This window comes from Armatimonadota bacterium, assembly GCA_016125185.1.
Taxonomy (GTDB): domain Bacteria; phylum Armatimonadota; class Fimbriimonadia; order Fimbriimonadales; family Fimbriimonadaceae; genus Fimbriimonas.
Genome location: WGMG01000006.1, coordinates 567,702 through 625,026 on the forward strand (window position 1 = coordinate 567,702; position 57,325 = coordinate 625,026).

Consider the following 57,325-nt stretch of genomic DNA (forward strand, 5'->3'; position numbering starts at 1 on the left):
TAACGGTCCTAAGGTAGCGAAATTCCTTGTCGGCTAAATACCGACCCGCATGAAAGGTGTAACGACTATGGAACTGTCTCAACGAGAAGCTCGATGAAACTGTAGTGCCCGTGAAGATGCGGGCTATGCGCAGTAGGACGGAAAGACCCCGTGGAGCTTTACTACACCTTGACATTGTAGATTGGATGTAGATGTAGAGCGTAGGTGGGAGCTTCGGCGCCAATGGAACACCACCCTTTTGCATCTGGTTTACTAACCTGACCCGTTATCCGGGTTGGAGACATTGTCAGGCGGGTAGTTTGACTGGGGCGGTCGCCTCCGAAAAGGTAACGGAGGCGCCTAAAGATCCACTCAGGCTGGTTGGAAATCAGCCGTTGAGCGTATTGGTATAGAGTGGGTTTGACTGTGAGACAGACAAGTCGAGCAGGGACGAAAGTCGAGCAAAGTGACCCTCTGGTTGTGCGTGGGCACGCCAGGGTTCAACGGATATAAGCTACCCCGGGGATAACAGGCTGATCTTGCCCGAGCGCTCACAGCGACGGCATGGTTTGGCACCTCGATGTCGGCTCGTCGCATCCTGGGGCTGTACAAGGTCCCAAGGGTTCCGGAGTTCACGGATTAAAGCGGCACGCGAGCTGGGTTCAGAACGGCGTGAGCCAGTTCGGTCCCTATCCACTGCGCACGTAAGAAATTTGAGAGGAGTCGCCCTTAGTACGAGAGGACCGGGGTGAACCGACCTCTGGTGTACCAGTTGTTCCGCCAGGAGCATACGCTGGGTAGCCACGTCGGGAAGGGATAAGCGCTGAAAGCATCTAAGCGCCAAGCCCACCTCAAGATTAGATTTCTCATATTTAGTAAGGACACTTGAAGACTACGAGTTTGATAGGTCAGAGCTGTGAGCACAGTAATGTGTTAAGGTGACTGATACTAATTGTCCGAGGGCTTATACTTGCAGCCCTTACAAAGTCGCTTGAATGCGCTTCTCTACGATGTGCGGCTCTCAAAGGGCTTCGACCCTCTGAGATTTCCGGGTGGCCATAGAGCGGAGGACACACCTGTTCCCATTCCGAACACAGCAGTTAAGCTCCGCATCGGCTGAGGTAGTTGCACCGCAGGGTGCCGCGAGAAAGGCGCGTTGCCCGGTAAAAATTTGAAAAAGCTCCCGAAAGGGGGCTTTTTTGTTTTGAGGCCTTTGCCCTTTCGGTTGCGGCGCGGTAGTTGGGTTTTGCGCTTTGCACAGGCGGGACGCCTTTGCCCCCCAAAATTGTTGCCCCTTTACTTCGCCCTTGTACGTTTTCTACTTCTATTCGATAAACGAGAAAGTTGCTATACTGCCGCTATGCAGTCTAGCTTCAAAGATAAATTTCTTTGTTCGATCTTTGGAAGGGTTTATTTGTACGGGGTAGCAGTGGTTGGATCGCTGTCTCTGTGTCTATACCTAAGCCTCGTTATTTCCATTGTTTTGAGTCTGATTTGGGTGTTATTCGTACCCCTGAAGCGGTGGTTGGGCAACATTCCGTGGGGTAACGGAAAGTTGGGAGACCATTCTCTCTTAATGGTTCCCCTCGACGTCGTCGGAACGATCTCGATTTGGCTGTTGGCCTTTGTCATTGTCGTTGCAGTCATCGACAAGAAGAAAGAGTCGATGGCTGAGGAGGGATTGAAAGAGCGAGCCAGAGTGAAGGCGGAAAAACAGAATGGAGAATCCAAGGCAGCGGTGGCTTCGAAAGGCTCGACGGCTTTAGCGAGCACAGTCGAAGTTGGCGCGAAGAGGCGAATTATTCTCTGCATCGACGGGACGAACGACTTTGCCGCGACCCTCCCAACGCACGTCTATCGATTCTATTCGAACCTGAAATCTAACGACGACCAATTGGTGTACTACGATGGCGGTGTCGGGTCGCTGAAGGATACGACGGCGCTTTCTTCTTTCGGCCAGGAATTTGGTACGGCTTGGGACTTGGCTTTTGGCACGTCTTTGCGGCGGAACGTGTTGAGCGCCTACGAGTTCTTGATGGAGAACTATCGCGGCGACGATAAGGACGAAATTTACCTATTTGGGTTTAGTCGCGGGGCGTACGCCTGTCGAGTCTTGGCGGGAATGCTCAAGGCGTTTGGCATTTTGCCCAAAGGACACGAGAACCTTGCGCCTTTCGTTTGGCAGTCTTATTGCGAGCTGTCTCAGGGTGGTGGCTACGATGCGGTGTGGCTCATGAAGTGCAGTATGCACATCCACCAAGTGCAGATTGCCTACTTGGGCGCGTGGGATACGGTGAGCTCGGTTGGCATCATTCGACAACGGACCTTTCGGTACACGCGATCCTTACCGAATGTGGCGGAAGGGCGGCATGCGGTTTCGATCGATGAACACCGGAATATGTTCCCTGAGAATCCGATCGATCCGGATTCGAAAGTCCAGGAAGTGTGGTTTGCGGGCAACCACCGAGGAGTTGGGGGCGGCGATAAGGCTTCTGTCGAGCTATCTCTGATTGCCTACAACTGGGTGACAGAAGGCGTGAAAGGGAAGCTCGAATTCTACGAGAACCATTGTAATTTTAAGCCACCGGTCCCATCGGAAGCATCGGTGAAGGAAAAGCCCATGAACGACTATGGGGTGGTTGCCCAATACATTTTTCTGGCCGGGTTCGTTCCGCAGAGGATCTTTACCGACTTTTGCGGGTGCATGGGGAACCGGTGGCATTGGTTTCGGCTATGGCACGTGCGGAAGCCGGAGAACGCCAATATTCACGAGTCGGTGGTCGACCGGATCAAAGTGCATAAGGGGGCGTACTTCCCGAACGCGGTCTTTTCGGGGAATGCGAGCAATTTCCAACCGAAGAATGGCAACAAAGTTGTGCCTTAGCGGGCGGACTTTTCGGTAAATTCATGGGCATGGTCGCACTTGCCCTCTCGCTTTGGCTTCAACAGTCCAAGGAGCCGCCGTTCTATCAGGACATTCAGAAGTTCGTGGCGGCGGACCGAAAGAATCCTCCCGCGAAAGGGCAGATTCTGTTTGTGGGCAGTTCGTCGTTCACGAAGTGGACCGACGTGCAGACCTATTTTCCGAAGCATAAGATTCTGAATCGCGGCTTCGGAGGATCGACTTTGCTGGACGTGATTCGGTATCAAGACCAGATCATCTATCCTTACAAGCCGAGCGAGGTCGTGATCTACTGCGGCGAAAATGACGTCGCGGCGGGCGACAAGCCGGACGCTTACGTGGTGTACGATCGGTTCAAGACCTTGTACCAGGGCATTCGAAAGCATATGCCACGCACTCCGGTGGTGTTTGTTTCGCTCAAGCCGAGCCCGAGCCGGTGGGCGCTTCGGTGGAAGATGATTTCGGTGAACGGGTGGATTCGGGAGCAGGCGATGTCCGATCCGGGCTTGACGTTCGTGGACGTGTGGGAGGCGATGCTGGATGCCGACCGTCGGCCGAAAACGGACATCTTTTTGGAAGACAACTTGCACATGAACGCCAAGGGCTACAAGATTTGGCAGAAGCTGATCGAGCCGACGCTTTTGTTGGGGAAATCTTAGGTTCATTGCAACCTAGCGCGTTTCGGGTCCGAACTACTATAATGATCGAACATGAATCCTGAGCAGCCACCGTCGTCTGGATACTCGCAGTACCCCCGCGACCCAGGAATGGGTCCGTACGCACCATTTCAAGGAGACAAGATTTACGTCTTTGCCGATGTAGCGCTTTTTGTGCTTGGGCTCATCATGACGTTCGTCTTTATGCCCGCCTTGACGCAGGCAAGCCTGGAGAATGCGCGGGCGCAAGGCGGGCCGCAAGCCGACCCAGCGCAGATTCAGACCTTCATGATGATTGCGATGGGATGTGGCTTCGTGGTCTGCATTCCGATTACGATCCTCATTTGGGCTAACATTTGGAAAGGGAAGAAGTGGGCCTTTATTGTTGCTCTCATTCTTGCCGCGCTTGGGATCCTCGGAAATATTCGAAATATGGTGGGGCCAGCGATGATGCTTGGGTTGTTTGGCATGGCCACAAGTGTCGCAAGGTTGGTCTATTGCACGCTCCGTGCGGCGAATAAGCTTGGTCCGCCGACCACTTAGACTCTCATATTTCCCGAGCCAACAATTGGCAACTACGGCGGTGGGTGAAGCTCGAACGGCTTCACCCACTTTTCGTGTAATCTCCGCCTATGATCCTCAGTGTTGAGCAGATTCGTTCCTTTCATCTGAATGGCTTCCTTACCATTCCCCAGCCCCTGTCGAGCGATGAGGAGTTGGCTTGGATGCGCGATGTTTATGATCGGATGTTTCAGCAACGTGGCGGTTGGGATTCGGGTGACCAATTCGACCTTGCCGGTACCGATGAAAAGGGGAAGGCTGAGTCCTTGCCGCAGATGTTAAATCCGGCAAAATACGCCCCAGAATTGACGGAGGGAAAGTACCTGGCCGTCGTCGACGAGATTGTGAAAGAACTCTTGGGCGAGGACGCGCAAGTTGGAATTGCCCACGCGATCTTCAAGCCAAGCGGGCACGGCGCTTCGACTCCGTGGCATCAAGACGAAGCCTATTGGGATCCTGGTTTTCAGTACAAATCGATTTCGGTGTGGATGCCGCTCCAGGAAGCAACGATTGAAAATGGTTGCCTCTGGTTCGTACCTGGTAGTCACGAGTGGGAAGTCCTGCCCCATCAGAGCATCGGGGGAGATGTGCGGGTCCACGGACTGGAGATGATGGATACATCGGTGTGCAGTGGCGCGGTTGCCTGTCCTTTGCCACCCGGGGGAGTGACGATTCATCGAAACCGTACGGCCCACTATGCGGGCCCAAATACGTCGGATATCCCGCGGCGGGCGCTGATCATGATGGGCGGATTGGAGCAAAAACCATATCCGGGTGAACGGAGCTTTCCTTGGAATGACGTCAAGCAAACGGCGCGGGCGGAAAGGGCGGCCGTTGTTACGGGACCGTAGCTGGTCGAGCTTAAATTCGGAACCCGCCGCCTGACCTCATTTTGTCAATTTCTTGCTGGCTGGATTTCATTGTTTCATCCCACGTCATGAACTTCTTGGACTCAGGTTCAACACTTCCGGTAATGCCCATCTTTTTGAACTTGGGAACCCAACTGAGAACAAGCTTGTGCGAGGCAATGGCTCGGTTCAGGGTGCCTTTTTCTGATCGAACCATGTTGTGTGACGCCCAAAAGGCGAGGTCTGCAAATCCGGTCGTCGCCTTATATCCCGTGCTGAACTTTGCCACTACCGGTTCAAAAATGTAGGTGCGATTATTGAGCACCTCCATATCAGCCCCACCCGTTTCTCGAAATTTATAGGTGAGCGGGCACTTGGGATCCAGAATTCCGATCTTGTTTCCTTGTTGGTCATAGACACCCAGATTGGGCAAACTAGGCTTGGTTACAAGAAGCAGGAAATCTGAACAAGCCTTTGCTGTGACTCCCCTAATCTCATTTGGAGAGAGGACGGAGTACAGTTTCGCACCGTCTGAATTTGCAATTGCCTGACTAAACGCGGCCTTTGCCTGAGCTTGAGTCAGCTGGCCTTGGGGGCTCAATGCGATTAGTGAGGCGAAGAACAGCATAGGAACAGTGTAATGTATTTTCCTAAGGAGTCGAACCGTCTTTTGAGACCCGCCAAATCCTCCCGCCCCAATCGTCGGCGATGAGAAGACTGCCATCGTGCAAGAATGCCATTCCTGCCGGTCGGCCGTAGATGTCCTTGTTGGAGCCATCTGGGAGCCAGCCGGTGATGAAGGGTTCCCAGCGGCCGGTCGGGTGACCTTTTTCGTCGAAGATAAGGCGGATGACTTCGTAGCCGTTGAGGTGGCTTCGATTTTGGGTGCCGTGGAGGGTGACGAGGGCGTCGCCCTTCCACGCTGAGAACATGGGGGACTCGATGAATTGAATGTCGATCGGGCTGACGTGAGCGGGTAGTTCAAAATCCGGGCGGCGAACCTTCATACCTTTGGGAGGGGCGGTTTTGATCCGGTGGTCGCGATGGTAGCCGAAGTAGTAGTACGGCCAGCCGTAGTCATCGCCCATCGAGATCGAGGTGGTGAAGTCGGGCGGGAGGTCGTCGCCGAGGTAATCGCGCTCGATAACGTTGGCGTAAAGCTGATGGTTCTTGGGCTCGAACGCGAGTCCGACCGGATTGCGCATTCCCCTGGCGACGAGGGTTTTGTCACCGACGACTTTGCCGGTTGAATCGAGGTTGTAGCGTTCGATGACGGCGCGGCGCTCACCTTCGACGGCGACGTTTTCCTCGCTCCCGATGGTGAGGTAGAGCTGGTTGGCGGGCTCGTCGAGGAGGATATTGCGGGTCCAATGGTTGCGATAGCCGTCCTGGGGAATGCCGTCGAGGATGGTTTCCGCGTCGGCAGTTGGTTGACGCTGACCGGATTGGTAGGGCCAGCGCACGATGGAGCCGGTGTTGGCGACGTAGAGCGAGCCATAGGCGAACTGGATTCCGAACGGCATGAAGAGCTTATCGCTCCAAAGCTGGCGACCATCGGCTTTGCCGTCGTGATCCGAATCCCAGAGAACTTGGACTTGGTGCGGGAGGTGCGGGTCTTTGACCTCGATTCGGGTTTGGACGACGAAAACGTCGTCGTTCGGGGCGACGGCGATCTTGCGAATCGCCTTCAGGTTATCTGCGAAGAGGTTGACCTTGTAGCCTGGTGGGACCTTGAGGAATGGCTTGGAAAAGGGGACGATTTTGGGGACGAGGATGACGCTTTTGGACGGGGCCGGAAGGTCCCGGTGGTAGAGCAAGAAGAGGAGTCCTAGTATCATTGATCACCCCCATCCCAACCCTTCCCCCTTTAGCTCCTGGGAGCGAAAAGGGGAAGGGCCGGACCTGCCCTAGAAAATGTTGAGACCGGCTTTGTTCCAGTCGTCGAGGAAGCGGGTGAGGCCGGAGTCGGTCATCGGGTGCTTGAAGAGCATCTTCATGGTCGAGAATGGCATGGTGGAGACGTGGGCACCGGCGCGGATGGCTTCGAGGACGTGGAGCGGGTGTCGGACCGAGGCGACGAGGACTTCGGAGTCGAAGCCGTAGTTGTTGACCATGTCAACGGTGTCGCGAACGGCGTCCATTCCGTCGGCGCCGAGGTCGTCGATGCGGCCCACGAAGTTGGAAATGTAAGTTGCGCCGGCCTTGGCGGCCATGAGGGCCTGGCTGACGGAGAAGACGAGGGTGACGTTGGTGCGGATGCCTTTGTCGGCAAGGGTGGTGACCAATTTGACGCCCGGCTCGATGAGGGGAACCTTGACGACGATCTGCTCGTGCCAACTCGAAATTTCGAGGGCTTCTTTCAGCATGTCGTCGTAGTTGGTGGCGACGACCTCGGCTGAGATGGCACCGCCGGGGACGAGTTCGCAAATCTTGAGAACGGTTTCTTTGAAGCCTTTTCCGGTCTTGGCGATGAGGGTGGGGTTGGTAGTTACGCCATCGAGAATGCCCCATTCCGCGGCTTGGCGGACTTCTTCGATATCACCGGTGTCGACAAAGAGTTTCACGCTCTCTAGTGTATCTCAGCGGTGGCCGAGTTAGCAGAGTTGGCAGAGTTGGCAGTTTGCAGTCGGCAGTTGGCAGAGGGAGGTTGAGGTTGCAGTTTCCAGGTTAGCTTTTGTTGTGAAGAGAAAGAGGGCTGGTACGATTGAGCGCATGGGGCAGAATAGCTTTCAGGATTTGATCGTCTGGAACAAAGCTATGGATTTGGTTCCCAGGGTCTACGATTTGGTAGACCTTCTTCCGGCCAGTGAGAAGTATGGGATTGTCTCTCAGCTTTGCCGTGCAGTCGTCTCGATTCCCTGTAATATTGCTGAAGGACATGGCCGACGCACGAATGGCGACTTCGCACGGTTTCTTACGATTGCGCTCGGTTCTTGTCGGGAGGTGCAGACTCTCATTCTTATTTGCCAGAGGTTGAATTATGTTGGGACGGAGGATTCTGTTTTGAAGCAGTGCGAAGAGGTAGCCAAGATGCTGACGTCCTTAATGAAGAAAGTCAAGGAGTCCTAGTTTTGTTCTTCTGCCGACTGCCAACCGCCGACTGCTAACTCTGATGCCCTATTTCGACACGATTGTTGCCCCGATAACGGCCCCAGGTGGGGCGGTGGGGATTGTGCGTTTGTCGGGGCCGGGGGCGTGGGGGATTGCTTCGGAGGCGTTTTCGAATTTTCCCGCCGAGCCGGAAAGTCATCGGGCGTATTACGGGACGTTTGAGAACGGAGACGACGGGTTGCTTTTGCTTTTTGCCGAGGGGAAAAGCTACACCGGCGAGGAGGCGGCCGAGTTTCAGATGCACGGCTCCTCGGTCTCGATGACGACGCTGGTGGATGAGCTGATCGAGCTTGGGGCGCGGATGGCGCGGCCGGGCGAGTTTACCGAGCGGGCGTTCATGAACGGACGGTTGGACCTGAGCCAGGCGGAGGCGGTGGACGACACGGTTCGGGCCTCGACGAGGAAGCAGTTGGCGAGTGCGAACGCCTCGCGGATTGGGGCGCTTCGGGAGGAAGTTTCGGCCATCGAGACGAAGATCATCTCGCAGTTGGCAGGGGTCGAGGCGAGCGTCGATTTTAGCGAAGAGATCGGGGATATCGATCCGGCGATTGCGGTTTCGGCCCTGACCGAGTGTCGCGAGAAGTTGGAGTCGCTCGTGAGTCGAGGAATCCGGGGGCGGCTGGTTCGCGAAGGGATTCGGGTTGCGATCGTGGGTCCGCCAAATGCGGGGAAGTCGTCGATGTTGAACGCGTTGCTGGGGATGCAACGGGCGATCGTGACGCCGATCGCGGGGACGACGCGGGACTACGTCGAGGAGGCGTGCGAGGTCGGAGGGATGAAGTGCGTGCTGATCGACACGGCGGGCTTGCGGGAGTCGGATGAGGTGATCGAGTCGATGGGGATCCAGCGAAGCCGCGAGTTGGCGGCGGACGCGGACCTGGTTTGGTATGTGGTGGATACGACGGTCGGTTTGACGCCCGAGGACGAGAGCGAGATCGACGGGTTTGAGGCGCCAGTTTGGCTGATTCGAAACAAGGTTGACCTCGATAGCCAAGAATCGGAGCCGGGCGGGCAGACGTTCTATCTGTCGGCTACGGCTGGAGTGGGGCTGGACTCCTTGGCGCAGGCGGTGGGTCGTTTTGGGGTCGATGTGTCGGGTGCGATTCCGAATCGGCGTCATATGGGGCACTTGGAGAGCGCTTCGGAGTCGATTCGGTTTGCGATCGAGGGATTTCAGGCCGAGCATCCCAGCGACTTGGTGGTGACGCACCTGCGGGTGGCGTTGTTTGAACTAGGATTGGTGACGGGCTCGACGGCGTCGCAGGACTTGTTGGATCGAATCTTTAGCGAGTTCTGTATAGGGAAATAGAGGCGTAGAATGAACCAAAATGGCCCAAAATATTGAGCCTAGTGAAACGATTTGAGTTAATGAACGTATAATGACTTGATAGTATTAGACTCATATGCGATTTGATAAGTTAACCCTCAAAGCCCAAGATGCCTTCCAGTCCGCCCAAACGGTGGCGGAGAAGATGCAACACCAGACCATCGATGCCGAGCACCTGATGCTCGCTCTGCTGTGGCAGGAAGGCGGATTGACGAAGCCGATTCTTCAGAAGCTGAGCATCGATGTTCCGCAGTTTACGAAGGAAGTGGAGGAGAATGTCGGCCAGCAGGCGAAGGTTGCCGGAGCGGCGAGCTACGGCAGTTCGATTTCCAGTCGCCTTCAGACGCTTTTCCAGAATGCCTTTTCGGAAGCAGAGGCGCTGAAGGATGAGTACGTCAGCACCGAGCACTTTTTGCTGGCGCTGGCGGGTGACTCGGGCTGGCTCGGTAAGAACCTGCGAGCGGCGGGGGCGACGAAAGAGAACATTTTGGCCGCGATCACCGACCTGCGGGGCGGCAAGCGCGTGACCGATCCAGGTTCGGAAGACACCTACCAGGCGTTGGAGAAGTACGGCGTCGACCTGACGGCGAAGGCGCGAGCGGGCAAGCTCGACCCGGTGATTGGGCGCGACGAAGAGATTCGGCGCGTGATCCACGTTTTGAGCCGGCGAACCAAGAATAACCCGGTTCTCATCGGTGAGCCGGGCGTGGGTAAGACGGCAGTAGTGGAAGGTCTGGCCCAGCGAATTGTGGCGGGCGACGTGCCAGAGTCTTTGCGCGATAAGTCCGTGATCACGCTCGATTTGGGCGCGATGGTGGCGGGCTCGAAGTTTCGCGGCGAGTTTGAAGAACGCTTGAAGTCGCTTTTGGACGACGTGAAGAAGTCCGATGGCCGCATTATCCTTTTCATCGACGAAATGCACACCTTGATCGGCGCGGGACGCGCGGAAGGAAGCATGGACGCGGCTCAGCTTTTGAAGCCGATGTTGGCGCGCGGAGAACTGCGATGTGTGGGCGCGACGACGCTGAACGAATACCGGCAGTACATCGAGAAGGACAAGGCGCTGGAGCGGCGGTTCCAGATGGTGCTGGTCGACGAGCCATCGGTCGAGGAGACAATTTCGATCCTGCGCGGCCTCAAGGAGCGGTACGAGGTGCACCATGGCGTGCGCATCACGGACTCGGCTTTGGTGGCGGCGGCGACACTTTCGAATCGGTACATCACCGAGCGGTTTTTGCCGGACAAGGCGATCGACTTGATCGATGAAGCGGCGTCGAAGCTGAAGATCGAGATCGACTCGGTGCCAGCCGAAATCGACGAAGTCGAGCGGCAGATCACGCAATATCAGATCGACCGCGAGGCACTACGCAAGGAAGAAGACGAAGCATCGATGGAGCGGCTTGAATTTGCCGAAAAACGGATTGCGGAACTGACGGAGCAGGCGACGGGCCTGCGGGCGGTTTGGCAGAAGGAAAAGGATCAGATCGAGGTGGTTCGAGAGGCGAAAGCCGAGCTTGAAAAGCTGAAGCAGGAGCTTGAAACGGCCACGAAGAACGACGACTACGCCCGGGCGGGCGAAATTCAGCATGGTCTGATTCCCAAGGTCCAGACGCGCATCAGCGAGGCTTCGGAGGCTTTGCAAGCCGTGCAATCCGAGGGCAAGATGCTGAAGGAAGAGGTCGAGAGCGAGGATGTCGCAGAGATCGTGAGCAAGTGGACGGGTGTGCCGGTTAGCCGCCTGCTTCAGGGCGAGATGCAGAAGCTTTTGAGCCTGGAGGAACAGCTTGAGAAGCGAGTCGTGGGTCAGCACGAGGCGCTGATTGCGGTTTCGGACGCGGTTCGTCGCAGTCGAAGCGGGCTCTCGGACCCGAATCGGCCAATTGGTTCGTTCATGTTTCTTGGTCCGACCGGCGTGGGCAAGACGGAGACGGCGAAGGCGCTGGCCGAACTACTGTTCAACGACGAAAAGGCGCTGTTGCGGATCGACATGAGCGAGTATGGCGAGAAGCACTCGGTCTCGCGTCTGATCGGTGCGCCTCCGGGATACGTTGGGTACGACGAGGGCGGCCAGTTGACCGAAGTCGTGCGGCGACGACCTTACTCGGTGATCCTGCTGGACGAGGTCGAGAAGGCACACCCCGAGGTGTTCAATGTATTGCTCCAGGTCTTGGACGACGGGCGTCTGACAGACGGTCAGGGGCGAACGGTCGACTTCAAGAATACGGTGATCATCATGACGAGCAACCTGGGGTCGCAGTACTACGGCGACCCGGTGAACGAGACCGACTTCGACGAGACGAAGCGCAAGGTCTTGGAAGAGGTGAAGCTGTACTTCCGGCCCGAGTTTGTGAACCGGCTGGACGAACTGATCGTGTTCCGCTCGTTGGGCATCAATCAGATCAAGGGCATCGTGGCGATCCAGCTTGAGGGCTTGCGCAAGCGACTGGCCGAGCGGCGCATGGACCTGGAGATCACGGACGAGGCGATGAGCCATCTGGCGAGCCGTGGGTTTGACCCGGTGTATGGGGCGCGGCCGCTGAAGCGGGCGATCCAGAACGAGTTGATCAATCCGTTGGCGCAATTGGTGCTGAAGGGTGAGTTGCGGGACAATCAGCGGATCGAAGTGGATTTTGCCGATGGCGGGTTCACGTTCGAGACTCGGGATAAAGTGGCATAAGGCCGTGGGGCGATAGTGCGGTCAGGGCCAATCTGCATTGTGTCTCTGCGGACAACTTGGTGGGCAGGATGCCCACCGTCCTAGGATGCCGACCTCTCTTGATCTGGTTTCTTTGAGGCTTTTCCTTACAAGAGGTCGGGTTTGGCTGAATCACTGGTAACTCCCAGCGACTATGTCGTAGGCGTCGTTACCAGTGCCACCCCGGTTGGACCCCTTCAGGTCATTTCGCTTTGGTGCTCATTGATCTTGATTGGCCAGACGGGCTGTGCGACACTATAATTTGATAGGGACTATTTTCTGCGAGCGAGACGCTCGCAACTCTCAGTGGGCCTAACTCGTTTGTTCTGCTTTCTCTGTGGATTTTCCTCTCTCGTCGTTCCGCGCAGGATCTTGCGGAACGACACTCTCTCCTAATTTCCTTCGGAGAATTCGGAGAAAGGTTATGGGGCTTTTCCTTAAGGAAGGTTGGGTTCGAATGAATCACTGGTAACTCCCAGCGACGGCGTCGCAGGCGTCGTTACCAGTGCCACCCGGGTTTTTGTTCGGCAAAACATGATCTTGGTACCAATCCCCCGGTTCGCGCGTGCCTTGCTCACCGACCCCTTCGCCAAGGGGTACCTCCCTTTGTAGCTATCGATATAGATTTGGCGCTCTTGTAATAGCCTAGCGAACAGAGAATTATTTGAGGTGAAAGTCGTAGAATTGACCTATGACTAAGTTCCTCAGTTTTCTGAGTTTGTCGGTGTTGGTTCTCGCTGGATGCAGCGGCGATAGTTCGAGCAGCAATAGTTCGGCGGGCGGCAATTCGGCGACGAGTTCAGCGGATTCGGGAACGAAGGGAGGAACCTTCAAGGTTGCGCTTTTGACTCCGGGACCGGTGAATGATTCGGGCTGGTGCGCGCTGGCTTACGACGGTCTGCAGGGCATCAAGGAGGACATGGGGGCCGAGGTATCGAATCAGGTCGCGGTCGGCAACGACATCAAAGAAGCCATGCGGACCTACGCGCAGAAGGGCTACAACCTGGTGTTCGGGCACGGATTTGAGTACAACGAGCCGGGCGTACAGGTGGCGAAAGACTTTCCCGACACGGTTTTTGTTTCGTCCTCGGGCAGTCTGACGGCGAAGAACGCGGGCGCGATTCGATTTTATTTGGAGCAGTCCTTCTACCTGGCGGGTGTGCTGGCAGGCAAGGCGACGAAGACGAACGTGGTGGGCATGGTCGGCGGGCCGCAGGTGCCGTCGATCGAATCGACGTTCCACGCGTTTAAGGCCGGTGCGGAGTCGGTCAATCCCAACATCAAAGTTTTGGAGGCCTTCACGGGAGAAAACAACGATGTCGCGAAGGCCAAGCAAGCGGCGGAGCAGATGATCGGCCAGAAGGCGGACTTCCTTATTCATCAGGCGAACGGTGGCGCCCAGGGCGTCTTCAACGCCTGCAAAGAGGGGCACATTTGGGCTTTTGGGGCGAACATGAACCAGAACGACAACGATAGCGGCGTCGTGATCGGTTCGGCCGCCATCATCGCCCGCCCGGCTTTTCTGGAAGTTGCCAAACTCGTCAAGGAAGGGAAGTTTGACGGTTCGACCATTCAACTCGATATGCAAAAGGGTGCGATCGACTTTGTCTACAACGATAAGCTGAAGTCACAGTTGCCAGCGGACGCGATCGCCAAGGTCGACGAAGTCAAGAAGGATATTTTGTCCGGCAAGTTTGTGGTTCCCAAGGACAAGTTTTAACCTCGAATGGAGTCGGGTCGGGCCACGCTTTCGGTTAGCGGCGTCTCCAAGCGATTCGGTTCCTTGGAGGCGCTGAAGCCCCTCTCCGTCGACTTTCTGCCGGGCGAAGTTCACGCCGTCGTGGGCGAGAACGGAGCGGGCAAATCCACGCTGATGAACGTGCTTGGCGGCTTTTTGTCGCCGACGACGGGCTCCGTTTCGCTTGGGGGCGTCGAGCTTGCCAAGGGCGACCCCAAGCGGGCGCGAGCGATGGGGATCGAAATGGTCCATCAGCACTTCAAGCTGGTCCCGGCGTTTACGATTCGCGAAAACCTGCTCCTGAGCCAGTACGGCATTCGGCAACGTGACATCGTCGAGATTGAGCGGCGAGCCAAAGCGTTTGGCTGGGAGATTCCCTGGGAGTCGCGAGTGCAGGATGTGTCGGTGGGCATTCAACAGCGGGTCGAAATTCTCAAGTGCGTGGCGACCCAGCCTCGGGTGATGATCTTCGATGAGCCGACGGCGGTGCTGTCGGAGCGCGAGGTGGCAGAGCTGATTTCCTTCATGCGCGGGCTAGCGCGAGAAGGGAAGGTCGTGATCCTGATCGCGCATAAGATCGAGGAGGTTTTGTCGGCGTCGGATCGCATCACGGTTCTTCGACGAGGCGAGCACATTGGGACTCTGCCCTGTAGCGAGGCGGAACCAGCGCGACTGGTCGAGATGATGGTGGGCGAGATGATGCCGTCGTCGGGTGGCCTTGTCGGGGCATCGATTGGCGGCAAGGCTTTTGAAATTTCTGGTGTCTTGGACGGAATATCGCTTTCGATTGGAGCCGGGCAAATCGTGGGGATCGGTGGTGTGGATGGGAACGGCCAGGTCGAACTCGCGGAGACATTGGCGGGCGTTCGGCGGTTGACGCATGGTTCGCTCCGCTTCGAGGGCGAGTCGCTGAACTTCGGAAAGACTTATGTCGGTTACGTACCGCAGGACCGGCAGTCCGACGGGCTGGCGGTCGACCTGAATCTGATGGAGAACATGGCGGTCGCGGGGCTGACCAACGGGGAGAAATTTTCGGCTACGCAGCAAGCGGAACGGGCAGTGCGGTTGATCGACGAGTTCTCGATCAAGGCCAAGTCGGGGTTGGATAAAGCGAGGCAACTGTCGGGTGGGAACCAGCAGAAGGTGATTTTGGCGCGGGTGCTGGACCAACGGCCGCGGATTTTGGTGGTGGTCAACCCGACGCGGGGGTTGGACGTGAAGGCATCGGCGTTCGTGCACGCGAGACTGCGTGAGGCGGCGAGCGCGGGAGCTTGCGTGGTGGTGTTTACGACGGATAGAGATGAGCTTTTTGCGATCTCGGATGTACAGTGGTTTATGTCGCGTGGGCGACTGTTTGCTAGCGAGGGGGAGGCTTTGGCCTAGTGAAGCAGTTCGCGCTGACGGTCCTGTTTTTGGTCGGCGTGCTGGTGCTGAGTTTTTTGGTGTTCGGGGTTCCGCTGGGCGAAGGGGCGAAACTGCTGGCGGAAGGGGCGTTTGGCGACAAAGTCGCGGTGTCACAGTCGGTGGTGCGAGCGACGCCGGTGCTGTTGACGGCGATCGGGATTACCGTGGCGTGGCGGGCAGGAGCTTTTAACATTGGCGGCGAGGGACAGCTTCTGATTGGGGCTTTGTTTGCGGCGACGGTGGGGAAGGCGATTTTGAATTCGGGGCTCGGGTTTCTTGGGTGCCTATTGATGCTTTTGGCGGCGGCGATTGGAGGGGCAGTTTGGTCGGGATTGGCGGCGGTTTTGTACCTAAAGCGGGGCGTGGATTTGGTGATCAGCACGATCCTGCTGAACTTCATCGGCGACAAGCTTTTGCTGTACTTCATCGAGGGACCGATTCGGAAAGCGGGGCAGACGGCGCCGCTGACGGACCAGATTCCGGACGCGATGATGCTTCCGAAGTTTTCGCGGCAGAGCGATCTGCACTTGGGGATCTTCTTTGCGCTCATGGTGGCGCTGGCGGTGGGCTACTGGATGTTTCGAACGAAGTCGGGGTACTTCGCGAGGATTGTCGGGGCGAACCCGAGGTTTGCGCGGGTGAACCGGATCGACGCGGATCGGGTGAAGTTTCGGGCGATGATTTTGAGCGGGGCGATTTGCGGGTTGGCGGGTGGCATTCAGTTTTTGGGAATCAACGGTCAGTTGGCGAGTTCGTTTTCGCAGCAGTACGGATTTTTGGGGATTCCCGTGGCGTTGGTGGGGGCATTGAATCCGTTTGCGGTGATTCCGTCGGCGTTGTTTTTCGGGGGATTGTTTGCGGCGACGAGCAATTTGTCGCGCTTCGGGGGGATCGGGAATTATTTCGTTTATGTGATCCAGGCGGGGACGGTGATTGGGTTGCTGTTGTTTAGAGCTGTGAGCGAGCGTCGGATCGCGGCGAAGGGGGAGGCGGCGTGAGCGTCGGGAGCGGGAGAAGCGTGTTTGGCCAAGGTGTCAGCATTGACGGATTGACCACGAGTTTTTGCGGCGATAATCGCCGGGTCGCTTCCGCCTTTGCTAAAGCTCTGGCGGACGAGACGCTCCTTGGACTTTTGCGGTTGCGGGCCTATCCAGGGGGGATGAGGAATGAGTCTAGTTCAAGTACTGCGACTCCCTCGGTTCGCCCCGATTCACTTCGTTCATTTCCCTCGCAAGTTCGGCGGAGTGCAAAGCACTGGCTCACCGATCCCTCTCGCCAGAGGGATATCTTTCGCTCCCTTGGTCGCCACGATACTCTGGCTACCTTCTGTGACCCTCCGGGTCAAAAAGCGGAAAAGGTCGGGGGAGGGGCTTGAGATGATTTCGCTTTTCCAGGTTCTGAAGTATTCGGCGCCGGTGGCGTTTGGGGCCGTGGGCGAGTCGGCAGTTCAGCGGTCGGGAATCATCAATGTCGGATTGGAAGGCTTGATGTTGAGCGCGGCGTTTGCGGCGACGGTGGCCTCGGATAAGACAGGTAACCCTTGGATCGGGTTGGCGGCGGGAGTGGCGGTGGGCGTAGCGGTCGCTCTGTTCTTGGGCATCCTCACGATTCGCTATGCGTTGGACCAAATCGTGGTGGGGACAGCCATCAACCTTTTAGCCCTCGGAGTGTGTGGGACGCTATTTGAGAAGCAGGGGGCGACCGGCAAGCTGCTGAACCTGCCCGCGATTCCGCCTCTTTTCGGCAAGTTTGACGTGATCCTACTCCTCTTGATCGTGGCATCGGCGGGATTGGGGTACGTGCTGTACCGGACGCCATTCGGATTGAAGCTACGGGCGGTGGGCGAGTATCCGCCCGCGGCAGAGGCGGCAGGATTCTCGCCAGCGAAGATTCGGTATCAGGCGCTTGTTATTGGCGGGCTATTCGGCGGGCTAGGCGGGGCCTATTTGGTGTTGGGCGTGGCGCAGTCATTTGCGACGGAGATGGTGGCGGGGCGGGGATTCATCGCGATCGCCTTGGTGACGTTTGCTCGATGGCGCCCGTTCGGAATTCTGCTTTCGGCGATGCTACTGGGGTTCTTTGAGGCGTTGCAGTTCAGCCTGCAGTTGGACGGAAGCAATATTCCGCGGTCGCTTTTGTTGGCCTTGCCGTATGTTGCCACGCTTGTGATTCTGGTATTCGTAGGAAAGGGAACGCGCGCGCCGCAATCGCTTGGCACGGCGCTGGACGGAACGGACTCATGAAAGTCGCGATGACGAGAACGGTGAGCTTTAGTAGCGGGCATCGCTTTTGGTTCGCTCACCTGAGCGACGAGGAGAACCGGCGATTGTTTCCCGGCTGGGGCTCGCCCTACAACCACGGCCACAACTACCAGTTGGACGTGACGGTGGAAGGGATGGTGAACCGGGAAACGGGCATGGTTGTGAACATCAAGGACATCGACGCGATTCTGAAGAGTCGGATCGTGCCGGAGTTCGCGCAGAAGAGCATCAACGACGAGGTGCCGTATTTTGCGACGCATACGCCCTCGCTGGAGAACATGATGCCCTACCTTTGGCGAGAGATTTTGGAGGCGGGCCTGCCGCCCGAGGTGCAAATGACCTCGCTTCGGCTGGAGGAATTGCCCAATTTTTACGGAGAATACGACGGAATGAAGACGACGATCACACGGATCTATGAGTTTGCGGCAGCCCACCGGTTGCATGCGCCGGGGCTTTCGGATGAGCGCAATCGGGAGCTGTTTGGGAAGTGCAACAACGAGGCGGGGCACGGGCACAACTATGTGCTGGAAGTGACGGTGAGCGGCCAACTGGACGAGACTACGGGGATGATGTGTTCGATCATCGATGTGGACGCGGCGGTGGGCCGGGAAGTAGTGGATCGCTATGACCACAAAAACTTCAACTGCGACATTCCCGAATTTGAGGGCAAACCGACCACTTCGGAGTCGATCGCCGAGATGATTTTCTCCCGTTTGGACGGGCATATCCCGGCGACGCTGGAGCGGATTCGGCTGTGGGAAACGCCTCGGAGCGTTTTCGAAGTTTGTAAAAACTCTTAAAACGGTGAGCCGATTTCCTTGCTTCCCTCGTCAAATGAAGTAAGGCAATGGTAGCTACCGTAAGCAAGGTGGTAAGGACGGTTCCGCCCCAAATGTGGCGGGATACGATAATACGTTCGACGCAAACTCCGATTTTCGGAGAGCTCGGACGCGTGCGTGTCCGGGCTCTTCTTGCTTTAAGGGGTGCCATTTCCTTGGTTTTTAGAGAGAGGAAGGAAAATGGCGTTGCATGACGTTTTAGTACTAAACAGCAATTATGAGCCGCTGAATGTTTGCAACGTTCGGCGCGCAATCTCTTTGTTAGTTCTCGGGAAGGCCGATGTGATCGTACATCGGGACGAGCCGATTATTTCGGCGGGTGGAGAACTGGAGTCGCCAGCGGTTTTACGGATGAAATACCAAGTTAAGAGGCCTTTGCCGCAGTTGCGGCTGTCTCGTCATGCCGTACTTGCCCGCGACAACTATACATGTCAGTATTGCGGCGTGCGAGCGAAGGACATGACGATCGACCACGTGGTTCCGCGTTGGGTCGGCGGTCCGCACACGTGGGACAACTTGGTGGCTTGTTGCCGCCGATGCAACCTGAAGAAGGCGGATAAGACGCCTCAGCAGGCGAACATGACGCTGAAGCGGAAGCCTAGGCGGCCGAGCTTTGTGCCGTACCTGTCGCTACCGATCTACCTGAAGGCGCAGAGCCGGGACGAGTGGCGGGACTTTTTGCCCTACTTCCCAGAAGTTCAGGCCGTTTCGGTTGCCTAGTTGTGGGTACCCCCTAAAGGGGGTATCCTTAACCTGTTCCTGGGTTTAACTCCATGGATGGAACAGGACAATCAGGCATGAATTCTCTCGTTATTCGGGGTGGCCGAAAGCTTTCCGGCGAAATCGAAGTTTCTGGAAGCAAGAACATCGCCCTCGCAATTTTATCGTCCGTCGTGTTGGCCGAAGAGCCCGTGGTCTTGCGCAACGTTCCGCGCATCAGCGACACCGAAATTAAAGCTCAACTGCTCGAGGTTTTTGGAGCCAAGGTTCGGTGGGAGGACGACTCGCTTTACATCGACTGCTCCGAACTGAGAGCGGGAGAGGCGGACGAAGAGATGGTCCGCTCGATTCGAACTTCTTTCTACATGGTCGGTCCGCTTTTGGCGCGTATCGGCAAGCTGGATATGCCGGCTCCGGGCGGCTGTAAGATCGGGGCGCGACCGGTCGATCTGCACCTGAAGGGCCTGCACGCCTTGGGTGCGACGATCGACTTGGACGGCGGCGTCTATCGGGCGTCGGCGGAGAAGCTGAGGGGAACCGAAGTTTATTTGGACAAGCCGAGCGCAGGCGCGACTCAGCACATCATGAGCACGGCGGCGCTGGCACACGGCACAACGACGATCACCAACGCGGCGATGGAACCCGAAATCGTGGCACTGGGTCATTTTCTGAACCGCATCGGCGCGAATGTGGAAGGCGCGGGAACGTCCAGCATCACGATTCAGGGCAAAAAAAGCCTGAGCGGCGGGACGTACAAGATTCCGGCCGACCGCATCCAGGCGGGCACGTTCCTGCTGGCGGGCGCGATCACCGGTGGCGACGTGACGGTGAAGGACATTTTGCCGGAGGACCAGACGGCGGTTGTGAACAAGCTTCGCGAGGCAGGAGCGATGATCGAGACCGGGGCGGACTGGGTTCGCGTTGGGGCTCCGAGCCGACTTCAGTCGGTTAACGTGATCACGATGCCGCATCCGGGTTTTCCGACCGACATGCAACAGCCGATGGCGGCGACCCTTTGCGTGGCCGAAGGGACGTCGATTGTGGAAGAGACGATTTATGAGAGCCGAACCGGGCACATCTCGGAATTGAACCGAATGGGAGCCAAGATTCGGCAGGACGGAAGCAGTGCGGTAATCCAGGGGGTCGGCGAGCTGAGAGGCGCAACGGTGCACGCTTCGGACCTGCGCGCGGGCGCGGCTTTGTGCTTGGCCGGACTGGTGGCGCACGGCGAGACCGTGGTCAAAAATGTACACTTTATCGACCGAGGTTATGAATCCATCGAGAACTCCCTACAATCTCTCGGGGCCGATATTCTCCGGGTTGGGACGGAAGGTACTCTAGCTGAATATTGAGATTCGTTCCGCGGATAGCCGTCGACCTCGGCACAGCTAACATCCTCGTCTATCGAAGTGGCAAGGGCATCGTCTTGAGCGAGCCTACGGTTGTGGCCGTCAACACCTCGACCGGAAAGGTTTTGGCGGTTGGGAACGACGCCCGCGAGATGATCGGACGAACGCCGGCGAACATCACCGCGATTCGGCCGATGAAGGACGGCGTGATCGCCGACTACACCACGACGCTGATGATGATGAAGCACATCATCGAGAAGACGTGCGGGTCTCGACTCCCTTTTAAGTTTGCTCCCGATACGCTGATCTGCGTTCCGGCGGGCGTCACCAACGTCGAGCGACGGGCCGTCATCAAGGCGGCGAAGGAAGCCGGGGCCGGGCGAGCGATGACCATCGAAGAGCCCTATGTCGCGGCGATCGGCGCAGGTCTGCCCATCGAGTCGGCGGGCGGCAACATGGTCGTCGATATCGGCGGCGGAACGACGGATATCGCGGTGCTTTCGCTCGGTGGAATCGTGACGTCGCAGAGCATCCGGGTGGCGGGTAACAAGATGGATGAGGCGATTCAGAAGCACATCCGTAACGCGTACAACCTGATGATCGGCGAGATGACCGCGGAAGAGATCAAGATCGCGCTGGGATCGGCGTATCCGGCCACGCAAGAGGCGAAGATGGAAGTCCGCGGTCGAGACATGATCCACGGCTTGCCGAAGACGATCGAGATCAGCAGTATTGAGATCCGCGAGGCTTTGAACGAGCCGGTGCGGCAGATCGCCGAGAAGCTGTGTCACGTGTTGGAAGAGACTCCTCCGGAGTTGGCGAGCGACGTCATCGAGCGGGGAATCACGCTGACGGGTGGCGGCGCGCTTTTGAGAGGATTGGATCGATATCTGCAAGATGTGACGCAGATTAATGTCCGCGTGGCGGATAATGCACTTACCTGCGTGGCCCAGGGAACGGGCCAGGCGATCGAGCGAATCAACTCGATCAAGTCGAGCGGAGCGTTGACGGAACTATGAAGTACCTCGCCATTTTGGTCTCTCTTCTTCTTTGCGGGCTTGCCTTTGGGCAGGGCGACGACAGCGGGGTGAAAGACCCCAAGATGAAGCAACCGAAGGTTATCAAGGCTACAACTGCGCCGGTGACCCATGCGGAGGCACAGAAGACGTTTGATAAGATGTGGGCGGCGATGGCGAAGGGTCTGAAGGTTAAGGGCTCGAATCCGGTCGCTTTGGCTTCGGATGCCAAGCCGATCACCAAGAACGAGGTTTTGGCGGCGATGCAGAAGGTTGTCGATCAGGTCACGCCGATGTTCAAGCGCTCGGCGACTCCGGCGGCATTTGTTCCGGCTCGATTCCGAAAGGACTTCGACCAGACGGCTTTCACGAAGTTGGTGAAAGACGGGTTTGTGATGCCTTACGGCCCGCTGGTGACGGGTTCCAATGAGACTGTTTCCACGCACGATTTTGGCGACGCAGTCGGCACCTTGATGGTGCGGATCTCTGATCTAGTCCATCTTCCTTCACGCAAGTACAGCCCGGCGTTGATGGACGGCGGCAACTAGTTGTGCCGTAACCAGACCTGCATGTAACTGGGACCTTTCGCGTTCCAGGTTCGGTAGGGGATCAGGTTGACGGTGCCCACGCTGGCGTCGGTGTCGGCGAATTCATCGTATAGTGGCTGATCTTCGTCAAGCGAGTCCGAAAGGCTGGTGGCCTGGAGGACCGGCGAGCCATCGAGGGCTTTGTTGCCGGGCTGGCGGATTTCCTCGCCGAGATCGAACACCTTGAACTGCGGAGCGTTTTCGAGTTTGACTTCTTCGGCGCAGTAGATCGAGGGGCCGTAGGACACGGCAAGACGGCCGACGTTGTCCATGACGAGCGGGTGCGACTGGTTCACGCGCACCGTCATTTCGAAATCGAGCTCGATGGAGGTGTTGTGCCAGTCGTGGCTGAAGACCATGAAGCCGTCTTCGTACTCAGCGCCTTCGGTCGAGTCGGGGAAATCGACGTTGACCTCGTCACTCCAGTCCGGGATTCGAACGGCGAGTTTGACCGCATGTTTGGCCTTGCCGGAGAGGGTGAGCGAAACCTTGCCGTTGTGCGGATATTGGCTCTGGATTTTGAGGGTGAGACCGCAGGAGAGGGCGTATTCGCCATCGACGGGCATGCCGATATAGACGGTGTCATCGGACTCCCAGAGGGCGTATTGCACGATGCTTCCGACAAAGCGGGCGACGTTGGGCGGGCAACAGGCGCAGGTGAACCACGGTGCGCGCTCGTGGCTTTTGCGGCTTTCGAGCGGGTTGTCGTAGTAGTAGAGTGTGGTGTCGAGGCTGACGCCGCTGAGGACGCCGTTCATGGTTACGCGCTCGACGATGTCGAGGTATTCCGAGTTGCCGTTGGCTTCGAACATGCGGCGGCCCCACATGGCGAGCGCGATTCCGGCGCAGGTTTCGGCGTAGGCGTTGAGGTTTGGTAGGTCGAAGTCATCGGTAAAGCCCTCGTTGTCGCCGGTGCTGCCGATGCCGCCGGTGATGTACATCCGCTTGGTAGTCAAGTTCTCCCAGATGGTCTGGAGGGCGTCGAAGAGGCCCTGATCCTCACGTCGGGCGGCGCTCATGGCGGCGGCGGCGTACAGGTAGGTGGCGCGGACGGAGTGTCCGACGATCTTGGTCTGCTCTCGGATCGGCTTATCGTCTTGGGCGTAGGCGCCGTCGTAGTGGCCGTTCTTGAGGATGAGGGCGTTGGCGTGGCGGAAATACTCTTTTGTCTCAGGGTCCTCGACTTCGGGTTCGAAGGGGGAGGGACGCTGTCCACGGATGTCGATCATCCAGTCGGCAAGCTCGGCGTATTGGAGGTCGCCGGTCGCCTCGGTGAGGCGGTAGAGGGCGATTTCAACCTCGGGGTGGCCGCAGAAGCCCTTCTTTTTGTCGGGTCCGTAGAGCGATTTAATGTGGGCGACGGCTCGCTTGGAGACTTCGAGGAGGCGACTGTCACCGAGGTTCTGGTGGAGGGCGACGGCTGCTTCGAAAAGGTGCCCGAGGCAGTACATCTCGTGCATGTTGACGAGGTTGCGCCACTTGTAGGTCGGGAGGTTGAGCTGGACGAGGGTGAAGAGGTAGCCGTCGTCGGCCTGGGCTCCTTCGATGGCCTTGATGGCGGTGTCGATGACCTCGGCAACTTTGGGGTTGGGGCGGAGCTTTTGGATGTAGGCCGCGCCCTCGAGCCACTTGTAGACGTCGCTATCGTTAAACCGCAGTCCTTCGTGGGTGCCGGTTTCCTTTCGAGCGACCCGGTAGAAGTTTTCGAGCCGTCCGGTAGAGATGATTTGATCCCACTGGCTGAGGATGCCTTTTTCGGAGAATTCGTCCAGGTATCGACCCCAGAAGCCGGTGATCGAGTTGACTTGGGAGAGGGCGATGGGACGAATCATATGATAGGGAAGGATACCGCTTTGGGTCAGGGCGAAGGGCTCGCTTCGCTAGGGCAAGGGCAGCGAGAGCGGGGGAAGCGAGATGGCCTTTACCTAGTCAGGCTTAAGAACCTAGTCGTCCAGCGGATTTTCGCCTCTCGTCGTTCTGCGCTTGGGTTGCTGAACGACACTTTCTCCAAATTTCCTTCAGAAATTTGGAGAAAGCCTTTGCCGCTCGTTACTTCTCTCGCTGGCTTTGCCGCTTCTTCCGCTACTTGTTGTAGTTCGGTTCCCAGTCGCCTTTGCCGCCGGGGAGGAGATCGAGGAGGCCCCACAGCGCGCAGTAGTCGTCGCCAGGGCCGAAGTAGGATTGGGCGTGGCGGGTGATCGAGCCATCGGCGTTCTTCTTGAGGGCGGTAACACCGGGCCAGGTGCCCCATTCGGCATCGAAGCCAAAGTCTTTGACCAGCGAGGTGCCGTCGAGGCTGACACACGGGAATTCCCAATCTCGGCTTCCGGTGAACTGAGCCATTTTATGCGCGGGATCGGGTGAGGTGAGGACGAAGGCGCACTTGGTCTTGAGGTACGGCCAAAACGCATTGAAGCCATCGGCCCAGAGCGTGCAGTACGAGCAACCGGAGCCCATGTTGTGGATCAGAAGCATCTCGTCGTATTCGCCGAAGAGATCGGACAGCTTGACCGAAGTGCCATCGGCGCGCTTTAGTTCGTAATCCTGGACGGGGTCGGCTGGGGCAGAGCGGCGGAGTTCGGCCAATCGAACTTTTTGTTCCTCGATTTCCTTTTCGAGGGCTTTGATTTCTTCGGTGATCATCTTAGTTGGTATTGTGCGGGTTTTCGCAGAGGAGCGCAACCCGGTAGGGCTGTAGTTCCGCGGTCATGACGCCGTTGACGATGGCGGGGTCGCTATCGACGATGCTCTGGGCTTCTTCGTCGGATTCGGCGGCGATGATGCCGATGCCGATGGTCTTTTCGACAGGGCCGAAGGTGCGACCGGCGAGGAGCATTTTGCCCTCGGCCACAAGCCGTTGGCAGTAGGCGAAATGTTCGCCCACGACCCGGGTCTCCTCGTCGGTAAGCCCGTCGGAAAGCATTTCGTAGCGGGTTGGGCGCAAGACGATGAGGTGGGGCCAGCGGTTCATTTTTTGTCTAGGTCGGCGGTCCGAGCGATGGAATAGATTTTGCCGTCTTCGGTGACCTGGAAGTCTACAATCCAAGTGGTTTTGTCGTCGTAAACGCGGTAGCGGAGGACGGTATCCGGCTTCTCGGGATGGCTAGAGATGAACTCCATCTTCTTGGTGTTAACGCAGTTGGCGAAGGTCGGCAGGACCATTCGTCCGCGCCCGGTGGCGAGGCGAAGTTGCATGTCCTCGTGGAAGCGCGGACTCTTGATGTCGCCCTTACCGAGGTCGATGAGTCCGGCCATGAGCTCCTCGGTTTCCTTGGGGTTAGGATCGGTGGTCGAGATTTGCGGCTTGCGGACCAGGCTCGGATCCATGATGCGGGCGATGCCAGCAGCGAAGCCGTCGCCGCCCACCGGATAGAGGTTACACAGCATGTAGATTTCGATCCGCTGTTTGGGGAAGGTGGAAATGGTGCCCGAGAAGCCGACGGAGTTGCCGCCGTGGGTGATCTGCGGCGAGCCCTCGATCGAATTGGTCATCCACCCGGCACCATAGCCGGTCTTGCGTCCGCTGGTGACGAGTGAGGCGGTCTGCATGAACCTGACTGTGCTTTTTTTGACGACCTTTCCAGCTTCGAACTCCTCGGTCCACTTGCGAAGGTCGTCGACGGTTGAGAACTCGCCGCCATCGGAGGGAGTGGGCGAGACGCCGCCGGTGCCCGCGTCCTGAAGCTTATTTTCGATAAAGAAGTAGCCGGTGGCGCTCCGTTCGGGAAGAGGTTTTCCTGCCTCTTTGAAGCCGGTGTCGGTGAGGCCAAGCCGCTTGAAGACCCGCTCGGTGGCGATTTCACGGTAAGGCTTGCCGATGATTTTTTCGAGGATGAGGCCGAGGATGACGAAATTAGTGTTCGAGTACTGATACATGCGTCCCGAAGGGAAGTCGAGGTCGAGTTTGTACATCGTGTCCTTCCAGGTTTGCTGGTTGTAAGTGTCCATGAGGCCGACGCCGGGCACGAGCGCGTAATCCGGGAGGCCGGACTGATGGGAGATCAGTTGGTGGACTGTGATGTCCTTCCATTTTTCGGGGAAATCGGGGAGGATGTCTTTGACCTTTTGGTCGAGCTTGATCTTGGTCTGCTCGACCAACTGCATGATGAGTGCGGCGGTGTAGGTCTTGCCGATGGAGCCGATGTCGAAGCGGTCGGTGACTTGGGTTGGCGTCTTCTTTTCGTCGTTCGAGACTCCGTAGGCTTGCTCCTTGAAAGTCTTGCCGTCTTTGACGATGAGGAGGGCGAGGCCGGGGATGTGCTGGCGCGCCATCTCGGATTCGACGTATTGGTCGATGGCGTCCTTTTGAAGGACGGAGAGAGGAAGGACGAGCGAAGCGAGAGTCATCGAACTGATTACCGTGGGCTGGTGGTGGATGGTTCCCGAGCGTTATTACCAAGCGTCGAGGTCATCGCCGAGGAGTCCGCGATAGGTGACGAGTTGGGCGGTGTGATACCACTCATGGGCGGCGATGTTCCTCAGGACTTCGCTTCTTGGGCATTCGGTTAGGCGAAGGGCCTCCCACCACTTTTCGGGGCTTTCGACGTTTATTTCGAGTTCATCCTCGGTCATCGAGTCGATGTAGGCGAAGGTGGTTTCGCGGATATTAGCGAGGACGGCTCTGGATTCAGTGAGGGTGGTGGTTTCTAGGTCGAAGGAGGGCGGATCGTCGTCTGGCCAGGTTCCGGTCTTGAGCCAGATGACGGCTTCGCGGTCTTTGTCGGCGATTTCGAGGATTTGTCCGGAGACGGTTTTTAGTCCGGGATTTGGACACCAATTCATTTGGTCGTCGGTGAAGCGGTCGAGGGTTTTGTCGAGGTCTCGGCGCACGGAGTTGAAGCGTGCTTTGAGGAGTTCGTGCGTGGTCATGAGTTCATTTTGCCACGTCGATGTTTGGCGAATTGGCCCTCACCCGTCTCCTGACATGGGTCAGGAGACACCCATCCATTTTTGCTTTGCGAGGAATCAGAGCGGGACCTTGCGGACTGGCCCTCACCCGTCTCCTGACATGGGTCAGGAGACACCCTCTCCCAATTTCCTTCGGAGAATTAGGAGAGGGTTTTGGTTCTTACTCTCGTCGCAGCGCGACGATGGGGTCGAGGCGAGAGGCAGAGAGGGCAGGGTAGAAGCCGAATATGACGCCAATGAAGGCGGAGAACATCATGGCTCCAACGGCTGCCGATAGCGGGAACGGGGTGGCGAGGCCGCTTTCATTCGGCCATTTCATCTGCTGAGTGGCTAGGGTGACCACGGTCCCGAAGCCGTAGGCGATGCCCATTCCAATCAGGCCGCCGACGAGCGCAAGGGTTGCGGATTCGACGATGAATTGGAGCAAGATGAGGCTTCGCTTTGCGCCGAGCGCCTTCCGAAGGCCAATCTCACGCGTCCTCTCGGTGACCGATACCAGCATGATGTTCATGATGCCGATACCGCCGACAAGGAGGCTAAGTGCGGCGATGGCGGAGAGGAGCAGGCCCGCGGAGGCGATGAGGCTGTTGAAGACACCAAGGATGGATTCGGCGCTATCGACTCGGTAGATCTTCTTGTTTCCGCTTTTGAGCATCAAGGCTTTCCAGATGTCGTCCATCGCGACGTCGGGTTTGACGCCATCCTTTGGCGTGGCCTGAATGTAGTTGAGCTTGTTGCCGCCGACCCATTTGCTTTGGGCGGAGGTGTAGGGAATATAGATGTCCTTGCCGTTGGATTGGCCAAAGATGGTCTGCTTTTTGGCGACGCCGATGACCTCGACGGTGATGCCGGCCAGCGTGATCAGTTGGCCTTCGGCGGGATTGCTCCCAAATAGCTGGGTCTTGACGTCGATGCCGATAACGGCCACGTTGGCGCGGTCGTCGACCTCTTCCTGCGTGTAGAATCGACCGCTTTCGAGTTCGGTACCGTTGAGCTTAAAGGACTGGATGCTACCGCCGTAGACGCGCGGACTATCGAGAGTTTTGTCCTCGAAGGTCGCCTTTTGGGCGGGCACCATCACGGACGGCGAAATGATATCGAGGCTGGAACATCGGTCGCGCAGGTACTGCAGATCGTCGGTCTTGAGGCCGTCGAATTTGCCCATCGACTGACCGCGCTGGCGAAAACCGGGGTCGAACATGATGGTGATGGTCTTTGCGCCGATCTTGCTGAACTGGTTGGTCATGTACGACTGAAAACCGTTCGAGATCATGACCGTCATTGTGACGGCCATGACCCCGATGATCACGCCAAACATGGTGAGGAATGCACGAAGCTTGTGGAGCCGGAGCATGTCGAGCGCGACGAGGACGCTCTGTAACAGGCTCATTTCTTGTCTCCGCCGCCTTTGCTGGCACCACCGCCTCCACTATTTCCGCCATTAGCACCGTTTCCACTTCCGTTGCCGTTTCCGCTACTGCTGTTGTTGCTACCGGACGAGTCGTCATCCGGGCCCATCTGCATGAAGCCCTTGCGGCTTGGTCCCTTGAATTCCGGTTTGACGACCTTGTCGCCTTCCTTGACGCCATCGAGGATTTCGATACGGCTGCTGGTGACGAGTCCGACCTTCAGCTTCTGGCGCTGAGGCTTGGACTTGGGATCCTTGGGGTTGGCGGCGGGGAAGTAGGCGTAGTAATCGTCGCCGTCCTTCTCGGTGTATTCGATGGGCAGGAAGATGACATTCTTCTTGCTGGCCACGGGCATGGTGCATCGGGCGCTCATACCGGACTTGAGGGCCGGGTCGACGTGGTCGAGCATGATTTCGACCTCGTACTTGACGACGGTGTCGCTGCCGACAAGAGTTGTGGTGCCTTCGACGACCTGTCGAGCGGGAGCGATTTTGCTGATCTTGCCAGTGAGGGTCTTGCCGGGAATAGCGTCGACGTTTATATCGGCGGGCATGCCGATCGAGAGTCGGGCGACGTCGATTTCGTTAACGGCGAGCTTGACTCGCATCTGAGTTCGGTCCTCGATGCGAACGATGGTGCTACCGGAGCCGAACTGGCCAAGACCCGTGGCGTTTTCACCCTCCTGCAGGAGCCGCTTGGTGACGATGCCGGCGATTGGGGATCGGACCTCGGTCTCGCGCATCAGACGCTCGGTTTCGGCGAGCGAGGACTGCAACTGCATGACGGTGGCTTCGTTTTGAAGTTTGCCTTTTTCCAGCAGAGCAGGGTCGGCGAGGCCAGCCTGAGCCGATTCGAGTTGAGCTTTAGCGGTCGCGAGGTCCTGCTGCTTGGTTTTGAGGGTGTAAAGGTTGGCCTGGGCGCGCTTGAGGGCGGCGCGGTTGGCCTTGATGGTCTCCTCGGCGCGGGCGAGGTCGGCGGCGAAGCCGGCATCGGTGCGGTCGTAGGCAACCTTAGCCTCGAGATAGCGGGAGCGGGCGTTGTCCAGCGTGAGCTTGGCGGATTCGACGACCTTGGCGGCGACATAGCCCTGCTTTAGGAGGTCCTGCTGTCGGTTGTAGTCGATCTCGGCATTCTTGAGGTTTTGATCGGCCTGATCGAGGTTGGACTTGGCGGTCGCGAGTTGGGTTGGTTGAGAATTCTTGACGAGGCGGTCTCGATCCTGGATCGAGGCTTCGAGATTGGCCTGGGCTTGAGCGATGTCGGCCTGGAGCAGGGTAGGCGACGTTTTGAGTTCGAGTTCAAGCTGGGCGACTCTGGCCTGGGCCTCTTCGACGGATGCCTTGGCGGTCTTCTTTCTTTGCGCGATCTCGATGGAGGCGCGGTCCACCTGGCTTTGGGCGCCCATCAACTGAGCCTTGTTCGAGTCGAGCTGGAGTTGAGTCGGCTTGGGGTCGATGACGGCGAGGAGATCACCGACTTTGACGACGGACCCTTCGTCTACATAGAGCTTAGCGATTCGGCCAGTGACTTGTGGTTTCGCTTCGACGGTTTTGACGGCTTCGACGGTGCCGGTTTCGATAATCGTAATTGAGACATCACCCCGCGATACCGTCAGCGGTACCTCGGGTGCGGCTTGTTCACGCTTGCCGCAACCAACAACGGCAAGCGCCAAAATGCCGACAGCAACCATGCTTGAGTAATTCTTCATCCCTTTCCCTACCTAACCAATATGGAGGATACGCAGAATCGGTTGCAAGGGTGCCGTAAGACCTAACGAAAACTCCACACTTTATGCGGGTCGGGCGGGAGCTTTTTGTTATCGGGGACCATCAGGTACACGGTTCGGTCGGAATAACACCAGGCGCGCTCGAAATCGTCGCGCTTGTAGGTTTTTCGGACCCCGGTTTTGAAGGCAGGGTCGTTGAAAATGGGAGTGCCGTCGTCCTGAAAACCGACGACAATGACGAGGTGGCCGCCCTGGCGACCGGTGTTTTTGCCTTCGAGGATGTCGAGGCTGACGGAGCAGGCGACGGGAATTCCGGCTTTTGTGAGCATTTCCAGGTCTTCGATGGAGGTGAAGCGGGAAACGCAGGCGCGGAGGCCAGAGAAGGAACCGAAGTAGGCGGTGTTGAAAGGCCAGTTTCCCGCGCCGTCGTAGACGGGATCCCAGACATTGGCTTCAACCTCGGGCACATCGTGGTCGATTTCGGGTCGCTTCAGGACCTTAGAATAGTGCCAAAGGAGCATCGAAGTGCTGGTGGCGGAGCAGAGCACGCCGCCGTTCGGGTAGTTGTTTTGGGCTCGCTGGGGGACGTCGGTGAGGCTTCCCCAGTAGGGACTGGTGGGCCAGCTTTCGTACTCGTGGACGGTTGAGGTGTCCGAAAAGCAAAGCGTAAGGAGCTTGAGTTTGGGCTGAGGGCTTTGTCCGCGGGACTTGAGGGTGACCTTGAGGTCAACCGAATCGGTGGGCTTTGCGGCGCGGAAGGTGTCGGTGAGGACGTTGCCATCGTCGTCCTTCTGCTTTTCGGTGCTTTGTCGGGGCGACCAGTCTTTGTCGCCGGACCAATCGCCGAGCACGAACCATTTGCTCTTGCCGGTCGGCGTGTTGACGCGGAGCTCGATGCGGATGGCGCCGTTGGCGGCGTTGTCGAAATTCCAACTGGGGATGACCTCGTTGAAGGTGATTCCGGGTTTAATGTTATTGAATTCGCGGTGGACTTCGCCGGTCTCGGGGAAGTTGACGCGGAGCGGAACACGCACTAGGCGAGCAACGGAAGGGGTGTTGGCGAGGGCCGCAAGGCCAAGGGCGACTGCACCGACCATACGTTTCTTTTACCCGATCTCCTACTACCCGTAGCAAAAAGGAATTCGGTTCGTGTAATATCTATAGTTCGCGGGCTTCCGCGTGAAACTTTGTCATGGCGACTTATCGAGGAAGAAAAACTGACATTTGCCGAGCTGTCGGCTACGATATCTGGGGACGGCCGAAGAGCCCTGCCTCCAAGCGTGCCTATAAGGTTGGCCAGCACGGCCCTAACCAGCGCGACAACAACCGACGTTCGGAGTATGGCGAGCAGCTTTTGGCCAAGCAGGTCATCCGCCGCTACTACAACATGCTCGAGAAGCAGTTCTCGAACACATTCCGAAAGGCTCAGCGAATGAGCGGCAACACCAGCCTTAACTTCCTTCGCCTCCTTGAGATGCGACTTGCGACGGCGGTTTGGCGACTTGGCTATGCGAAGACGATCTTCCAGGCCCGCCAGATGGTCAGCCACTGCCACGTTCTCGTCAACGGCAAGGTTGTGAACATTGCTTCGTTCCAACTGAAGGTTGGCGACGTGATCGAGGTTCGCGATCGAAAGTCGAGCCGAGACATCGCGAAGAACAACCACTTCGAAGCCGCTGCGGTTCCGGCCTACATGGAAGCCGACGTCCAGCACTTCAAGGGCAAGGTTATCGCCTTGCCGGAGCGTGAAGACTTTCCGAAGTTCTTCCAAGAACAGCAGGTCGTCGAGTTCTACGCACGTTAAGATTTCGTCGTCAAAGTTTCGAAAAGCCTCGGCCTGTGTGGTCGGGGCTTTTTTGTTCGTCATTTAGTTTGGAATGTAAAATACAAAAAAACATTGTATAATACTTACATGGCTAAGCTTCATAGCGGAAGAACTTTGCGAATTGCCGATGAAGTGTTTTTGGTCGTCGCGACACTCCACCATGAGAACCCGGCAGTCCTAGATTTTTCCAACTCAGAAATTCTTGAGAAGGCTCAGGAGATGAAGCTCAGTGGTGCCATTCGCGCTGGTTTTATGACACATGTAAGTTCGCACTGTGTTGCGAACAAAAAGCCGAGCCCAGATAACGAGCAGATGTTGTTTGCCACGGGCCATGGCCGTCGTCGTCTCTTGCAGAAGACTGATGTGGTCCATCCAATGCGGAATGGTCGAATCTTTCCGAATTTGGCCGACATCGATCCAGAGTTCTTTGAGCTTGTCGAATGGGCAAAGCAAAGGTATGAGAGTTCCGGTAGGGCCAAAAGCAAGTTTTCTGGCTTGCTGGGGCTGGCAGGTACGGGACGAGAGCTGTGGGCCAACGAGCACGCCGACGAGTATGTTGCTCGGTTGAGGAGCGATTGGGAGTGAGCCGCGTCTTCTTTGACACCAATCTGTTTATTTATTTGATTGAGAACGTTGGTCCGCTAGGAGAGTCAACGATCGATTTGGTTCGACGCATGGAAGCGCGAGAAGACGACTTGGTTACTTCAGCTCTGACTATCGGTGAGGTGTTCGTAAAACCCATAGCTCAGAAGAGTGCTGCTCTGCTAAGCACGTATCAGTCCTTCCTTGGCTCGGGTGAAATTGAGGTCGTCAGCTTCGATCAGAAGGCGGCGCTTATCTACGCACAAATCAGGCAAGACAGAGCCATCAAGTCTCCAGACTCCATCCAGTTGGCGTGCGCGGCGGCCGCCCAGTGCGACTTGTTTGTGACCAACGATGAAAGGCTGAGCCGGAAGGTGATCCCAGGGATTCAATTCATCACTTCGCTGGAGCGGGTTCCGATCTAGATTCGCAACGACGTTTGATCTCTTCCATCACTCTGCGGTGAACCTGCTCGACAACGGTGTTGTTGATAAGTCCCCAATACCAGGCAGGGAAGAGATTGTAGCGGTACCGACTGGTCCCGATAAGTCTTGTGCGACCGTTGCCCAGGTCAATGAGCTGAAATTCGCCCCATTCGACATCGAAATAGCCGTGTTCATGTGGCGCGTGGACTTGGCCGAAAGGATTCGTTTCCTTGAGTGGCGGGGGCGTTTCGACGACGTCAAAACGAAGTCGTTTGAATGGTTCGACCTCGGTGACGATCTCGGTCATCGTGCCGGTCGAAAGGACGCACTCGCGCTTCGCACCAACTGTGTTTGCCTCCGAACACACTTCTGTTGGGTAGGCAACACCCGTCCTCAGCACGAGACTCTTGGGTGCCTCAAGGGTCTTAAGGTTAAAGAGGTATGGCCAGATTGCCTCCTTCGGCGCCTTGATGACTAACTCGGTAGATTCAGATTGATGGACGACTGGTTCGCGATGAAAGCAGGTCGAGACCGCGATAATAGGAAGCATCGGGACTATCGATACCATCATGGGCTTATTCTTGCCGAACTGGGATTGAACATAACAACCAAGACGAGCTCCGAGAGCCATACACGGGTAGGCGATTGGAAATGCCATGAGCATGCAGACAATGCCTTCGAGGACAAAAACGAGAAGTAGAAGAGTAACGCACAGGTAAATCCATAAAGCAATGTGCCAGATTCGCCATGTTTCATCGACAGACTTGCGAAACGCATACAGCCCGGCGGTAAAGCCGGCAAATACGGGCACGACTATAAAGAGGCCGTAACCATACAAGCTGGCAGACTGGCCGCTTTCCCTAATAATTGCGTAACAGAGGATCGCAAGGGCACCGCCGCAAAGGGTGCCAATCAGCCCACTAACGGCGTCGTCGTCGCTACGACGATTTGAGCGATAGGCTTTGTTATTGCGCATACCTGCATCATAACTCAAATGTGTTCAGTAATTTCAATTATAATTGAAATTACTGAATTTTGTGCTACAGTGTTACTTTGCTGAGTAAGTCGGGGCCGAAGCGGACGAAGTCGCCGCGGGCATCGGTGACGATTCCTTGTGTGCGGAGGTTGTCGCAGAGTTTGGGGGCGTCGTCCGAATGGACGAGGGCGTAGGCTCCCCAATGCTTAGGATTTTGAGGTTGGAAAACCTCTAGGTCTCGACGGCGCAGGCTTTCGCGGATTGAGTCGAGGAGTTCGAGCGTGTAGGCGCGGATTCTCTCGACGCCGACTTTGTGGGTGAATTCGAGTCCGGGAGTGGCTTGGTAGGCGGTGAGGACCGGCGGGGTGCTTTCGAGCCAGCCATCGCCACCGGGCCAGGTGTCGGCGGTCTCCGGTCGCAAGTATTGAAACGTATCCTTTTTGGCGAACCATCCAGTGTCGAGCGTACGACGGCCCTCGGCGAGGATGCGCGGGTGGATGGCCAGGTAGCAGGCTCCGGGGCCGCCGCGGAGATATTTGTAGCATCCGCCGATGCAGAAGTCCGCATCGAAGGCGTTCATCGAGAAAGGGAAGACGCCGATGGCGTGGTAGACGTCGAGAAGGACCAGCGCCCCGCAGGCATGGGCTTTGGTGACGACCTGGTCGAGGTCTTGCAGAACTTGGCCGGTGCCGAAGAAGACGGCGGAGACGACGACGAGATCGGTGGAGTCATCGATGGCTCGTAAGATGTCGCTGGCCTGGAAAGTGGGTACGGGGCCTTCGGCGTCTCTGGGCTCGATCCAGCGAACGGTAGTACGGCCCTGCTGGGAGTAAGTTTTAAGGATAAAGTCAATGCTGTCGAACTCGCCTCGGGTGGTGACGACGTTGATTTTGCGGTCGCCTGGGAAAGAGTTAAGGACGGCGCGAAGGCCCTGCCCGGCGGAGGTCTTGGGGACAACGGCACTCGGATCGTTGAGGTCGAGGAGTTTGGCGATGAGGGACCGATATTTGTGGGCTTCGCCCATCCAGTGCTCGTCGGACCAGGCTTCGTCGAGTTTGTCGGCCCAAAGCGCGGCTCCACGGGCGATATTGTCGAATGTCTGATCGAGCGGGCGTCCGAGGGAATGATTGGCGAGGTATTCGACGCCTTCATGGGCTTTGAGGACGCGTGAGAAGAGGGGCCGGATTTCGCGGTCGACGAGGTCTTTTTTCAGCGGGCAATTTGGTAAGTTCATTTCGCACTCACCCGGTTCGCCGCCAGGTTGTGTGTGGGACTACAATCTTTCATGTGGCGGCTCACCGGCCTCTCCATCCAGAGAGGCATCTTTGTGTGGCCATACTTGTACGCGCTTAGCATATCAACTTTGCTATCCAGAGAATACTCGTTTCCAGGAAGACGACTCTGTCGGTTTCGGCTGATGTCGCCCTCCCCGATGCGGTTCTAGGTTTCATGGATGCAGTCGCGAAAGTCTCCATAACTAGTGTGTCGTAAACACTCTGCCAGCCAGCAGGAGTTGTCACACTTGAGCGAACGCGGAGAGAGGTTAGGTGAGTTGAGTCGAAGACGTTCGGGGCTAAGCAATCAGGTTTTGAGAGTTAATAAAAGTTCCTTCTTGATTATTTCCTCGACACCCAGTAGTATTGAGAGAGAGGTTATGTTCCTTAGAATGAGAAATGCAAAGCTTTACTTTGGTGCGCTAGTCACATTGGCTACGACAAGCGCTTTCGCTCAAACGGTCTATTACGGTGGGGATTGGAATGGTGGAAATAATTTGGAGGCTCAGTATAACTATGTGTCCGAATCCTTCAATTCAGTTGTCTATGATGACTTTACGTTGACCTCGCCGAACTCAATTGATGGAATTTTTGGCAACTTCATTGATGACACCGGAACATTTTCGTCTCACCAGCTTTACTGGGAAATTCGATCTGATATTTCGGCTGGTAATGGCGGAACGCTCGTCCATGCCGGCACGATTAGCTCGGCAACGGTGACAGGAACCGGAATATTTAACGGCAATGTTCCGATCAATCGGTACGAAAGTGCAGTCGATCCTTTTGTCTTGTCGGCAGGCACCTACTTTCTAGGAATAGCCGTTAACCATCCGCCCGATCAAACATTTCTGTGTGCGACTTCAGGGCAGAATTCGGTAGGAATTCCATTCCAAAATGGCAACTCATTTTGGAATGCTCCAGGGCTCTTTGAGAATTTCTCACCGACATCGGACCTCTTTGGCCATCCAGTCGATTTCTCGATGGGACTCAAAGGTTCTGCTGTCGTACCAGAGCCTACGTCTCTTGTCGCTCTAGCGTTCAGCCTTTCGGTTTTCGCGAGAAGAAGAGCCAAAGTCTCCAAATAGGGCCGGTTACTCCAAATCTTTATCTTCGACCTCGGTTCGGACGGACCAGAGTTCGGGGAAGAGGTGGACGCGGGTGCGTTCGCGTAGATAGGACGCGCCTGGCGAGCCGCCGGTGCCTTGCTTGAATCCGATGATTCGTTCGACGGTCTGCATGTGGCGGAACCTCCAGAGTTGGAACATCTGGTCGATGTCGATCAGTTTTTCGCACATCTCGTAGGCCGACCAGTGTAAACGTGGGTTGTCGTAGATCTTTTTGAAGACGCCGACGAGGGCCTTGCATTCCTCACGCTGGACCGAGAAGTCGCGTTCGACGCATTCCTTGGGAATGTCGATGCCTTTTCGGTCGAGGTGGCGGAGAAATTCTTCGTAAATGCTTGGGTTTTGGAGGTCGGTTTGAAGCTGAGAATAGATCTCGGGGCGCTGTTTGAGCTGTTCGAGAACCTGCTTATCCTTGTTGCCCAGAATGTATTCGATCGTACGGTATTGGTAGGACTGGAATCCGCTGGCGCGGCCCAGGCCTTTGCGAAAGAGCGCGTAGTCGCTGGGGGTCATGGTTTCGAGCACGGCCCACTGCTCGAACATCATGCGCATGATCTGCTTAACCCGCGAGAGTACTTTGAACGAGGGTTCGAGCTCGTCGGATTGGATGCACGAGAGCGCCATCCTCAGTTCGTGGACTACCAGCTTCATCCAGAGCTCGGAGGTTTGGTGCTGGATGATGAACAGCATCTCGTCGTGCTGTTTGGATTTCGGCTTTTGGGCCGAAAGGATCGGATCGAGGCAGAGGTATCCGCCGTAATCCGATTCGCTGGTGAGTCCTAGTTGGGGTTTTTGCGACATTGCAGGTTAGTTAGAAGGGTACCGGGTTGAGATCGGGATTTGGTGTTTTCTGGGTTGGTCGAGAGTTTGGTGTCGGCGGCAATCATGCGGTTCGCTCCAAATTGGCTTTGCCTTTCCTCTCATCCGGTTCGTCGTCGCTAACTCCTCACCGACTTCTCTATCCAGAGAAGTATCTTATGAGGTCGGAAACTCACAGTCTCCATTTGAGCGAAATGTGGTCGGTTCACTTTATTTCCGTGTCTCCGTGCCGGTGTACTTTGAACCTCAGAACCTCTGCCTGAGGATTCAAAAGGTGTGCTCTGGCCTCAGCAGTAAGGTTGCGGTTCAACGATCCACGTGGCCCGCGAGATTAGGGCGAGACAAGTCTCGCCCTTGAAAGCGCCGATAAATTCGCGCACTCTAGTCTTCGGCTTCCACTTCTGCGCCAGCCGAGTCCGGGCGCATGTACGGGAACAGCAGGATTTCGCGCAACGTGTTCGAACCCGTCAGCATCATCGCCATGCGGTCGAGGCCGATGCCACAACCGCCGGTGGGCGGCATGCCGCACTCCAGCGCGTACAGGAATTCCTCATCCATCGGGTGGGCTTCCTCATCTCCAGCGGCGGCTTCTTCGACTTGAAATTCGAACCGTTCCCGCTGGTCGATCGGGTCGTTGATTTCGCTGAAGGAGTTGCACACTTCGGCGCACAGAATGTAGCCCTCGAAGCGCCGCGTGAACCGAGGATCGGAGGGATCCTTTTTGGCGAGCGGTGAAATCTCAAGCGGGTAGCCGATGACGAACGTCGGCTGGATGAGCGTCGGCTCGACGTAGACCTCCAACAGTTTTTCGAGGAGGCCACCGAGGTTTCGCTCCTCGCCGGGAACCACGCGCTTACCGGTGACCGGGTTCATGCGAGCGCCGGGGCCTAGGGCCTCGACGGCCGTCGAAAGCTCTAGCAACTGCTCGCGGTACACGCCCGCGTGCTTGGCGATCTCGTCGAGCATATCGACGCGAGCCCACGGCTTGCCGAAGTCGATGGTCACGTAGCCATCCTCGTGCGGAATGTCGATCGAAGTGTTGCCGAACACGCTGAACGCCACGTACTTGAAGCAGTTCTCGACGTGGGTCATCATGTCCTCAAGGTTTGCGTAGGCCTCGTAGAACTCCAGCAATGTGAATTCGGGGTTGTGCTTGTAGCTGACGCCCTCGTTGCGGAAGACGCGCCCAATCTCGTACACCTTCGGCACATCGCCGCAGATGATCCTCTTGAGGTAGAGTTCCAGCGAAATGCGGAGCTTAACGTCCACGTCGTACTCGTTGTAATGGGTGACGAAGGGCCGCGCCGCCGCACCGCCGGCTTCTTGCTGAAGGAGCGGCGTTTCGACTTCGAGGTACCCGCAGTCGTTGAAGTACGACCGAACGGCCGATACGATTCGGGCTCGGTTGAGGAGCTTGACGCGCCCTTCCTTGTTCGCCATCAGGTCGAGGTGACGATGGCGGTTTCGGATTTCGACATCCTGCAGGCCGGAGAAGACGTGGCCGTCCTTTTCCTTACCGAGCGGAAGCGGGTGAAGCGCCTTGCTAAGCGGGTGGAACTTGGAGACGTGGATGGACTTCTCGCCGGTCTTGGTGACGAACAGCTCGCCTTCGACGCCGATGTGGTCGCCAAGGTCGAGAAGCTTGTAGGCTTCGTAGGCGTCTTCGCCTAGTTCATCCTTACGGAAGTAGGCTTGAATTTTGCCGTCGCCGTCGCTGATGTGGGCAAAGCCAGCCTTGCCCATGTCTCGGTAAGAAGCGATGCGCCCCGCGAAGGAAACCGGAGCCCCTTCGGTAAAGTCATCGAGCAGTTTATCGGCCGATTTAGGAGTGTCCCAGCGCTCGACTTTATACGGGTCGAACCCTAGTTGACGCAGGCGCTGGAGCTTGTCCAGGCGAATATCCCAAATAGACTCTTCGTTGCTCATAGGCTTGAGCCTAAGAGTTTACTTGTTTGTCGCGTCGGGAGTATTCGTGGCTGGCGTGTTGGGAGCGTCGTTGTCGGCGGTTGTGGTCGGCTTCTTACCGGTGCCGACGATCAGGTTCTCCTTTCCGGGAATGACGTACTGGACCAAGTCCTTGTAGTTTCGGAAGAGGAAGAGGCTGATGATGAGGGCAAGGCCCGCTAGGAAGAACTTCATTTGAGCCTGCATCGAGATTCGCTTTCCTCGGCGGACGACTTCGATGAGGGCGAGGAAGATTTGGCCTCCATCGAGTGGACCGATGGGGAGCAGGTTGAAGATGCCGAGCGAGATACTGATGAGGCCGGTGATCTCGAAAACGGTGGAGAATCCACTTTGAACGGCTTCTTTGGTGATGACGGCCATGCCGACGACGCCTGTGGAGTTGTTGACCAGCACTTTGGGTTGGGTGAACTTCTTCACCATCATGCTGACCTGTTGGATCGGCAGCTCGGCGGCTTGTTTCATGGCACCGATGAGGCCGACGTTGACTCTATCCACGCCGAAGTTGACGCCCACCAGATATTGCCTTTTCGTGTCGCCGGTCAGAAGACCATCCTGGTCGAGCGATGGCGATTCTTCGTCGGAAAGCTTGGGCGTGATCGGAATGTGGAGGACCGACTTGTCGCGAGAAACCTCAAAGTCCAGCGGGCGGGTGCCGTCGAATTGGCGGATGCGATAGATCGCATCCAACTTGCTTTCGACCTTGTGTCCATTGATGGAGAGGACACGGTCGTCGACTTTCAGTCCAGCCGCTGCCGCCGGTTCGCCCTTCACGACCTCGCTGACTTTGTTGCTTGGGACTAAGTCGCCGTTGGTGGTGTAGAGGGCGACCAGCACGACCCAACCGAAAAGGAGGCTGAAGATGGGACCGGCAAGGAGGACGACGATTCTCTGCCAAGGGCCCTTGGTGTAAAAGCCGCCACTGGTCTGAACTTCATTACCGTCGTCGTCGGGTTCCATGCCGACGATCTTGACGAAGCCGCCGATGGGCCAGGCGCGAACATTGAAGAGGGTTTCTTGCTCCTCGCCGTCGTCGGTTTTGTACCGTCGTCGGCCAAAGGTTTTGAGGATGGGACGGCCCATGCCGATGGAAAACTCGGAGACGCCCATGTTGAAAAATCGAGCGGCAAGATAGTGCCCCAGTTCGTGCACCGAAACGAGGATGCAGAACATCAGAACGAGCACGATACCAGCCAGGAGGTTCATCAACATGCAGGGATTCCCAGGGTTTGCCGGACCAAAGCTCGGGCTTCGACATCGGCGTCCAATATGGATTGTAACGTCGGAAGCGCCGGGGAATGTTCCGACATAGCCTTTTCTACTACGGTCGAAATCTCTAAAAAGCCGCACTTGCCTCGTAAAAAGGCGGCGACGGCCTCTTCATTGGCGGCGTTCATGGCGGCAGGCATGGTGCCGCCGATGGTGGCTGCGCGACGCGCGAGACCGAGTGCAGGGAAGGTGTCTTCGTCCGGTCGCTCGAAGGTGAGATTTGGGGTGTCGGCGGGATCCCAGTTCTTGAGATCGTTCGGGTTTCGCTCGGGATAGGTGAGGGCGTAGAGGATGGGAAGGCGCATGTTGGGCCACCCCAGTTGGCCCAGAACCGAGCCGTCGGAGAATTTCACCATTGAGTGGACAATACTTTGGGGGTGGACGACGACCTTGACCTGGTCGATCTCCACGCCGAAGAGCCATTTGGCCTCGATCATCTCCAGGCCCTTGTTCATGAGGGTAGCGGAGTCGATGGTGATTTTGCCGCCCATGTTCCAGGTCGGGTGGTTCAGGGCCTGCTCGACGGTAATGTCCTTGAGATCGTCGCGAGTCTTGCCTCGGAACGGACCGCCGCTAGCGGTGAGAATGACCTCGCGAACCTGATCGGGTCGGTAGCCTTGCAGGCACTGGAAGACGGCGCTGTGTTCGCTGTCGATGGGGGTCATGGCCACGCCATGCTGCTTCAACAAGGGCATGACGATCTCGCCGGCGGCGACCAAAACCTCTTTGCTGGCGAGGGCGATATTCTTGCCCGCTTTAATGGCTTCGAAGGTGGGAAGCAGGCCGATGACGCCCGCCACCGAAACCACCACAATATCGGCGCTTTCGAGGGTGGCGAGATCGACCAAAGCGTCCATTCCATCTCGCTCGAAGAGGACGGTACTCTTTACTTCGAAGCGTCGGGCCTGCTCGTCCAGCAACCCTTCATTCCGCGCTGCCGCCAAGCCGACGACTTCAAATTCTTTCGGAAACTGCTGGATGATATCCAGAGTCTGTGTGCCGATACTTCCCGTCGAACCAAGGATAACGACACGTTTCATTCAGGAATATTGTGGCACTTATCTGAGGTTGGGGGAATTCCAGCCGAACTAACCAGAAGGAGGAGAATCTCATGTCGAATTCAGTTGAAATCTGCAATCTCTTGAATGAAGCCGCGAAGTCCGGCGTCGTCGTGCGAATTCGATATCCGGGCCACGATAAGGTGTCTGCGAAAGTGGGCGAAATCGGGTCCGATTGGGTGGAATTGGCCACCCTCTCCGATGCGAGACACAAGGGTGGCGAGCGATGGTTCAAGATTGCCTTGATCCAGGAAGTCTCGACGCCCGAATCTGCGCCGACTCCCTAGTTCTGCCCGTTATCAAACGGGCTTGGAATCTTCCGCCTGGGCGATCTTGGGCTTAGGCGGAAGTCATATCCCGAATTGAGGATGAAGATCGTCGCGATCGCCGACACGAACGGGTTGTAGCCCATCCCCGGAAACATTTGGAACATCCACGACCAGAAAAGAAACGTGAAGATGATCAGCCCTAACCTGAATCCGGTGCGCTTGATCATTTCGACGAGCGGCGTCATGCGATCGCCGTAGACGCGGCGGACGAATGAGGAAAGGAAGATGACGAAGAACACAATCGCCAGAACCCATTCGCCGGTGCTGAGCGGTTCGCTCTTGGAGTGGCTGGATAGGTTGGTGAAGTTCGTGTTGAAGAGAAACGCGAGGTAGATCGCGTAGGCGAGGCATCCGATTCGGATGAGGGTCGAGGACAGGACGCTGAGGACCTGCTTGCCCCGCGACGGCAACGGGTTGACTTTGCCGAGGATATCGGCGATTTCCGCGATCAGTTGTTCTCTTGTAGGTTCGGTCGGCATCTTGTCGATCCCCTTTATTCTATGCCAAAAGGTAATCTCTCATTGCATTGAACCAGGCTGATCCCCGCTTTCGACTCACCGACTCATTGGCCCGGGAATTGGCGGATCGGTTCGGCACTCCTCTGTATGTCGTCGATGAAGCGTCGGTGCGCGATCGAGTTCGGCAGTATCGAACGGCGCTTTCCGCGCTCTATCCCAAAACCGAGTTGAGCTTTGCGAGCAAGGCGAACTCGACGCTGGCGGTGCTGAAAATCGTTCGACAAGAAGGCGCGACCATCGATGTCGCGAGCGAGGGCGAACTCCGGGCGGCGATGCTGGCCGGAATTCCGGCTTCGGATTGCCACCTGCATGGCAATAACAAGAAGCGCGAAGAGATTCGATTTGCACTAGAGCAGGGCGTTAGCCACGTCGTGATCGACCATTTTGGCGAGATCGAAATGGTGGCCGAGCTGCTTGGCGAGTTTCCCACCCGGTTCTTGCTACGGCTTGCGCCGGGGGTTGATCCCAAGACGCATTCGCGCATCTCGACGGGGCAATCGGACACGAAGTTTGGATTCAACATCGCGGACGGATCCGCCGAAAAGGCGTTGGCTCGATGTCTGGAGCTAGGTATTCCGGTCGATGGCATCCACTGCCATGTGGGTTCGCAATTGCTAGACGATGAGGCGCAGAGCGCGGCGGGCGAGTTTCTAGCGGAATTTGCGGTCGCAATGAAGCAGCGGCACGGGGCCGATTTTCAGCACATCATTATCGGTGGCGGGTTGGGAGTGAAGTACACGGCGAAGGACGATCCGCTCTCCATCGAGGAGTATTGCCGCCGAGTGGTCGGCGCGATGAAGCCGATTTTGGAAAAGCACGGTCTGCATCCCGCGCTGGGCATGGAACCGGGGCGGAGCATTGTGGCCGAGGCGGGCGTGACGCTGTACACGGTTGGCGTGGTGAAATCGGTGCCGACGGCACCGGGCAAAACACGCACATATGTGGCGGTCGACGGCGGCTTGAGCGACAACCCACGTCCGGCGATGTACGAAGCGAAATACGACGTGGAGGCCATCGGGCATGTGCCAGGCGAGACCATGACGGCCACGGTTTGCGGCAAGCACTGTGAAACGGACAACTTGTTCGTGGACGTAGAAGTTCCGAAGGACATCGTCGCTGGGGACCTGCTTCAGGTTCTCACGACGGGCGCCTATAACTCCACGATGGCGAACAATTACAACCGATACCTGCGACCCGCGACGGTCCTAATTCGTCAGAATGGAAAGGCCGAACTGGTCGTTCGGCGGGACTCATGGGAAGAAATGTTTGATAAGGAAGCGGTGCCGGGAGATTTGTAATGTTCAGTCGATTTGATCCTTATCAGATAGTCTTTAGCCTGCTTGTTTTCATCCCGGCGATTGCGATTCACGAATTTTGCCATGCGAAGTTCGCCGATATGGCGGGCGACATGACCCCACGCGCGCAAGGACGCGTCACGCTGAATCCGTTGGCTCACCTGGACCCGATCGGCACGATCATGATCGTGATTTCGTCGATGGCTGGTTTCGGCATTGGGTGGGGAAGGCCAGTTATGGTCAACCCTTCGAAGATGAAGAATCCGCGATGGGATCACTTCATTTCGGTCATCATGGGGCCGGTTTCGAACCTGGGCCTGGCGCTGGTCTGCGCAATCCTCATCAAGTCGGGATTGGCGGATCGGGAAGCCTTGTCGGGGCTTGGCGAAACGGGGATGAGCTTTGGCCGCGCCGCGTTTGCGAGCGGCAGTGCATTTTTCTCGCTCTATGTGCTGATGTCGTTCATCATGAACCTCAGCCTTTTCTTCTTTAACCTGATTCCGCTGGGGCCGCTCGACGGGCACTGGTTGGTTGGCGCGTTTCTGCCGCCGCAGGCAAGAAATAGCTGGTACCGGTTCTGCCACGGGCCGGGAATGATCATCTTCCTGATTCTCGTTCTGATTCCGGCCGGAAACTTCAACGTCATTGACTGGTATTTAGGCACAACCGTTGGTACCACGATGCGCCTGATGCTGGGTATATAGTTACGGTGAGCGACAATAAGCGAATCTTAAGCGGCATGAGGCCCACCAATCAGCGTGGCCTCCACATCGGGAATTATGAGGGCGCCTTGCGAAACTGGGTGGACCTTCAGAACCAGGGCTATACGATGTTCAGCATGGTCGCCGATTGGCATGCGCTCACAACCATGGACGAAACATCGCAGATCGGCAAGATCACGATCGAGGTAGCCAAGGATTACATTGCGGCAGGGCTGGACCCGGCCAAATCTCCGATTTTCGTACAGAGCCATGTGCCGGAGCACGCCGAGCTTCACCTGCTTTTCAGCATGATCACGCCGCTGGGCTGGTTGGAGCGGACGCCGACGTACAAGGAAAAGAAGGACGAGATGGAGGGTGCGGAGCGAGAGCCTTATGGGCTTCTGGGCTATCCGGTTCTGCAGACGGCCGACATTCTGCTGTATCGTCCCTACGGCGTTCCGGTGGGGCGCGATCAGGCTCCTCACTTGGAGATCGGCAACGACATTGGTCAGCGGTTCAACCGGTTGTTCGGCAAGGACGTTTTTCCGGTCTACAAGTACCTAATTCCAGAAGATGAGAATCGGGCGAAGCTGCCGGGCCTGGATATGCGCAAGATGTCGAAGTCGTACGACAACTGCATCTACATGAGCGATACTGCCGACGAGACGGCGGCGCGGATCAAGAGCGCATTTACGACGCCGACGAAGATCAAAAAGACCGATCCGGGCATCCCCGAGGGGTGTGCGGTGTGTCAGTACCTGAAGTTGTATTCGCCGAACTGGGAGACCTGTTGGGAAGAGGATCGGCAGGGCTTGCGCGGGTGCATGCAGAACAAGACGGAGTGCATCGAGGCGGTCAACGAGTATTTTCGCCCGATGCGGGAGCGACGGGCCTCGTACAGCGAGGACGACATTCGCGACGTTCTGCGCGATGGTGCCGAGCGGGCTCGGGCGGTGGCGGCGGAGACGTTGGACGAAGTGCGAAGCGTGATGGGCCTGTTGGTTTAGCAGCAGGCCGGTCGGCTATCCCCCGGTTCACTTCGTTCACCCTCCACTTGGCGGAAGGGTATCTCCGTTTGGTTGGATACAGTGAATGGCTTGAACGCAAACCTCCGGCTCGCAACGAGATGTCGCTTTGGGTGTTTGAAGCGAAACCTCGCTTGAGTTTGGGGTCGCTTCGCTCCGTGGACTCTGACTGTTCCCATTTCTATCCCAGCCCTTGGAACGCAATGCATTCCAAGGGCTGGGATAAGCTGAAACGGGCTTTCAGCCCTTTTGGGCCGCCAAATTCCGGAGGGTGTCCAGCAATCGCCAGCGGCATCGTCTGACTAGACGACCTTCAATACTCTATGGCCCTAGGTGGAGGAGGTAGTAGTCGCCTTTGACGTGCTCGGGGTCGATGACGTCTTCGACCAGTAAGTCGCCATTACGAGCGGCCCGGATCATAACGGCAATCCCGGTGGCGCGGGGCCATCCGTCAAGGTCGTTGAGAATAGCGACCTTGTCGCCTCGCCAAGCGACCTGCTTTTGCTTCAGCGGATCGCCGTCGGTGACGAAGCCAATGACCGTACCATCATTGAGCATGGCGGTGACGTAGGAGTCGCTGAATCCGTCGGGAATGGGCAACTCCTTCCAATCTTTGCCGTCGAGGCGAAACGCTCGCGTTGGTCCGCCGTCGGGGCCGAAGGTTCCGATGACTGCGCCTTTGGTTTGGGCGATCCAGCGGACCAGTGAATAGCCTTTGGGCGTGTCGACGGTTTCCACCTTGCCGTTTTCGCAAAGCATGAGCACATCGCGATTTTCAGACGAGGACTGATGGTGTTCGCGGAACCAGATATCGGCATTATCGGTGGTGCCGCAGACGGCGAGAAAGTAGCCGGATTCATACAGAACCCTGCTGGAGACGATAACATCTTTCGCCGATTTTGAACTCGGAATGGGTTCTCGGGTGTGCTTCTCGAGAACGATGCGAAACTTGGTCTTAGAACCTGGTGAGGGGACGAGTCGAGACATGAGGAGCGAGCCGTCATTCTCGAATAGATTGCGGGTGGGTGCACTTATTCGAAAGGCCGCATGGAAGGAATTGGAGGCGATGTCGGTGCCCAGATTCGCCGTGTTGACCATGTCCACCAGCCTGCCATCGGGGGTGAGCTGCGGGTAGACGTTCTCCGGGACGGTATCCAGCATCTTCTCGGTTTCGTCCTTCAGTAGCGAGTAGTGGTGGCCCTTTATGGAGTTCTCGGTCGTGCAGATGACGCTGCCATCGTCGGACATGGCGATCGGCTCTCTGACCATGCCGCTCTTGCGAGTGAGTTTTGGTGCGAAAGTGCCGGAAGGAATGACGACCGAGGCCTTCGTCGATGGAGCGGAAATCGCCGTCTTTGGTCCTGGACTGCTGGCCGAGGGTGAGCATCCAGCAACGGAGAGGGTGCAAAACAGCAGTCCGGCGAAGGGCAAGTTTCGGGCAAACATGGCGATGACAGGTTTTGCGCAGTTTAGTGAACCGCGATCACATAATAATCGCTTCCGCCGCTTATGAGGTCAGTGATATTTCGGATCGCTAGGTCACCGCGCCGGGAAGCGCGATCGACGAGGGCAAGTTGGCCGTGCTTGGGCCAACCCGGCTGATCGTCCAAGACGGCGAGTTTGTCGCCTCGCCAAAGGACATGCTCGACCTTTTGACCATCCCACGTCGAAAGGTAGCCGAGGATAGTTCCGTCGCTGAAAATCGTTTGGACGAACGAGCAGTCAAAGCCATCCGGCATGGGTAATTCCTGCCAGGACGAACCCGTCCAGGAGAACGAGCGGAAGGGAAGTCTTCCGTGAAGGATGCCAAATGTTGCGGCGATCTGATCTCCGGTTGCGGCGACTCGATTGATGGCCTCGTATTGGTCAGGGAAGGGGAATTCCTCCTTTTCGCCTTTTTCGAGGCGGTAAAAGCGGTCTTTACCCAGGGCAATCGATCCTTGATGGTCCACCAGCCAGATGCGATCGCGATCATCGACGCAGAGAATTCCGATCAGGTCTTCGGACGCGAACTGCTCTTCGCTTGAGAGGATCTTGTTGTAATAATTGCCGACATTAACTGCCACTCCAGTCCCAGCTTGGGGAGCAGGAGCGGGTCGAACACCGTTGGCGGGCATGGGGACGGCGAGCATCGCACCCCCTGCCCGAGGAGGCGGGTCGATGTTGGTCACCTTTCGCGTTTGCACCAGCAGCGTGTAATAGTCCTTGGTGAAAGCCTGGTGCTTTGGATCGACTTCCTTCCCCTCGACGGGACTTGCAATTGAGTTGGGAGCAATGTTCTTTTGGACGATTACCCCCTGACCGGTGGAGAGAAATTTTGAGCGTCCGTCGGATTCGTTAAAGGGGAAAATGTTGGGTGAGATGCCAGAATTGGTGGCGACTCGCACCGACTGGGTAAGACTGCCGTTCGGAAGCAAGTGCTCGACGACAGTGGGGTCGGGTGCCTTGACCGTTTTGTGATCGCCCTCGCGGTAGAGTTCGTACTCTCCTTTCTTTTCGTTAGCGAGGAAGAGGAAATCGCCATGATCGCTCATCGAGGCAAGAGGTAATTGGGGCAGATCTGAACGGGCGAGCGTCACTTCGAATGACCCGCTGGGTTTGATGCGGGGCCGGTCTTCTGGCGGCGTAGCCGCATGGAAGTTGGGCCGTCGATCATTGCCGCGATCCACTAATTGGGCTTTTACGGCCAAGAACGACGCACCGAGAACGGCGGCACCGACGAGCGGCCAGACAATGGTTCGAATCGAAGCGCTCATGGTTGAATCTTTAGCAGATAGTTGTCGCCGGTCCCGGAGGCGGTATCTGTGATGTTACGTACGTAAAGATCGCCTCGGCGAGTTGCCTGAACCACATATGCGACCTGACCGTTTTTGGGCCATGCCTTCAGATCGTTCAGTACGGCGACAGAATCGTCCTTCCAAATAACCTGTTTGGCGTGCATGCGGTTTGAGTCCGTGATGATGCCGAGGATCATGCCGTTATCGAGTACCTTTTGAACGAACGAGAAGACGTACTCGGATGGCATTGGGAGTTCCTTCCATCCTCCGTCCGCAGTCTGAATAAACGAGCGAATTGGCTCGATGTTAGCGTGGTCTCGGAAAGTTGCAGTCACGATCTTGTCGTTCGAGGCGACACGCTCGACGATTTGGTACTTCGGCGGCATTTGAACCGGAACAAGCTTTTTGTGCTCCAGTCGGAAGAGGTTGTCGCGCAATTCTTCCTTGTCGCCAATGGCTTCTTTGATCCAAACCAGGTTGTCATTAGGTCGGTCGAGGATGACCAGCGAGTTGTGGGAGCTAAAGTAGGTCTCGCCGTCGCCTTTGAGGCGGTCGAGCTTTAGGACGAAATTGGGAACGCGCTTCTTCGGTTCGTAATGGACGTTGAGGATGGAGCCGTCGTCGTTAACGCGTCGGAAAAACCGGATTTCGTTGTAACCGGAGATCATCGGGCCCGAAATGAACCGCGATTGCGAGGTTGGCCCCGCTTGGGAGGGGATTCGACGTTTGATGACCTCGCCGTCTGTGGAAAGAAAAAGTCGATAGTCGGACGGGAAGACGCCGAGGTCCTCCTGTTTTCCTTTGTACATGTGGAAGTACTGGCGAATCTTTGAGTGTTCGGTGGAAGAGAAAAACAGGAAGTCGCCGCGATCGTTCATGTCGGCGATGGTGTATTGGCTCATCGTCGAGCGCTTGAGGTCGGGAGTAAAGCTGGATTTCGGCGCGATCGGCGGCCGGTAGCTACGAGGTGGCGGCGGTGGGTAGCTGCCGATCATGTCCAGTGTCGGCGGCGGATCGAAGGAAACTCGGCCACGGTCAGGGAGAAAATAGCGCACAGCCCCAAGGGCGGCGGCCACGCCAACCGTCGCAAACAAAAGAACCTTTAGGCGGTCATATTCAACGCCGCGTTCCATGTCTCACCCCCATAGAATCAGACGAAACGTCCACTAGAAAGGATACTCGGTTGGCCGCACTGGTTAAAATGCTAGGTACCGATGCGATTCCTCGGATGCCTCGTCCTGTTTGTAGCCGCAAGCTCCATGGCCCAGTTTTCTCCGAAGGAAACACAAATGATCGCCGATACGTTGAGCGTTGGCGGGTACACGGTGGACGATCTGCAGTTTGCCAGGCAGAGCTTTGTGCCCCAGTTTGGGCTGGACCTCTGCAATAAGGCGCTCGCTTCGCCGATTTCTGGGGCGGAGTCGATCATGGCCCTGCACGCGAAAGCCGACACCAGTACCCAGTCAATGCTGACGACGATCATCAGCGATTGCTTCAAGGACACGAATCAGTCGTTCAACCACGTCGCCATAACCGGCCCTCTGAAGAATGCGGCTCTCCTCCCCGAAGAGCTTCGACAGCCGGTGGCTGACCTGGTCAGCGCAATCTCGACGGCCAACGCGCAAATCAAGGATGCGACCTCCAAGTTGACGCCGGAAGAGAAGCGGGCGATCATCGAATCGCTGCCGCAATGGGCGGCGTTGGGGACGGACATTCCGTTCGAATTTGTTTCTAAGCCGAAGATTTCACAGGAGTCGCTGTATGCGCTTTTGGCCAAGGTCAACCTGCCGATGATCCGGAATGCGGCGCTGGAGCTCGATCACGAGGTTCAGGACGCCTTGCCGAAGATTCGCCTTGCGGCGGCGGCGGGATGGAAAAGTCGAGCGATCTTTTCCGAGAACGGCGTGAATGTCGAGGTCGCGGGCGTTAACGACGATCTGCACGATACGCGGAACTCGCACCTCTGCATCGACCTGGGTGGGCGAAACCGGTACACGGGCCGCTATGGTGCCGGGATTGGCTACGCCAGTGTCGTGATCGACTTGGGGAGCGACATTAAGTCCGACTTTCCCGACGCGTCGGCGGGAGTGGGAATTCTGGGCATCGGGGAGGCGATCTTCGAGGGCGCACGGCCCGATTTGATTGCGAAGAACATCGCTTTTGGCTCTGGGTTGGCGGGAGTTGGCGTCATTAAGGTCGATCAAGCGTTTCGCATGGAATCTCGGTCGTTGGGGCAGGGATTCGGCATGTGCGGGATCGGCCTGATGATCGGAAGCAAGGGGTCGGATACTCAGAAGATTGGGTACCTGGGGCAAGGCGCGGGAATGATGGGCGGCGTTGGATGGCTCTTTAATCCGGCTGGTAATGATCGCTACCGTGCGGGTGGGCTGGTGCCGGACGGCATTTCCCGACAAGGTTTTCTCTGCCGCGCGCAAGGCTACTGCGGCATTTTGCCGGGCGGAATGGGACTGCTGACGGATAACGACGGCGACGACCTCTACGAAGCAGGCGCAGAGTCGCAGGCGAGCGCGAGCGGTTGCGGCATCGCAAGCCTATACGACCTGGAGGGTGAAGACGCCTACTTTGTGCATCGCAAGGGACAGGCGTTCGCGGAAGACGAGGGCGTGGCGATGCTTTTCGATATGGCGGGGGACGACGTGTATATGGTTCGAGAGAATCAGTGTCATGCCTACGCGGTGGATCGGAGCGTGGCGCTGGTGCTCGATCGGGCGGGGAACGACGTGGTGGCGGCGCACGACAGCGAGCCAGCGACGGCGCAGGAAGGCTCGGTGGCGATCTATTTGGATGCCGAGGGCTCGGATACGTTCGCGGGCCCGGTCGGGGTAGGTGTAACGGTGGATGGCCGATTTGGTGTCGGCCTTTTTGCGGACTTCGGTGGCGATAACAAGATTGCATCTGGCCCTGGCCCGGGGGCGGCGGTTTACCGCGATCATGCGATTGCCTACAACGGCGAAGGTGGGGTGAGCGATGAACTTCCATCCTTGCCGCGGGCGGGCTCGATCCATGCCAGCGACGATGAAATCGACGACCTTTGGGAGAAGGTGCAAGCGAGCGGGAAGGACGCCTTTGAGGCGGGCAGGAAGCTGAATGGGATTGGTCAGCCCGCGTTTGAGCGTTTTTGCACCAAGTTTGCTGAGCATTCGACGCCTCGGTCTCGCCGAGTGGCGGCGAGCATCGTGAGTCAGGTCCCAGGAGCCCGAAAGGTGCTGGCGGATAAGGCTTCGATTGCGAAGGACTTTGCCGAGCGGGCGCTTTTCGAAGTTGCGACGTTGGCGAACTGTCCGGACCTGCGGACATACATTGGTCCAGCCCTGCAGAACGAGGCGACGCGGCGCATGGCGACGCGATACGCGGCGGCAATCGGGGCAACCGAGTTCATCGATCCCATTTCCGGCCTGGTGCTGGCGGGCGATGCCCTGACGGCGCAAGACGCGGTGATCGCGATCGCGAAACTGGGCGACGCGAAGCTGGTTTCGACGATGGAGTCTCTGATGCAGACTAAGGATTTAGTCATCCGAGAGCAGGCCATCCAGTTCATTGCTAAGTATCCGCGCGGTTTGGAACTCGGCAAGCAGATGATGGGACGGAGTGACGAGCATTCGCTGATGACCGGAATCGAACTGCTGGGGGCGGTGGGCACCGATGAGGCGCTCCGATTGGCGGGATCGGGACTCAATTCGACTTACAAAAACGTGAAGGTCAAGGCATTGACGACCCTGAGCGGGCGAGTGCCGGAGTCTTATCGGGCGCGGGTCATTGAGTTGACGAAGGATCCGAACCCAATGGTGGCGGCAGTGGCGCGCGGCGTCGATATTGGGCGATGAGAGCGGTTCATAGTTTGGTTCTTGCGGTTGTACTGATCGGTTGTGCGGGGCCATCGAAGCTGCCACCTTCTCCTTTGCGGGCACTGGTGTCGAAGGGACCAAGCGACGAAAAGATTACATCGATCCAGTTTGAGCCTCCAGCCACGTCGACTGTCGATCGAGCAGGCAAGAAGACGATTTGGGTCCCGTCCGGGTACAAATCGGAAGGAGAGGAAAAGCTTGGCTTTGCCAAGGCTGAGAAGCTTCCTGAAGCTACGGAACGGGCAAAAGCCATGTTGCCATCGATCCACCTTGGTGGTCCGAGCGAAATGAGCGTGCAGTTCGACGAGATGGTGGCCATCGTTCAAAGGGCTCCAGCTACGGCCGATTTTCCGATCGAGAAGTACGGGTTAGGGCCGTTTGGTCTGACGAACGACTTGTACTTCGGACATACGTTTTGGGACCTCGACGTTTGGATGGTGCCAGCGTTTTTGTTCATCAATCCAAGTGCGGCCAAGTCCGCCGCCGATTATCGCCTGGACCGCGCGGCCCAGGCACGACGGAACTTCAACGAGTGGGCGAAAGGGAAGAGCGAGGCTTTTGAACTGGGTGGGATGATGTTCCCATGGGAGTCGTCGGTCTCGGGCCGGGAGGTGTGCATCCAGAAGACCCGAAATCAACAGCATATTTCGGGCGACGTCGTCTGGGGTTTGACGCAATGCGAGGCGTTTGGGTTGGCCAACCCGACGGCAGTAGCGGACGTCACGCGGGGCGTGGCGCAGTTCTACGGCATGCGATCAAAACAGACGGCAAGGGGACGAGAGATTCTCGATGTGACTTCGCCCAACGAGAAGTTCGAGGGCGACAACGACCTCTACACGAACTTGCTGGCCGAATGGTGTTCGAATGGACGGCGATGGAGCCCCAGGCCAACCTACTATTTGCCGAAGGACCAGCAATCGCTCCTGAACTACGACAACGACCCGATGCGGGACTACCAGCAGGCGGCGGGGCTGTTGGCGATCTATCCACTTCAATATCCGGAGGCCGAGCGCGAGGCGAGGACGATGCTAGAGCGGTTTGGCGACAAAATCAGCCCGAACGGGCCAGCGATGGGGCACAGCGTGGTTGCGACGATTTGGGCGAGACTTGGTGAGCCCGAGAAGGCGTACGCGGCGTGGCTGGATAGTTGGAAACCGTACACGGACAATCCGAACCACTACTTTTCGGAACGGCGGAAGGTGCTTCGCGCCTACTTTTATACGGGCGCGGCAGGGGCGATCAATACGGTCATCTACGGCTTCGCCGGATTTCGAATCGACCGGATTCCGTTGCCGGGCGCGAAGTGGACGAAGCAGTTGAAGTCTGGCTGGTGGCTGAGCGTCAAGCCGTGCGTTCCGAAGGAGATCGGGCAGATTTCGATGCGAGGAATCGTGCTGGACGGCAAGCTTTACGATTTTTCCATGTCGAGTAACGGTGATTTTTCGGTCAAGCCGAGGGTCTGAGCGGGTATTCTATCCTTTTAGTTTGAAACGCTATCTCCTCCTCAGCGACGGCTCTATTTACGAGGGAACCGCCCTAGGAGCATCGGCCGATTCTGTAGGTGAGGTGGTCTTCAATACGGGGATGACCGGATACCAGGAAATCCTCACCGATCCCAGCTACGCCGGCCAAATGGTCATGCTGACCTACCCGCTCGTCGGCAACTACGGCATCAACGACGACGATTTCGAATCCGACCGCATCCAGGTTTCGGGATTTATCGTGAAAGAAGCCTGCGACGACCCGAGTAACTGGCGATCCGAGAAGACCCTCCATCAACTCCTTTGCGAGCGCGGCGTGACAGGAATTCAGGGATTGGATACCCGAATGATCACCAAGCACATTCGGAGCGCGGGCGTGACGATGGGCGTGATCTGCGACGACCCTGTGGCGGGCAAGCAATCGCTGGAGAGCGCGGATCGGTACGACGATAGCGACTTTGTGTACCAAGTGACAACCAAGGATTCGTACAAGTACGGTCCTTCGGGGCGAGAGTCGCTTGAGGAACCGGACGCCGAGGGTAGACCTCGACTGGTGGTGCTGGACTGTGGTCTAAAGTTCAACATTCTCCGACGGTTCTGGAGTGCAGGCTGTCAGCCGATTGTGGTTCCTTGCCACGCAAGCGTCGAAGAAATTTTGAACCATCGACCGGACGGAATCTTGCTGAGCCCTGGCCCGGGTGACCCGAAGCGGCTTCAGCCGGTCATCGAGACGGTGAAGAAGTTGATCGGGGTTCGACCGATCTTTGGCATCTGCCTTGGAAACCAGTTGCTGTGCCATGCCGTCGGCGGCGAGACGTACAAACTGAAGTTTGGCCACCGGGGAAGTAACCACGCAGTTCGCGACCTGGAGACGGGCAAGGTGACGATAACGAGCCAAAACCACGGCTATGCGGTCGACCCAGATTCGTTGAACGGCACTCGGGCGATGGTGACGCAGGTCAATGTGAACGACGACACCGTCGAGGGGATTCGCATCAAGGATGCCGACGCGTGGAGCATCCAATATCACCCCGAGGCGGCACCCGGCCCTTGGGATTCGCGTCCCTACTTCAACCAGTTTGTGGAGAAGATGAAGAGTGGCAATTGAACTTCTCGATAACCCACTGATCACGTCGCTCGAAGAAGACCTAATGGGGTCGTTCGGCTCCTTTCCCGAGGAAATCTATCTGATTTCGGTGGGTGACGGAAAGTTTGCGTGCAACAACGCGACAACTCCCGATGGCATGCAGGTGAACGGCTTGGCGTGTTTCCCGTCGCCAGACGACGTGACGACCTATATGGCTTCGGAAGGCGGCCTATCGGGCGACATCAAGAAGAGCTCATTTAATGACGCAAGAGAGATCGCCAAGAGCAAACCGGTGCTGGACTGCCTGTTCCTTTTCGCCGGAATTCGGATCGTCGAGATTCATTTCGTGCGGTAACGGAATTCCACAACTTGGCGAAAGTTGTTACGAATTTCTTTGAAATTTGATAGAATGTTAACGTCCTGGTTCATTCTAGGCTCCTGCCCTAATTTACCCATAGCTTCAATTCGGAGTTCTCATATCATGAAAATGAATCGAAATCGGGCATTTACACTCATTGAACTGCTCGTAGTTATTGCCATCATTGCCATTCTTGCGGCAATCCTTTTCCCTGTTTTCGCGCAAGCCAAAGAAGCGGCCAAGAAGACCGCCGACATCTCCAACAACAAACAGCTCCTTACGGGAACGATGATGTACATGGGAGACAACGACGACGTCTACCCGCTTCTGCGCGTTGGTCCGTCCAACTGGCAGTCGAACGTTACCGGCCCCCAGATCAATTCTGGTCACATCCTGCTTATCCCCTACGTGAAGAATAAGGACATCTGGAAGTCACCGAACGACTCGCTCGCTCGATGCGACGCGAACTCGACGGGCTACGGCTCCCCGGTTACGGGCGGCCCGGTTAGCTACGTCTTCTCGTACAACGGAAGCCAGAACATCAAGAACACCAGCGCGGCTCTGCCGTATGCGTGGGGTATCGCGGGTTGGCTCGCCACGAACGCCGATGGATCCATTCCTTCGGGCGGTACGGTTCGAACGACTTCGTTGACGGCCAGTCAGATCGGCGCTCCGTCATCGACCATTTGGCTGATGCCGAGCTACATCTCGTGGTCCTACTGGAACGGTCTGATGCAGCATCGCGCCGACCAGCGACAGTACGCATTCCCGCCGTCTGACCTTGCCGGTTCGCTTGCGACCTGGCCGGGCACGACCGCAGTTGGTGCCGCATGGTGCTCGAACGACTTTATGTCGCTCGGCGCTTACACGAAGAAGACCAACTGGGGCTTTGCCGACGGACACACGAAGACGATTGATCGATCGGCCATCATGGATCGCACCTGGCTGACCGACCCGACCACTGCAAATGCGAATAACCTGAAGAATCTCATCCACTGGGATGAAAGGTTCAAGTAGTAATGAACGAAAACCTTAAGAAAGGTCTTCTCATTGCAGCGGTAATTCTGCTGGTCGGCTTTGCCGGCTGGCAGATCGCAAAATCGGTTGGATCGGATACTCCGCACGTCGAGGCGGAAGCGAAGGTAGAACCGGGACACAAGTCGGAAAAGGAATTGGCGCTCGAAGCCCAGCAACAGGGCAAGACCACCACGCCTCAGCCGGCTGATTCGAAGTCTGAGGCCGATAAGGAAGCCGCTCTCGCAGGCGGCTAGGTCGAAACCTCTCTCGCAAAGGGTCTTCTCACAACGTGGGAAGGCCCTTTTTCACGGGTAAACTTTTGTTTTAATGAAAGTTCTTGTGATCGGCTCCGGGCCCATCGTCATCGGCCAAGCAGCGGAGTTTGATTATGCGGGAACCCAGGCGTGCAAGAGCCTGAAGGAGGAGGGCCACGAGGTTGTCCTCATCAATAGCAATCCCGCCACGATCATGACGGATCCGGGTGTAGCCGATGCACTTTACATCGAGCCTATGACGCTCGAATTCTGTACCCGCGTCATTGATCGCGAGAGACCGGACGCATTGTTGCCAACGCTAGGCGGTCAGACCGGCTTGAACCTTGCTACCCAGCTTCAGGACGCGGGCGTCCTCGACAAGTACAACATTCGCGTGCTCGGGACGCCGCTGAGCGCTATCAAGCAAGCTGAGGACCGCGAGAGCTTCCGCTCTCTCATGCGCGAGATTCAGGAACCGGTTCCTGAGAGCTGGATTGTGACGACGGATGCCGAACTCGAGGCGATCCTTGACGAAGTTCCTTATCCTTGTATCATTCGCCCGGCGTATACGCTTGGCGGCACAGGCGGAGGCATCGCCAACACTCGCGAAGAGCTTTGGGAAACTGGCCGGAAGGGGCTCAAGCTCTCCATGCGAAGCCAGATCATGGTCGAGCGCAGCCTGCTGGGCTGGAAAGAGGTCGAGTACGAAGTCATGCGTGACTCGAACGGGACGGTCATCACCGTCTGCAACATGGAGAACTTCGATCCGATGGGCGTTCATACCGGCGACTCCATTGTCATCGCCCCCTCGCAGACCTTAAGCGACATCGAGTACCACATGCTCCGCACGGCGTCGCTGAAGATCATTTCGGCGCTTGGGATCGAAGGTGGGTGCAACGTGCAGATGACCGTGAACCCGGATAGCTTCGACTACTACATCATTGAGGTTAACCCGCGCGTGTCTCGCTCGTCGGCGCTGGCGTCGAAGGCGACCGGGTATCCGATTGCTCGGGTGGCGGCGAAGATCGCCATGGGCATGACCCTCGATCAGATTCAAAACCAGGTCACGGGGACGACCAAGGCGGCCTTTGAACCGGCGCTGGACTATTGTGTGGTGAAGATTCCACGCTGGCCATTTGATAAGTTTGCTTCTGGCGATCGAACCCTGTTCACGCAGATGAAGGCGACCGGCGAGGTCATGGCGATCGACCGATCCTTCGAGGCGGCATTCATGAAGGCGATCCGGGGCTTGGAGATCAAGCAGAAG

At 57.1% G+C, this 57,325-nt stretch carries 52 protein-coding genes and 2 rRNA genes (2 of these 54 only partly in view); 33 read left to right on the forward strand and 21 right to left on the reverse strand.

The window, feature by feature from the left end; all coding sequences use genetic code 11:
- The 6 genes from GC165_10455 to GC165_10480 all read left to right on the forward strand — a co-directional run.
- A 23S ribosomal RNA gene (locus tag GC165_10455) occupies window positions 1-950 on the forward strand (it extends 1,997 nt beyond the left edge of the window).
- Between the two features lie 77 nt (window positions 951-1,027).
- Window positions 1,028-1,144, forward strand: a 5S ribosomal RNA gene (gene rrf / locus GC165_10460).
- Between the two features lie 195 nt (window positions 1,145-1,339).
- Window positions 1,340-2,863 (forward strand): hypothetical protein, encoded by a 1,524-nt coding sequence (locus tag GC165_10465; protein ID MBI1333288.1) that lies wholly within the window; start codon window positions 1,340-1,342, stop codon window positions 2,861-2,863.
- A gap of 23 nt (window positions 2,864-2,886) precedes the next feature.
- The gene (locus GC165_10470) at window positions 2,887-3,540 is read left to right on the forward strand and encodes a G-D-S-L family lipolytic protein (GenBank protein MBI1333289.1); all 654 of its coding nucleotides are present in this window, start codon (window positions 2,887-2,889) and stop codon (window positions 3,538-3,540) included.
- A 51-nt stretch (window positions 3,541-3,591) separates the two neighbouring features.
- Complete coding sequence (locus GC165_10475) at window positions 3,592-4,080, forward strand: hypothetical protein (GenBank protein MBI1333290.1); 489 nt, start codon at window positions 3,592-3,594, stop codon at window positions 4,078-4,080.
- An 89-nt stretch (window positions 4,081-4,169) separates the two neighbouring features.
- The gene (locus tag GC165_10480; GenBank protein ID MBI1333291.1) at window positions 4,170-4,949 is read left to right on the forward strand and encodes a phytanoyl-CoA dioxygenase family protein; all 780 of its coding nucleotides are present in this window, start codon (window positions 4,170-4,172) and stop codon (window positions 4,947-4,949) included.
- A 10-nt stretch (window positions 4,950-4,959) separates the two neighbouring features.
- Here the strand turns inward: GC165_10480 and GC165_10485 are convergent, their stop codons facing one another.
- The 3 genes from GC165_10485 to fsa all read right to left on the reverse strand — a co-directional run bounded on the left by GC165_10485 (window position 4,960) and on the right by fsa (window position 7,510).
- Complete coding sequence (locus GC165_10485; protein MBI1333292.1) at window positions 4,960-5,574, reverse strand: hypothetical protein; 615 nt, start codon at window positions 5,572-5,574, stop codon at window positions 4,960-4,962.
- A 22-nt stretch (window positions 5,575-5,596) separates the two neighbouring features.
- Window positions 5,597-6,784, reverse strand: a complete 1,188-nt coding sequence (locus GC165_10490; GenBank protein MBI1333293.1) for a hypothetical protein — start codon at window positions 6,782-6,784, stop codon at window positions 5,597-5,599.
- 69 nt (window positions 6,785-6,853) lie between these two features.
- Window positions 6,854-7,510: a fructose-6-phosphate aldolase gene (gene fsa, locus GC165_10495; protein MBI1333294.1), complete on the reverse strand. Its 657-nt coding sequence runs from the start codon at window positions 7,508-7,510 to the stop codon at window positions 6,854-6,856.
- 148 nt (window positions 7,511-7,658) lie between these two features.
- Between fsa and GC165_10500 the strand changes: the two genes are divergently transcribed.
- The 12 genes from GC165_10500 to GC165_10555 all read left to right on the forward strand — a co-directional run bounded on the left by GC165_10500 (window position 7,659) and on the right by GC165_10555 (window position 21,954).
- Window positions 7,659-8,015, forward strand: coding sequence for a four helix bundle protein (locus GC165_10500; protein MBI1333295.1), 357 nt, complete (start codon window positions 7,659-7,661; stop codon window positions 8,013-8,015).
- 43 nt (window positions 8,016-8,058) lie between these two features.
- Window positions 8,059-9,366, forward strand: a complete 1,308-nt coding sequence (gene mnmE, locus GC165_10505) for a tRNA uridine-5-carboxymethylaminomethyl(34) synthesis GTPase MnmE (GenBank protein MBI1333296.1) — start codon at window positions 8,059-8,061, stop codon at window positions 9,364-9,366.
- 94 nt (window positions 9,367-9,460) lie between these two features.
- The gene (gene clpB / locus GC165_10510; GenBank protein ID MBI1333297.1) at window positions 9,461-12,061 is read left to right on the forward strand and encodes an ATP-dependent chaperone ClpB; all 2,601 of its coding nucleotides are present in this window, start codon (window positions 9,461-9,463) and stop codon (window positions 12,059-12,061) included.
- Window positions 12,062-12,770: 709 nt separating this feature from the next.
- Window positions 12,771-13,799, forward strand: a complete 1,029-nt coding sequence (locus GC165_10515) for a BMP family ABC transporter substrate-binding protein (protein MBI1333298.1) — start codon at window positions 12,771-12,773, stop codon at window positions 13,797-13,799.
- A 6-nt stretch (window positions 13,800-13,805) separates the two neighbouring features.
- The gene (locus GC165_10520) at window positions 13,806-15,200 is read left to right on the forward strand and encodes an ATP-binding cassette domain-containing protein (GenBank protein MBI1333299.1); all 1,395 of its coding nucleotides are present in this window, start codon (window positions 13,806-13,808) and stop codon (window positions 15,198-15,200) included.
- On the forward strand, window positions 15,200-16,219 hold the full coding sequence (locus GC165_10525; protein ID MBI1333300.1) for a hypothetical protein: 1,020 nt from the start codon (window positions 15,200-15,202) through the stop codon (window positions 16,217-16,219). Before GC165_10520 ends, GC165_10525 begins: the two co-directional genes overlap by 1 nt.
- Window positions 16,220-16,387: 168 nt before the next feature.
- Window positions 16,388-17,464 (forward strand): ABC transporter permease, encoded by a 1,077-nt coding sequence (locus GC165_10530; protein MBI1333301.1) that lies wholly within the window; start codon window positions 16,388-16,390, stop codon window positions 17,462-17,464.
- Window positions 17,461-18,282 carry a 6-pyruvoyl tetrahydropterin synthase gene (locus GC165_10535; protein ID MBI1333302.1) on the forward strand — a complete coding sequence of 274 codons (822 nt, stop codon included), beginning with the start codon at window positions 17,461-17,463 and terminating at the stop codon, window positions 18,280-18,282. The genes GC165_10530 and GC165_10535 overlap by 4 nt, the downstream gene beginning before the upstream one ends.
- Before the next feature lie 219 nt (window positions 18,283-18,501).
- Window positions 18,502-19,041 (forward strand): HNH endonuclease, encoded by a 540-nt coding sequence (locus tag GC165_10540; GenBank protein ID MBI1333303.1) that lies wholly within the window; start codon window positions 18,502-18,504, stop codon window positions 19,039-19,041.
- 77 nt (window positions 19,042-19,118) lie between these two features.
- Window positions 19,119-20,393, forward strand: coding sequence for a UDP-N-acetylglucosamine 1-carboxyvinyltransferase (gene murA, locus GC165_10545; protein ID MBI1333304.1), 1,275 nt, complete (start codon window positions 19,119-19,121; stop codon window positions 20,391-20,393).
- Complete coding sequence (locus tag GC165_10550; GenBank protein MBI1333305.1) at window positions 20,390-21,409, forward strand: MreB/Mrl family cell shape determining protein; 1,020 nt, start codon at window positions 20,390-20,392, stop codon at window positions 21,407-21,409. Before murA ends, GC165_10550 begins: the two co-directional genes overlap by 4 nt.
- Entirely contained in the window at window positions 21,406-21,954 is a 549-nt protein-coding gene (locus GC165_10555; GenBank protein ID MBI1333306.1) for a hypothetical protein, read from the forward strand. The genes GC165_10550 and GC165_10555 overlap by 4 nt, the downstream gene beginning before the upstream one ends.
- Here the strand turns inward: GC165_10555 and GC165_10560 are convergent.
- The 8 genes from GC165_10560 to GC165_10595 all read right to left on the reverse strand — a co-directional run bounded on the left by GC165_10560 (window position 21,951) and on the right by GC165_10595 (window position 31,133).
- Window positions 21,951-23,825 carry a hypothetical protein gene (locus GC165_10560; GenBank protein MBI1333307.1) on the reverse strand — a complete coding sequence of 625 codons (1,875 nt, stop codon included), beginning with the start codon at window positions 23,823-23,825 and terminating at the stop codon, window positions 21,951-21,953. The two genes, GC165_10555 and GC165_10560, sit on opposite strands and share 4 nt — an antisense overlap.
- A gap of 250 nt (window positions 23,826-24,075) precedes the next feature.
- Window positions 24,076-24,636 (reverse strand): DUF899 domain-containing protein, encoded by a 561-nt coding sequence (locus GC165_10565; protein ID MBI1333308.1) that lies wholly within the window; start codon window positions 24,634-24,636, stop codon window positions 24,076-24,078.
- 1 nt (window position 24,637) lies between these two features.
- Window positions 24,638-24,964, reverse strand: coding sequence for a hypothetical protein (locus GC165_10570; protein MBI1333309.1), 327 nt, complete (start codon window positions 24,962-24,964; stop codon window positions 24,638-24,640).
- Entirely contained in the window at window positions 24,961-26,340 is a 1,380-nt protein-coding gene (locus GC165_10575; GenBank protein ID MBI1333310.1) for a serine hydrolase, read from the reverse strand. Before GC165_10575 ends, GC165_10570 begins: the two co-directional genes overlap by 4 nt.
- Before the next feature lie 45 nt (window positions 26,341-26,385).
- Entirely contained in the window at window positions 26,386-26,862 is a 477-nt protein-coding gene (locus GC165_10580; protein MBI1333311.1) for a hypothetical protein, read from the reverse strand.
- 199 nt (window positions 26,863-27,061) lie between these two features.
- Entirely contained in the window at window positions 27,062-28,291 is a 1,230-nt protein-coding gene (locus tag GC165_10585; GenBank protein MBI1333312.1) for an FtsX-like permease family protein, read from the reverse strand.
- Window positions 28,288-30,018 (reverse strand): HlyD family efflux transporter periplasmic adaptor subunit, encoded by a 1,731-nt coding sequence (locus GC165_10590; protein MBI1333313.1) that lies wholly within the window; start codon window positions 30,016-30,018, stop codon window positions 28,288-28,290. Before GC165_10590 ends, GC165_10585 begins: the two co-directional genes overlap by 4 nt.
- Before the next feature lie 62 nt (window positions 30,019-30,080).
- Window positions 30,081-31,133 carry a hypothetical protein gene (locus GC165_10595; protein MBI1333314.1) on the reverse strand — a complete coding sequence of 351 codons (1,053 nt, stop codon included), beginning with the start codon at window positions 31,131-31,133 and terminating at the stop codon, window positions 30,081-30,083.
- Window positions 31,134-31,228: 95 nt separating this feature from the next.
- Here GC165_10595 and rpsD point away from each other — a divergent pair, with 95 nt between their 5' ends.
- From rpsD to GC165_10610, 3 genes are all read left to right on the forward strand, one after another.
- Window positions 31,229-31,840, forward strand: a complete 612-nt coding sequence (rpsD, locus tag GC165_10600; protein ID MBI1333315.1) for a 30S ribosomal protein S4 — start codon at window positions 31,229-31,231, stop codon at window positions 31,838-31,840.
- A 108-nt stretch (window positions 31,841-31,948) separates the two neighbouring features.
- The gene (locus GC165_10605; GenBank protein MBI1333316.1) at window positions 31,949-32,446 is read left to right on the forward strand and encodes a hypothetical protein; all 498 of its coding nucleotides are present in this window, start codon (window positions 31,949-31,951) and stop codon (window positions 32,444-32,446) included.
- Window positions 32,389-32,868, forward strand: a complete 480-nt coding sequence (locus GC165_10610) for a PIN domain-containing protein (protein MBI1333317.1) — start codon at window positions 32,389-32,391, stop codon at window positions 32,866-32,868. Before GC165_10605 ends, GC165_10610 begins: the two co-directional genes overlap by 58 nt.
- Here GC165_10610 and GC165_10615 read toward each other — a convergent pair.
- Both GC165_10615 and GC165_10620 read right to left on the reverse strand, forming a co-directional pair.
- Entirely contained in the window at window positions 32,840-33,844 is a 1,005-nt protein-coding gene (locus tag GC165_10615) for a hypothetical protein (GenBank protein ID MBI1333318.1), read from the reverse strand. The genes GC165_10610 and GC165_10615 overlap by 29 nt on opposite strands.
- Window positions 33,845-33,908: 64 nt before the next feature.
- Window positions 33,909-35,078, reverse strand: coding sequence for an aminotransferase class V-fold PLP-dependent enzyme (locus GC165_10620; protein MBI1333319.1), 1,170 nt, complete (start codon window positions 35,076-35,078; stop codon window positions 33,909-33,911).
- 420 nt (window positions 35,079-35,498) lie between these two features.
- Here GC165_10620 and GC165_10625 point away from each other — a divergent pair, with 420 nt between their 5' ends.
- Window positions 35,499-36,203 carry a PEP-CTERM sorting domain-containing protein gene (locus tag GC165_10625; protein ID MBI1333320.1) on the forward strand — a complete coding sequence of 235 codons (705 nt, stop codon included), beginning with the start codon at window positions 35,499-35,501 and terminating at the stop codon, window positions 36,201-36,203.
- 6 nt (window positions 36,204-36,209) lie between these two features.
- Here GC165_10625 and GC165_10630 read toward each other — a convergent pair whose 3' ends face one another.
- The 4 genes from GC165_10630 to GC165_10645 form a co-directional block, all read right to left on the reverse strand.
- On the reverse strand, window positions 36,210-37,043 hold the full coding sequence (locus GC165_10630; GenBank protein ID MBI1333321.1) for a tryptophan 2,3-dioxygenase: 834 nt from the start codon (window positions 37,041-37,043) through the stop codon (window positions 36,210-36,212).
- A 399-nt stretch (window positions 37,044-37,442) separates the two neighbouring features.
- The gene (lysS, locus tag GC165_10635) at window positions 37,443-38,987 is read right to left on the reverse strand and encodes a lysine--tRNA ligase (GenBank protein MBI1333322.1); all 1,545 of its coding nucleotides are present in this window, start codon (window positions 38,985-38,987) and stop codon (window positions 37,443-37,445) included.
- Between the two features lie 18 nt (window positions 38,988-39,005).
- Window positions 39,006-40,235, reverse strand: a complete 1,230-nt coding sequence (locus GC165_10640) for a PDZ domain-containing protein (protein MBI1333323.1) — start codon at window positions 40,233-40,235, stop codon at window positions 39,006-39,008.
- Window positions 40,229-41,332 (reverse strand): 1-deoxy-D-xylulose-5-phosphate reductoisomerase, encoded by a 1,104-nt coding sequence (locus tag GC165_10645; GenBank protein ID MBI1333324.1) that lies wholly within the window; start codon window positions 41,330-41,332, stop codon window positions 40,229-40,231. Before GC165_10645 ends, GC165_10640 begins: the two co-directional genes overlap by 7 nt.
- Before the next feature lie 71 nt (window positions 41,333-41,403).
- Between GC165_10645 and GC165_10650 the strand changes: the two genes are divergently transcribed.
- Window positions 41,404-41,637 (forward strand): hypothetical protein, encoded by a 234-nt coding sequence (locus GC165_10650; GenBank protein MBI1333325.1) that lies wholly within the window; start codon window positions 41,404-41,406, stop codon window positions 41,635-41,637.
- Here the strand turns inward: GC165_10650 and GC165_10655 are convergent.
- Window positions 41,634-42,158 (reverse strand): hypothetical protein, encoded by a 525-nt coding sequence (locus GC165_10655; GenBank protein ID MBI1333326.1) that lies wholly within the window; start codon window positions 42,156-42,158, stop codon window positions 41,634-41,636. The two genes, GC165_10650 and GC165_10655, sit on opposite strands and share 4 nt — an antisense overlap.
- Before the next feature lie 41 nt (window positions 42,159-42,199).
- Here GC165_10655 and lysA point away from each other — a divergent pair, with 41 nt between their 5' ends.
- Genes lysA through trpS form a run of 3 tightly spaced genes read left to right on the forward strand, consistent with a single transcriptional unit; the run spans window position 42,200 to window position 45,200 of the window.
- Window positions 42,200-43,495 (forward strand): diaminopimelate decarboxylase, encoded by a 1,296-nt coding sequence (lysA, locus tag GC165_10660; GenBank protein MBI1333327.1) that lies wholly within the window; start codon window positions 42,200-42,202, stop codon window positions 43,493-43,495.
- A complete protein-coding gene (locus tag GC165_10665; protein MBI1333328.1) occupies window positions 43,495-44,196 on the forward strand; it encodes a site-2 protease family protein in 702 nt (233 codons plus the stop codon). Before lysA ends, GC165_10665 begins: the two co-directional genes overlap by 1 nt.
- 5 nt (window positions 44,197-44,201) lie before the next feature.
- Window positions 44,202-45,200: a tryptophan--tRNA ligase gene (gene trpS / locus GC165_10670; protein ID MBI1333329.1), complete on the forward strand. Its 999-nt coding sequence runs from the start codon at window positions 44,202-44,204 to the stop codon at window positions 45,198-45,200.
- 339 nt (window positions 45,201-45,539) lie between these two features.
- Here trpS and GC165_10675 read toward each other — a convergent pair whose 3' ends face one another.
- Genes GC165_10675 through GC165_10685 form a run of 3 tightly spaced genes read right to left on the reverse strand, consistent with a single transcriptional unit; the run spans window position 45,540 to window position 49,128 of the window.
- On the reverse strand, window positions 45,540-46,664 hold the full coding sequence (locus GC165_10675) for a hypothetical protein (protein ID MBI1333330.1): 1,125 nt from the start codon (window positions 46,662-46,664) through the stop codon (window positions 45,540-45,542).
- Between the two features lie 23 nt (window positions 46,665-46,687).
- Entirely contained in the window at window positions 46,688-47,974 is a 1,287-nt protein-coding gene (locus GC165_10680) for a hypothetical protein (protein MBI1333331.1), read from the reverse strand.
- The gene (locus GC165_10685; protein ID MBI1333332.1) at window positions 47,971-49,128 is read right to left on the reverse strand and encodes a hypothetical protein; all 1,158 of its coding nucleotides are present in this window, start codon (window positions 49,126-49,128) and stop codon (window positions 47,971-47,973) included. Before GC165_10685 ends, GC165_10680 begins: the two co-directional genes overlap by 4 nt.
- A gap of 81 nt (window positions 49,129-49,209) precedes the next feature.
- Here GC165_10685 and GC165_10690 point away from each other — a divergent pair, with 81 nt between their 5' ends.
- The 7 genes from GC165_10690 to carB form a co-directional block, all read left to right on the forward strand.
- Window positions 49,210-51,840, forward strand: a complete 2,631-nt coding sequence (locus tag GC165_10690) for a hypothetical protein (protein MBI1333333.1) — start codon at window positions 49,210-49,212, stop codon at window positions 51,838-51,840.
- Complete coding sequence (locus GC165_10695; protein MBI1333334.1) at window positions 51,837-53,324, forward strand: hypothetical protein; 1,488 nt, start codon at window positions 51,837-51,839, stop codon at window positions 53,322-53,324. The genes GC165_10690 and GC165_10695 overlap by 4 nt, the downstream gene beginning before the upstream one ends.
- Before the next feature lie 22 nt (window positions 53,325-53,346).
- Complete coding sequence (gene carA / locus GC165_10700) at window positions 53,347-54,450, forward strand: glutamine-hydrolyzing carbamoyl-phosphate synthase small subunit (protein MBI1333335.1); 1,104 nt, start codon at window positions 53,347-53,349, stop codon at window positions 54,448-54,450.
- Complete coding sequence (locus tag GC165_10705; protein ID MBI1333336.1) at window positions 54,440-54,784, forward strand: hypothetical protein; 345 nt, start codon at window positions 54,440-54,442, stop codon at window positions 54,782-54,784. Before carA ends, GC165_10705 begins: the two co-directional genes overlap by 11 nt.
- A gap of 132 nt (window positions 54,785-54,916) precedes the next feature.
- Entirely contained in the window at window positions 54,917-55,804 is an 888-nt protein-coding gene (locus GC165_10710; protein ID MBI1333337.1) for a prepilin-type N-terminal cleavage/methylation domain-containing protein, read from the forward strand.
- A 2-nt stretch (window positions 55,805-55,806) separates the two neighbouring features.
- Complete coding sequence (locus tag GC165_10715; protein MBI1333338.1) at window positions 55,807-56,058, forward strand: hypothetical protein; 252 nt, start codon at window positions 55,807-55,809, stop codon at window positions 56,056-56,058.
- A gap of 73 nt (window positions 56,059-56,131) precedes the next feature.
- On the forward strand, window positions 56,132-57,325 hold the 5' portion of the coding sequence (carB, locus tag GC165_10720; GenBank protein MBI1333339.1) for a carbamoyl-phosphate synthase large subunit. 459 nt of this gene lie beyond the right edge of the window; the window shows 1,194 of its 1,653 coding nt (coding positions 1-1,194); it begins with the start codon at window positions 56,132-56,134; its stop codon lies off the right edge, out of view.

Excerpts from the sequence above, each read along its gene's own strand:
- GC165_10685 (MBI1333332.1), bottom strand. The coding sequence starts at position 49,128 with ATGGAACGCGGCGTTGAATATGACCGCCTAAAGGTTCTTTTGTTTGCG.
- GC165_10590 (MBI1333313.1), bottom strand. The coding sequence starts at position 30,018 with ATGAAGAATTACTCAAGCATGGTTGCTGTCGGCATTTTGGCGCTTGCC.
- GC165_10625 (MBI1333320.1), top strand. The coding sequence starts at position 35,499 with ATGTTCCTTAGAATGAGAAATGCAAAGCTTTACTTTGGTGCGCTAGTC.
- GC165_10665 (MBI1333328.1), top strand. The coding sequence starts at position 43,495 with ATGTTCAGTCGATTTGATCCTTATCAGATAGTCTTTAGCCTGCTTGTT.
- GC165_10630 (MBI1333321.1), bottom strand. The coding sequence starts at position 37,043 with ATGTCGCAAAAACCCCAACTAGGACTCACCAGCGAATCGGATTACGGC.
- GC165_10575 (MBI1333310.1), bottom strand. The coding sequence starts at position 26,340 with ATGACTCTCGCTTCGCTCGTCCTTCCTCTCTCCGTCCTTCAAAAGGAC.
- GC165_10490 (MBI1333293.1), bottom strand. The coding sequence starts at position 6,784 with ATGATACTAGGACTCCTCTTCTTGCTCTACCACCGGGACCTTCCGGCC.
- GC165_10650 (MBI1333325.1), top strand. The coding sequence starts at position 41,404 with ATGTCGAATTCAGTTGAAATCTGCAATCTCTTGAATGAAGCCGCGAAG.
- GC165_10540 (MBI1333303.1), top strand. The coding sequence starts at position 18,502 with ATGGCGTTGCATGACGTTTTAGTACTAAACAGCAATTATGAGCCGCTG.
- GC165_10620 (MBI1333319.1), bottom strand. The coding sequence starts at position 35,078 with ATGAACTTACCAAATTGCCCGCTGAAAAAAGACCTCGTCGACCGCGAA.
- GC165_10485 (MBI1333292.1), bottom strand. The coding sequence starts at position 5,574 with ATGCTGTTCTTCGCCTCACTAATCGCATTGAGCCCCCAAGGCCAGCTG.
- GC165_10535 (MBI1333302.1), top strand. The coding sequence starts at position 17,461 with ATGAAAGTCGCGATGACGAGAACGGTGAGCTTTAGTAGCGGGCATCGC.
- GC165_10645 (MBI1333324.1), bottom strand. The coding sequence starts at position 41,332 with ATGAAACGTGTCGTTATCCTTGGTTCGACGGGAAGTATCGGCACACAG.
- clpB (MBI1333297.1), top strand. The coding sequence starts at position 9,461 with ATGCGATTTGATAAGTTAACCCTCAAAGCCCAAGATGCCTTCCAGTCC.
- GC165_10605 (MBI1333316.1), top strand. The coding sequence starts at position 31,949 with ATGGCTAAGCTTCATAGCGGAAGAACTTTGCGAATTGCCGATGAAGTG.
- GC165_10580 (MBI1333311.1), bottom strand. The coding sequence starts at position 26,862 with ATGACCACGCACGAACTCCTCAAAGCACGCTTCAACTCCGTGCGCCGA.
- mnmE (MBI1333296.1), top strand. The coding sequence starts at position 8,059 with ATGCCCTATTTCGACACGATTGTTGCCCCGATAACGGCCCCAGGTGGG.
- GC165_10695 (MBI1333334.1), top strand. The coding sequence starts at position 51,837 with ATGAGAGCGGTTCATAGTTTGGTTCTTGCGGTTGTACTGATCGGTTGT.
- GC165_10640 (MBI1333323.1), bottom strand. The coding sequence starts at position 40,235 with ATGTTGATGAACCTCCTGGCTGGTATCGTGCTCGTTCTGATGTTCTGC.
- GC165_10465 (MBI1333288.1), top strand. The coding sequence starts at position 1,340 with ATGCAGTCTAGCTTCAAAGATAAATTTCTTTGTTCGATCTTTGGAAGG.
- GC165_10570 (MBI1333309.1), bottom strand. The coding sequence starts at position 24,964 with ATGAACCGCTGGCCCCACCTCATCGTCTTGCGCCCAACCCGCTACGAA.
- murA (MBI1333304.1), top strand. The coding sequence starts at position 19,119 with ATGAATTCTCTCGTTATTCGGGGTGGCCGAAAGCTTTCCGGCGAAATC.
- GC165_10680 (MBI1333331.1), bottom strand. The coding sequence starts at position 47,974 with ATGAGCGCTTCGATTCGAACCATTGTCTGGCCGCTCGTCGGTGCCGCC.
- GC165_10715 (MBI1333338.1), top strand. The coding sequence starts at position 55,807 with ATGAACGAAAACCTTAAGAAAGGTCTTCTCATTGCAGCGGTAATTCTG.
- GC165_10560 (MBI1333307.1), bottom strand. The coding sequence starts at position 23,825 with ATGATTCGTCCCATCGCCCTCTCCCAAGTCAACTCGATCACCGGCTTC.
- GC165_10520 (MBI1333299.1), top strand. The coding sequence starts at position 13,806 with ATGGAGTCGGGTCGGGCCACGCTTTCGGTTAGCGGCGTCTCCAAGCGA.
- GC165_10710 (MBI1333337.1), top strand. The coding sequence starts at position 54,917 with ATGAATCGAAATCGGGCATTTACACTCATTGAACTGCTCGTAGTTATT.
- rpsD (MBI1333315.1), top strand. The coding sequence starts at position 31,229 with ATGGCGACTTATCGAGGAAGAAAAACTGACATTTGCCGAGCTGTCGGC.
- GC165_10515 (MBI1333298.1), top strand. The coding sequence starts at position 12,771 with ATGACTAAGTTCCTCAGTTTTCTGAGTTTGTCGGTGTTGGTTCTCGCT.
- GC165_10500 (MBI1333295.1), top strand. The coding sequence starts at position 7,659 with ATGGGGCAGAATAGCTTTCAGGATTTGATCGTCTGGAACAAAGCTATG.
- GC165_10595 (MBI1333314.1), bottom strand. The coding sequence starts at position 31,133 with ATGGTCGGTGCAGTCGCCCTTGGCCTTGCGGCCCTCGCCAACACCCCT.
- GC165_10555 (MBI1333306.1), top strand. The coding sequence starts at position 21,406 with ATGAAGTACCTCGCCATTTTGGTCTCTCTTCTTCTTTGCGGGCTTGCC.
- GC165_10615 (MBI1333318.1), bottom strand. The coding sequence starts at position 33,844 with ATGCGCAATAACAAAGCCTATCGCTCAAATCGTCGTAGCGACGACGAC.
- GC165_10675 (MBI1333330.1), bottom strand. The coding sequence starts at position 46,664 with ATGTTTGCCCGAAACTTGCCCTTCGCCGGACTGCTGTTTTGCACCCTC.
- lysS (MBI1333322.1), bottom strand. The coding sequence starts at position 38,987 with ATGAGCAACGAAGAGTCTATTTGGGATATTCGCCTGGACAAGCTCCAG.
- GC165_10655 (MBI1333326.1), bottom strand. The coding sequence starts at position 42,158 with ATGCCGACCGAACCTACAAGAGAACAACTGATCGCGGAAATCGCCGAT.
- GC165_10530 (MBI1333301.1), top strand. The coding sequence starts at position 16,388 with ATGAGTCTAGTTCAAGTACTGCGACTCCCTCGGTTCGCCCCGATTCAC.
- GC165_10565 (MBI1333308.1), bottom strand. The coding sequence starts at position 24,636 with ATGATCACCGAAGAAATCAAAGCCCTCGAAAAGGAAATCGAGGAACAA.
- GC165_10690 (MBI1333333.1), top strand. The coding sequence starts at position 49,210 with ATGCGATTCCTCGGATGCCTCGTCCTGTTTGTAGCCGCAAGCTCCATG.
- GC165_10470 (MBI1333289.1), top strand. The coding sequence starts at position 2,887 with ATGGGCATGGTCGCACTTGCCCTCTCGCTTTGGCTTCAACAGTCCAAG.
- GC165_10480 (MBI1333291.1), top strand. The coding sequence starts at position 4,170 with ATGATCCTCAGTGTTGAGCAGATTCGTTCCTTTCATCTGAATGGCTTC.
- GC165_10585 (MBI1333312.1), bottom strand. The coding sequence starts at position 28,291 with ATGAGCCTGTTACAGAGCGTCCTCGTCGCGCTCGACATGCTCCGGCTC.
- GC165_10475 (MBI1333290.1), top strand. The coding sequence starts at position 3,592 with ATGAATCCTGAGCAGCCACCGTCGTCTGGATACTCGCAGTACCCCCGC.